This is a genomic window from Pseudomonas sp. Pse79, from assembly GCF_024519615.1.
Taxonomy (GTDB): Bacteria; Pseudomonadota; Gammaproteobacteria; order Pseudomonadales; family Pseudomonadaceae; genus Aquipseudomonas; species Aquipseudomonas veronii.
This window is the reverse complement of the sequence record NZ_JALJRR010000002.1, coordinates 330,032-386,149: the sequence shown is the minus strand read 5'-3', so window position 1 is coordinate 386,149 and position 56,118 is coordinate 330,032. Positions and strand designations below refer to the sequence as shown.

Genomic DNA, 56,118 nt, shown 5'->3' with positions numbered 1-56,118 from the left:
TTCATCGCCTTGATCGTGGTTGAACTGCTCGTCGACCGTTGGCGCGGCGCGCGCAATTATCGGGTGGCGGATGCCATCAACAGCCTCAGCACTGGCGTGCTGTCCACCACCACCGGGCTGCTGACCAAGGGCGTGGGATTGCTGACCTACGCATTCGCCCTCAAGCACCTGGCGCTGATCGAGCTGTCGGCCGAGAGCGTCTGGACCTGGGTGTTCGCCTTTGTGTTCTACGACTTCTGCTATTACTGGCTGCATCGCTGCGGTCACGAGCGCAATATCCTGTGGGCCGCGCATTCGGTGCATCACCAGAGCGAGGACTACAACCTCACCACCGCCTTGCGCCAGACCAGCACCGGCTTTCTGCTGAGCTGGATCTTCTATCTGCCTCTGGCCGTGCTCGGCGTGCCGCTGGTGGTGTTCATCAGCGTAGCTTCGCTCAACCTGCTGTATCAATTCTGGGTCCACACCCGCCATGTGCCCAAGCTCGGCTGGTTCGAGTGGTTCTTCGTCACCCCGTCCAATCATCGGGCCCACCATGCACAGAACGCTCTCTACATGGATCGCAACTACGGCGGGGGGTTCATTATTTGGGACCGGCTGTTTGGCTCGTTTCAGGAAGAAGACGAAAACGAGCCGGTGATCTTTGGCGTCACCACCCCCTTGGCCAGTTGGAACCCGCTGTGGGCCAACCTGCAGTTCTATGCGCAGTTGTGGAGTGATGCGCGGCACACGCAAAGCCGTTGGGACAAGCTGCGCATCTGGTTCATGCGTACCGGCTGGCGGCCGGCCGACGTGAAGGCCAACTACCCGTTGATCAAGCCGGACTTGAGCCAGTTCCGCAAGTTCGAGGTGCCGCTGGATACGCGGCAACAGGTGTACGTCGCCCTGCAATTTGCGGTGTATGTGGGGTTTGGCAGTTATCTGATGAACATCGGCGAAGGGCTGCCCACGGCGGCGTTGGTGCTGGGCTGGAGTGCAATGGCGTTGGGCCTGTTCAGCCTGGGCGTCGCCCTGGAGAACCGCCCGTGGGCGTTGAAGGCGGAACTGGTGCGCCTGGGCCTGAATGTGCCGTTGGTATGGCTGGCGCCGCTGGTCGGGCTTTGGCCGGCCAGCCACCTGGGCTGGCCGGGTCTGTTGAGCTACAGCTTGCTGAGCCTGATTGGCCTCTACTGCTGCCGAGGCCGGCTTACTCGACTGGCGTCTTAGGCGGCTCGGCCGGGCTGGTCTCACTCAGTTGTGCGGCCGCCAGTCGGGCCTTGGCGTCGGCACAGGCTTGACGGGCGATGCGCGCGTTCTTGAACCGCCGCCGCAGCCAGAGAACCAGGCCCAGCAGTAACAACGCACCCAGCACCCACAGCTCGTACTTCTTGATGCTGCCCAGCATGCCTTCCAGCACCGCGCCGAAATGGTACGCCGCCGCGCCGAGCGCCGCCGCCCAGACCGCCGCGCCAATGCCGTTGAGTAACAGGTAGCGCAAGGGCGGATAGCCGGACAGGCCAATCGCCACGGGCATCACCGTGCGCAATCCGTAGACAAAGCGGAAGCTCAACACCCAGATATCCGGGTGCTTGCGGATATGTTCCAGGGCTTTGTCGCCCATCAATTGCCAGCGCGGTTTACGTGCCAACAGTTTGCGGCCGTGCTTGCGCCCCATGTAATACCAAAGCTGGTCGCCGGCGTAGCTGCCAAAAAAAGCAACGACCACCACCAGGTTGATATCCATGTACCCACGGAACGCCAGGAAGCCTGCGAGAACGAGTATGGTCTCGCCTTCGAAGAACGTCCCGAGGAAGAGGGCAAAGTAGCCGAAGTCATGCAGAAATTGTTGAAGCATGGTCTGGGTGCTGGCGAAATGAACGCGCAGCCTACGCCTTCGCGATCATTCGTGAAAGTATCGAGATGTGTCACGAAGTGAACAATTCCTACAGAAACGCCGAATGCGACTACAGGTCGCATCGTTAAGCACAACTGTCATACCTTCGTCATAATGGCCGCTTATAACTGCAACACTCGCCCGTAAACGCGGGCTCAGGAGTCTGTCGTGAGCTTTACCCCTGCCAATCGCCTGTTTCCCGCGACCCGTCTGCGTCGCAACCGTCGTGATGATTTCTCTCGCCGTCTGGTCCGTGAAAACGTACTGAGCACGAACGATCTGATCCTGCCGGTCTTTGTGCTGGACGGGGAAAACCGTCGGGAAGCCGTGGCGTCGATGCCGGGTGTCGAGCGCTTGACCATTGATTTGCTGCTGGAAGAGGCGGCGAACTGGGTCGAGTTGGGGATTCCGGCGCTGGCGCTGTTCCCTGTCACGCCTGCTGAACTCAAGTCCCTCGATGCCGCCGAAGCCTGGAACCCGCAAGGGATCGCCCAGCGCGCCACCCGTGCGTTGCGTGAGCGCTTCCCGGAATTGGGGGTGATCACCGATGTGGCCCTGGACCCGTTCACCACCCACGGGCAGGATGGCATCCTGGATGAAGACGGCTACGTGCAGAACGACATCACCGTCGACGCGCTGGTCAAGCAAGCCTTGTCTCATGCCGCCGCCGGGGCCCAGGTGGTCGCGCCGTCGGACATGATGGACGGCCGCATCCAGGCGATCCGCGAAGCCCTGGAGCTGGCCGGCCACGTCAATGTGCGGATCATGGCCTACTCGGCCAAATACGCCAGTGCCTACTATGGTCCGTTCCGCGATGCGGTGGGCTCGGCCCTGAACCTGGGCAAGGCCAACAAAGCCTCGTACCAGATGGACCCGGCCAACAGCCATGAAGCCCTGCACGAAGTGGCCGCCGACCTGGCCGAAGGCGCCGACATGGTGATGGTCAAGCCCGGGATGCCTTACCTGGACATCCTTTATCGGGTCAAAGAGGAATTCAAGGTGCCGACCTTTGTCTATCAGGTCAGCGGTGAATACGCCATGCACATGGCCGCGATCCAGAATGGTTGGTTGAGTGAAGGGGTGATCCTCGAATCCCTGACAGCCTTTAAACGTGCTGGCGCTGATGGCATTCTGACCTACTTCGCCGCCCGCGCTGCCCAATTGCTTAGAGAGCAACAATAGCCCTCACAGGAACACTCGATGAATACCGAAGGACTCTCAGAAGTTGCCGTAAAAGACGCCCACCCGGTGGTCGAATCCGTCGCCGAGACCCCGCCGGTGCCGGTGCCGGAGCCGGCGCCGCCGGTGGTGGTCGCCGAAGCGCCGGCCCCGGCGCCAGCGCCTGCCGTGGTGACCAACCTGGATGACAGCAGCCTGTACATCCACCGTGAGTTGTCACAACTGCAATTCAACATCCGCGTGCTGGAACAGGCGCTGGATGAGTCCTACCCGTTGCTGGAACGCCTGAAATTCCTGCTGATTTTCTCCAGCAACCTGGACGAGTTCTTCGAGATCCGCGTCGCCGGCCTCAAGAAGCAGATCACCTTCGCCCGTGAACAAGCCGGCGCCGATGGCCTGCAACCGCATCAAGCCCTGGCGCGCATCAGCGAACTGGTACACGGGCATGTGGATCGCCAATACGCGATCCTCAACGACATCCTGCTGCCGGAACTGGAAAAACATCAGGTCCGCTTCATCCGTCGCCGTCACTGGACCACCAAGATCAAGACCTGGGTGCGTCGTTACTTCCGCGACGAGATCGCGCCGATCATCACGCCGATCGGTCTCGACCCGACTCACCCGTTCCCGTTGCTGGTCAACAAGAGCCTGAACTTCATCGTTGAGCTTGAAGGTATCGACGCCTTCGGTCGCGATTCCGGCCTGGCGATCATCCCGGCACCGCGTCTGCTGCCACGGATCATCAAGGTACCGGAAGAGGTGGGGGGCGCTGGCGATAACTATGTATTCCTGTCGTCGATGATCCACGCGCACGCCGATGACCTGTTCCAGGGCATGAAGGTCAAGGGCTGCTACCAGTTCCGCCTGACCCGTAACGCCGACCTGGCGCTGGACTCCGAAGACGTCGAAGACTTGGCCCGCGCCCTGCGCGGCGAGCTGTTCTCGCGGCGCTACGGCGATGCGGTGCGTCTGGAAGTGGCCGACACCTGCCCGAAACATCTGTCGGACTACCTGCTCAAGCAGTTCAACCTCGGCGAGAGCGAGCTGTACCAGGTCAACGGCCCGGTCAACTTGACGCGTCTGTTCAGCATCACCGGCCTGGACAGCCACCCGGAGCTGCAATACACGCCGTTCACGCCGCAGATCCCGAAACTGCTGCAAAACAGCGAAAACATTTTCAGCGTGGTCAGCAAGCAGGACATCCTGTTGCTGCACCCGTTCGAGTCCTTCACCCCGGTGGTCGACCTGTTGCGCCAGGCCGCCAAGGACCCGCATGTACTCGCCGTGCGCCAGACCCTGTACCGCAGCGGCGCCAACTCGGAGATCGTCGACGCCCTGGTGGACGCTGCGCGTAACGGCAAGGAAGTCACTGCGGTGATCGAACTGCGCGCGCGCTTCGACGAAGAGTCCAACCTGCAACTGGCCAGCCGCCTGCAAGCGGCCGGCGCGGTGGTGATCTACGGTGTGGTCGGGTTCAAGACCCACGCCAAGATGATGCTGATCCTGCGCCGCGAAGCCGGAGAGATCGTGCGTTACGCGCACTTGGGCACCGGCAACTATCACGCCGGTAACGCCAAGCTCTACACCGACTACAGCCTGCTGACCTCCGACGACGCCTTGTGCGAAGACGTCGGCAAGTTGTTCAGCCAGTTGATCGGCATGGGTAAGACGTTGCGCATGAAGAAGCTGCTGCATGCGCCGTTCACCCTGAAGAAGGGCATGCTCGACATGATCGCCCGCGAGACCCAGTTCGCGCTCGACGGCAAACCGGCGCACATCATCGCCAAGTTCAACTCGCTGACCGATCCGAAGATCATCCGCGCGCTGTACAAGGCCAGCCAGTCCGGTGTGCGTATCGACCTGGTGGTACGCGGCATGTGCTGCCTGCGGCCGGGCATTGCCGGGGTCTCGCACAACATCCATGTGCGCTCGATCATCGGGCGCTTCCTGGAGCACACGCGGGTGTTCTACTTCCTCAATGGCGGGGAAGAGCAGATGTACCTCTCCAGCGCCGACTGGATGGAGCGCAACCTCGACAAGCGCGTGGAGACGTGCTTCCCGGTGGAAGGCAAGAAGCTGATCATGCGGGTCAAGAAAGAGCTGGAAAGTTATCTCACCGATAACACCCACAGCTGGAGCCTGCAGTCGGACGGCCGCTACGTGCGCAACACGCCGACCGGCAACCAGAACCCACGCAGCGCCCAGGCCACCTTGCTGGAGAGGCTGGGTAGCCCGATTCTCGCGGTGAATTAACCGACCTAATAATGTGGGAGGGGGCTTGCCCCCGATGGCGATGGTTCAGTCAAAGTACCAAGTGACTGACCCACCGCCATCGGGAGGTCGAATCGTCGCACCGCCCCTCCCACATGTATTTTCGGTGTTCTTTAGCGCACGTTCAGGCTGAAACCCACCCGCGTCAGCCACTCCGCTTCCTGGGCGAAGTCCGCCTGGGTCAGTTGGTTCTCCTCCAGCCAGCCTTCCGGGAACACCACGTCGAGGCTGTCGCCGCTGGCGCGCAGGGTCACCTGGGGCATTTCCTGGGTGCCACGGATGTGGTGGAACAGGATCGCAAAGCGCAGCAGCACGCACAGGCGGATCAGCTTGATGCCTTCGTCACCGAATTCGGCGAACTTGTCCTTGGGGATATTGCGGCGATGGCCGCGTACCAGCAGCGCGAGCATCTGCTGGTCTTCCCGGGAGAAACCGGCCAGGTCGGAGTGCTCGATCAGGTAGGCGCCGTGCTTGTGGTAATGGTAGTGGGCGATATCCAGGCCCACTTCATGCACCTTGGCCGCCCAGCCCAGCAGTTCGCGCCATACGCCGTCTTCCAGGTCCCAGTCCGCGGCCACCTGGTCGAAGGCATGCAGGGCTTTGCGTTCCACGCGGGCCGCTTGTTCCAGATCGGCGTGATAGCGCTCCATCAACGAGCTGAGGGTGCGCTCACGCACGTCCTCATGGTGATGACGGCCGAGCAGGTCGTAAAGCACGCCTTCGCGCAGGGCGCCGTCGCAGTGGTCCATGCGTTGCAGTTCGAGGGCGTCGAAGATCGCTTCGAGAATCGCCAGGCCCGCCGGGAAAATCGTGCGGCGGTCGGGCTTGATACCATCGAAGTCGATTTTTTCGGCATCTCCCAGCTTGAACAGCTTGCGCTTGAGCCACGCCAGGCCTTCGGCGTTGACCTCGCCGGTGCCATGGCCGCCGGCTTTCAAGGCCAGGCCGATGGCGCGGATGGTGCCGGACGAGCCGATCGCTTCATCCCACGACAGGCGATGCAGGGCGTGCTCGATGCTCATGATCTCCAGCCGCGCCGCCGTGTAGGCCTGGGCATAACGCGCCGGGGTGATCTTGCCGTCCTTGAAATAACGCTGGGTATAGCTGACGCAGCCCATCTGCAGGCTTTCGCGCAGCAGCGGCTCGAAGCGCTGGCCGATGATGAATTCGGTACTGCCGCCGCCGATGTCCGCCACCAGGCGCTTGCCGGGGGTGTCGGCCAGGGTGTGGGACACGCCGAGGTAGATCAGGCGCGCTTCTTCGCGTCCGGAGATGACTTCCACCGGGTGCCCGAGGATCTCCTCGGCGCGGCGGATGAATTCGCCCCGGTTACGGGCTTCGCGCAACGCGTTGGTGCCGACGATTCGCACAGCACCCGGGGGCATGCCGTTGATCAACTGGGCAAACCGCTTGAGGCAATCGAGCCCGCGCTGCATGGATTCTTCATTGAGCTGGCGCGCGTCGTCGATTCCGGCAGCCAGTTGGACTTTTTCGCCTAGCCGCTCAAGGATGCGGATTTCGCCGTTCTGGGCCTTGGCCACGACCATATGAAAGCTGTTGGAGCCCAGGTCGATGGCGGCGATCAGGGACAGATTCTTGGCTTGGGATTGCGGCATGGTTAGAGGGTCTCGGTCGATAACCTGACCATCGTGCCACGATCGACCGCTGGAGCCAACGCGTAGCGCTCCGGTAATTTTCCTAAGGGTGTCTGCGAGGAATTCTTGTGGGAAATGTAGGGTGGGTTTCTAAATATCCAATGAATGAGGTTTTAGTTTTGTAGGAGTTTTTAACTAGTTGTTGTTGTAAAGCTTTTTATGATTTTCCCTACAGAGTGCTTGTTGATGTTCCATTGGTTTTTTTGTTTAGGACTACCTCGCGGTCGGGTAAAGGCGACTCTTTGTTTTTACGGCTCCCACACTAACTGATGTGTTATCTGATTCTTTAATGAAGTGCCAAAGCGACAGACTGTCACCCGGCAATATTGCCTGGGTGTTATTTATTTATAGTCGTGCAGCTCCGGAGAAATAAGCCGTTTGGCGCTGGACTTGCCGAGAGATAAATAAAGAACGCCTGATAACTTTCAGTGACAGGTCGAATATGAAAAAAATTGTTGGATTGACTCTCGGTCTCGCTTGCCTGGCTGCGGCCATCAGTGCTAACGCATCCACCAGTGCCGAACTGGTCGTCAGGGGCACGATCAAACCCGCTGCCTGCAACCTGAGCATGACTGGCGGCGGCATTATCAATTACGGCGATATTCCTTCGGGCCAACTCTCCCAGACGGCGTTCAACCCGCTTCGGGAAATGACCACGCCCCTGTCCGTCAATTGCGGCACCGGCAGCGCTCCGTTCGGGCTGACCTTCACCGATCTGCAGGCCGGCAGCAGGGTAACGGGCATTCTCAGCGCCCTTGGCGCAGGTTATACCGAGGTGCATAACTTCGGCTTGGGTTCGGTCGCTGGCAAAAATACCGGTGGCTATGCGGTTACGCTCAGGGACCTCAGGTCGCCGAGCAAAACGCTGACGGCTATTACACGTGTCGGCGAAGGCGCGGCCTGGCAGAGCAGTGATGGCAAAGTCGCGAAATCGCCTAACCAATCTTCGTGGCGCAGTGGCACTTCGCTCATTCCGGCCGAACTCTCTCAACTGACCGGGACTATTGCAGTACGGGCCGTGATCAACAAAGGCCAAGACTTGAACCTGGCTCGCGACGTTACTCTTGATGGTCGCGCAACGCTTACTTTGGTTTACCTCTAAGCGGCTGAAATACAGCCGATCAAAGAACGCACGCGTTCTGATCGGCTGTTTTCATGTGGGTGCTTGGCTATCAATTGCCAACTTCATGGTCTGCGGGGAACACTGAGTGCGTAGTCTTTCAGTAATAAATAATCTGCTGTTGTTGTGTGCAAGTGTGTGTCTGTGTTTTACCGGCATGGTATTGGCGGACGGAATGTTGCCGGAAACCTCGGTTGTGGTTCTTTATGAGGAACAAGGCGAGGCCACGATAAATATCAAGAACACCGATTCGGGGCCGGCGCTGCTTCATTCAGTCGTACTGAACGTGCCCGAAGACGTAGAGCCCCTATTGATTGTCACGCCGCCTATTGCGCGTGTGGAACCCGGTGAAACCCAGTTGGTGCGTTTCATCAGCACCTTGGAAGCACCGCTGAAGACCCAGCGCTTGAAGCGTGTGTCCTTCGAGGGTATTCCGCAGGCGCGTGCCGCAGGGGGTGCGACCATCGGTATCACCCTTCGGCAGAATCTGCCGCTGATCCTGCACCCCAAAGGCTTGCCTCAACATCACACGCCCTGGGAGCTGCTGAAGTGGCGGCGGGCTGGAGAGATGCTGGCTGTTCACAACGACAGTGCTTATGTGGTGCGCCTGGCGCCGGAGGTGCAGTTGCTGCCCCAGCGGGTTCTGGCAACGTTGCCGCGTGCTTACATTTTGCCGGGGGAGGCGTTGACGGCGAAGGTTGACGGAACATTGGACGGCTTGGCCGAAGTCGAGATCCAGCCCGCCACGGTCTATGGGTTTTCGGTGGACAGTTACCGCGCCCCGATCAGTACCGATGGGGGTTGAGCGGCTTATGAAAAACCTGTCGAGTAATACGCCTGCGGTTTCCATCCGGTCTCGCCGCCCCACGCTGCTCATCGGGTTTGCGACCCTGTGGAGCTTGCCCGGCCTGGCTCCGGCGCTCGAGTTGGGCGAGGGTTTCGACCTCGCGGCGCTGACCACCCACGGTATTGACCCGAAGGTCTCCGACTACTTCCGCAGTGCGGCGCGTTTTCGCGAAGGCGTCCAGGTGGTGGGGCTGCGGGTCAACGGGAACCCGCTCGGGTCAGTCGATGCGCGGTTCGACGCACAGGGGCAATTGTGTTTCACCCCGGGCTTGCTCGAGAAAGCCGGGTTGGTGCAGCCCCGCGCCGTTGTCCGCAAAGGCGCGTCACCGGACCAGGCCTGCCATGACTTTCTGGGCGCCTTCCCGACGACGATGGTTCGGCTCCGGCCCGGCATCGATGAGGTGGCACTGGTGGTGCCGACCCAGTCATTGCGTGAACCCCAGTGGGAGGTCGGGGACTTTGCCCAGGGTGGCGCAGCGGCGATGTTCAACTATGACGTGCTGGGTTTCGACAACCGTTCGCGCAGTGAGTCCAGCCGGTTCGTGTCGGCCTACACCGAAGCAGGCTTCAACCTGGGCGACTGGATTGTCCGCAGCCGCCAATTCTATGTGTCCGACAATGGCGACGCGCGCACCGAACACCTGTACGCCTTCGCCCAGCGGGATCTGGCTGCGCTGCGATCGACGTTCCAGGTGGGCCAGCTCTCCAGCAACAATCCGCTGTTTGGCGGCATCCAGTTGTCCGGTGTGCAGTTTTCCCCCGATGGCCAGTCGCGGGTGCCGGCGGGCGGCAATAATGCGGTGGTCGAGGGGCTGGCCCAGAGTCAGTCGCGGATTGAAGTGCGCCAGTCTGGCGTGCTGATCCATAGCACGCTGGTGCCCGAAGGCCCCTTCCGGCTGACCGGGTTGCCTTTGCTCAATGGCACCAGCGACCTCGAAGTCAGCGTGATCGATGTACGCGGCGCCAAGCGCAGTTTCGTGGTACCGGCGGCTTCGTTCGCGGGGGCAGCCCCGGCGGCGCCCGGCTACTATTTTTCGCTCGGCAAGGTGCGCGAAAACAACGACGCGCAGGCGCCGTCGCCGGTGGTCGCCATGGGCAGCGGCACCTGGGGCCTGGGGCGTGATTCGTCGGCGGGGTTTGGCTTATTGAGCACCGATGAATACTGGTCGGCAGGCGGCACCCTGAGCAGCGTCTTTTTCCAACGGGTTGCGGTTGGCGCTCGCCACAATGTGTCCCGAGACGGCCGTAACGCGGTGTCGGGTTCGCGTAGCAGCGTGTCCGTGAGCAGCCCGGTCTACGCCAATATAGACGTCAACTTCAGCGCCACCACCCAGACCCGGGGGTATCGCGAGGTGCTTGAAGCGGGCCGCTCGTTCAAGGCCGACGAGTTGGGTTCGCGCTTCAAGAACCAGTACACGGCGGGCATGAGCTGGGCCGATCCAACCCTGGGCGCGTTCTCCCTGGGTTATTCGCGCAGCGCGCAATTTGACCGGCAAACGGCCGAACATGTGTTTGCTTCGTGGAACAAGTCGTTCAGTCACGTCGATGTTGCTTTGATCGCCGACTCGCAGGTGGGCGGCACGCGGCCACGGCGTGACGCCAGCGTTGCCGCCGGCCGGCGCGATAGCACGGTGGACAATGATCTGTCGGTACGGTTGCAGATCAGCGTGCCGCTGGGCGGTGATCGTCGTGTGAACAGCTACGTCAGCCGGCGTGGTAACCAGTCCCGCGCTGGCACGGCACTCAGCGAACGGGTCAATGACTATGTGAATTACGAGGTGGGTATCGAGCGCGACCTCAGCGCCCGCGAACAAGCGGTTCGCGGCCATGTGGACCTGCTGCCGCGCTACACCCGCGTCGGCCTGGGCGTCAGCCGAGATGCCCAGGGCACCGGTTATACGGGGCAACTGCAAGGCGGCATCGTCGCGCACGAAAACGGCCTGACCTTCTCGCCCTATGCCGTGCAGGACACGTTCGGCATCGTCTCCGTGGGGGATATCGGCTCCGCGAAAGTCGAAACCCCCCAGGGGCCGGTGTGGACCGACTTCACCGGGCAGGCCGTGATTGCCGGCTTGCCCGCGTATGCCAACAGCCGCGTCGAAGTGCAGACGCAGTCGTTGCCCAGGCGGGTTGACCTGAAGAACGGCACCCAGGTGCTCGCCGCCGGTCGCGGGTCCTTCAATACCGTCGCGTTCGATGTGGTGACAGTGCGCCGCGTGTTGCTCACCGCCAGCGATCAGCACGGTCAGCGGTTGCCCCAGGGCGCGTCGGTATTCGGCCAGGATGGCCGCTTCCTCACCAGTGTGGTGGGCGAGGGCATGATTTTCCTGAATGACGTCAATGAGTCGCAAAGCCTGCGGGTTTCGTTGCCGGACTCTTCCACCTGCCAACTGAGCCTTGACCCCGGAACCCAGCCTGACCATGACAAGTTCTATGAGACCACGACGGCGGTGTGCCATGGCCGCTAAGTGGAGAAGCGCGGGCGTCGTCCTGTTCTGCGCGCTGTTGATGGCCCAGGGCGTGCGCGCTGAAAACTGCCGGTTGTCCGTGAGCCAGCCGCGCCTCGACTATGGCGTCATTCGCAGGGAGGCCGTCGTCCAAAGCACCTCCGTGGCCCTCGGCACCCGCACGCTGCACCTGAACGTCGTGTGTACGCAGCCTTCGATGATTGCGTTGCGCTTCATCGGTGCGGCGGATGGGCAAGGTTTCCGGTTTGACCGCCAGGGGCGTATGCGCCTGAGTCTCAAGCATGCCCAGGTCGATGGGCGCGCCGTCGAGTGGGGGGTGGCGCACTTGCCCGGTGAAACCGTCAGCGGGGCGTTGTTGCCGGGCCAGGTCCTGGTGGCACGCGCAGCAGGTCAAGCGCTGGTCGGCCAGCGCCTGACGGCCCAGGTCGATGTCGATATCGACCTGCCTTCCGATGCCCTGCAGGTCCGCGATGAAACGCGGCTGGAGGGGCGGGGCACCTTCGAGCTGGTCAGCCCGGCTGCCCCACCGAGCCGATGAAGTTGGCCAGTTCGGGGGTGCGGGGGTTGGCGAACAGCGCCTGGGGCGGGCCCACTTCATGCACCTTGCCCTGGTGCATGAACACCAGTTTGTCCCCGACTTCGCGGGCGAAACGCATTTCGTGGGTCACCATGATCAGGGTCATGCCGTCCTTGGCCAGTTGGCGCACCACGCTAAGCACTTCATTGACCAGTTCCGGGTCCAGCGCCGAGGTGATCTCGTCGCACAGCAGCACCTTGGGCGACATGGCCAGGGCGCGGGCTATCGCGACGCGTTGTTGCTGGCCACCGGACAGGCGATCAGGGAAGGCGTCGAACTTCTCGCCCAGGCCGACCCGCTCCAGCATCTGCCGCGCCAACTGGGCGGCCTTGGCCTTGGGCACTTTCTGCACCACCTGCGGCGCGAGCATGACGTTTTCGCCCACCGTCAGGTGCGGGAACAGGTTGAACTGCTGGAACACCATGCCGACTTTCTGCCGCAGGCTGCGCAGGTCGGCGCGGGCGGCGTCGAGGTATTCGCCGTCGACTTCGATCACGCCGTCGTTGATCGACTCCAGGCCATTGAGGGTGCGCAGCAAGGTCGACTTGCCCGAGCCGCTGCGGCCGATGATCGCGACGACCTGGCCTTCTTCAACGGTCAAGTCGATGCCCTTGAGCACATGGTGATCGCCGTAATACTTATGCAGGGCGGAAATTCTAAGCAGAGGCATGCAGTCTCCTTTCCAGGTAGCGCGCACTGAGGGACAAGGGGTAGCAGAGCAGGAAGTAACCGAGGGCCACCAGGCCGTAGACCATAAAGGGCTCGAACGTGGCGTTGGCGAGCATGCCGCCGGTCTTGGTCAGTTCGGTGAAGCCGATGATCGAGGTCACCGCGGTGCCTTTGACCACTTGCACCGAGAACCCCACGGTAGGCGCCACGGCAATCCGCAGGGCCTGGGGCAGGATCACGTAGCGCAGCTGTTCCAGCGGGCTCAGGGCCAGGCTGGCCGAGGCTTCCCACTGCCCGTGGGCGATGGAGTCGACGCAGCCGCGCCAGATCTCGGCGAGGTAGGCGCTGGTAAACAAGGTCAAGGCAATCGCCGCCGCCAGCCAGGGCGAGATATCCACCCCGAGCAGGGCGACGCCGAAAAACACCAGGAACAGCTGCATCAACAGCGGCGTGCCCTGGAACAGTTCGATATAGGTGCGGGCGACATTGCGCGGGAAGGCTTTGCGGCTGATACGCATCGTCATCACCAACAGGCCGATCAGGCCACCGCCCACAAACGCCACCAGCGACAGCAACAGTGTCCATTGCAGGCCGACGAGCAGGTTGCGCACGATGTCCCAGAAGGAAAAATCACTCATCGGCTGTTCCTCATCACAAACCGGCGGCCGATCCAGTTGAGCAACTGGCGAATCATCAACGCCATGCACAGGTACACCAGGGTGGTCAGGGCATAGGTCTCAAAGGCGCGGAAGTTGCGCGACTGGATGAAGTTGGCGGCAAAACTCAGCTCTTCGGTGGCGATCTGCGAACACACCGCCGAGCCGAGCATCACAATGATGATCTGGCTGCTCAGGGCCGGCCACACCTTGCCCAGCGCCGGCAGTAGCACCACGTGGCGGAACGCCTCGAAGCGCGTCATCGCCAGGGCGGCAGCAGCCTCCAGCTGACCACCGGGGATCGCCTGGATGCCGGCGCGGATGATCTCGGTGGAATAGGCGCCCAGGTTGATCACCATCGCCAATACCGCCGCTTGCCACTCGGTGATTTTCAGCCCCAGGGAGGGCAGGCCGAAGAAGATGAAAAACAACTGCACCAGAAATGGCGTGTTGCGGATCAACTCGACATACACCCCGAAGAACCAGGCGAACGGCTGGATTTTCCACGCCCGCACCACTGCGCCGACGGTGCCCAGGGCGACCCCCAGGATTGCGCCGATCGCCGTCAGTTCAAGGGTGAACAGGGCGCCGCGCAACAGCAGGTCGGTATTGGCCAGCACCGGCACAAAGTCGAATTGATAGGCCATGAATCAGCTCCGTCGCGGGCTTCAGAGATCAGCAGGCAGAGGTTCTTTCAGCCACTGCATTGCATTCTTTTCCAGGCTGCCGTCAGCCTTGGCCGCCACCAGGATCTGGTTGACCTTCTCCAGCAGCGCCGGCTCGTTCTTGTTCACGCCCACGTACACCGGAGAATCCTTGAGCTTCACTTTCAGCGCCGGCACGCGTTTCGGGCTGCGCTCGCTGATCGCAACCATCACCACGTTGCCGCTGGCGATCAGGTCGACCTGGCCGGCCAGGTAGGCGGCGATGGTCGAATTGTTGTCTTCGAAGCGCTTGATCGTGGCTTCCTTGGGCGCGACGGCCGTCAGCTCGATGTCTTCGATGGCGCCGCGGGTCACGCTGATGGTCTTGCCCTTGAGGTCGTCGGTGCTGCTGATGGCGGCGTCAGGCGGGCCGAACACGGCCAGGTAGAACGGCGCGTAGGCCTTGGAGAAGTCGATGACCTTTTCCCGCTCGGGGTTCTTGCCCAGGCTGGAAATCACCAGGTCGACCTTGCCGGTCGTGAGGAACGGGATGCGGTTGGTGCTGTTGACCGGGGTCAGCTCCAGTTTGACCTTGAGCTGGTCGGCCAGCAGCTTGGCGGTGTCGATGTCCAGGCCGCGTGGTTTCATGTCGGGGCCGACCGAGCCGAACGGCGGGAAGTCCTGGGGCACGGCGACCTTCAAGGTGCCGCGGGCAACGATATCGTCCAGACCGTTGGCCTGGGCGGGTGCCTGGCTCAGCATCAGGCTGGCAAACAGGGCGGTGAGCAGGGCGCTGTAGCGCTTGGTCATGGGAACTCTCCGAGAAGGGCGAAGGGGCATTCTGTTTTTGCCCAGTGCACAGCCCATGCCATCCCGGCTCGGTTCGTCTGCAAGGCCGGGATTTGTTGAGCTTAGGTGGTCTTACTGGTCTGAACAGTGAACGCGGCTTTCGCACCTTTTTCGAGCGCCGCCCAAAGCGCGCGAGCCCCTTTGGGGCGTGGCTTGCCGCCGGGCACGAATAGCTTTACAACTAGCCGCTCAGTTGTCTGGAACCTTGAGTTTTTTATGAATTCCATCGCCCAAGCGGTACCGGAAGCGGCCTTGCAGGCCATCCGCAAACTGATCAAGGAGCAAGGCTTCGGGCCGGGCGACGCACTGCCGTCCCAGCGCGACCTGGCGCTGCAGTTGGGCGTGAGCCGGGCGTCATTGCGCGAAGCGTTGTCGTCCCTGAGTGCCTTGGGGGTGGTCAGCGTGCAGCCGGGCAAAGGCGTGTTCGTGCAAGAGGCACAGGAGCCGCCGGGGTTTGCGTGGCCCTTCGCGGCCCAGGCGACGCCGCTGGATATCTTCCAGTTGCGCTATGCCCTGGAAGGGTTTGCGGCAGGGTTGGCGGCCGTCACGCTGACCATTGATGAACTGGATAGCCTGGAAGAGAATGTCGAAGCCATGCGCAAGGTGCTCAAGGCCGGCGACTTCGAAGCGGCCGCGCGGCTGGACTTCGAATTCCACCAGCGCATCCTCCTCGCCAGCGGCAACCAGGCAATGGTCAGCATCCTGAGTGCCAGCGCCGAGGTGTTCCTGGAGAGTCAGAAGCTACCGTTCATCCGGCCGGAGCGGGCCATGGAAACCTGGCAGGAGCACCGCAGAGTCTTACGCGCCCTGGCCCGGCGCGCGAGCGCGGCGGCGCAGAAAACCATGCAGGAACATGTACGTAATGCGGCGTTGCGCACCGGGATTGCATTCGTGACTCCCGTAGCGCCGTGAGCGAGGCGATACCCAAACTCATGCGCCACCATAGCAAGACTCAATCAGAGGCGGCTTCCTGAACGAGGGAAGGGCAGCTATGATGGGCCACGTTTTTTTTGCTTACAATCCGGAGACATCCATGAGCAACGATCTTATCAAGCACGTCACCGACGCGACCTTTGAGGCCGAAGTACTCAAGGCTGCTGGCCCGGTGCTGGTTGACTACTGGGCTGAATGGTGTGGCCCTTGCAAAATGATCGCTCCGGTTCTGGACGACATTGCAACCGAGTACGACGGCAAATTGACCATTGCCAAGCTGAACATCGACGAAAACCAGGAAACCCCGGCCAAGCATGGCGTGCGTGGTATTCCGACCCTGATGCTGTTCAAGGGCGGCGAAGTCTCAGCGGTCAAAGTGGGCGCGCTGTCGAAGTCCCAGTTGAAGGCATTCATCGACGTGAACCTCTAAGCGTCGTCAAAAAGGCCCCGCAAATTGCGGGGCTTTTTCGTGAAACAGGGCTAGACGCTCCGAAACTCAGGTGGTACATTCGGCCCCGCACTGGTTTCTCCACTGCCCCCTGCAAGCCGTCGCCGACGCATTCCTTTTCGATTAGTACGCGATCCTGTCGCCTTCTCTGCGGCGCGGCCTCATTAAGCCAAAAGCTTAATTTCCCCCCTCCATAAATGATTACGTCATTCCTATATGAATCTGACTGAACTCAAGCAAAAGCCGATTACCGAACTGCTCGAATTGGCCGAACAGATGGGCATAGAAAATATGGCCCGTTCGCGCAAGCAGGACGTGATTTTCTCCTTGCTCAAAAAGCACGCGAAAAGCGGCGAGGAAATCTCCGGTGATGGCGTGCTGGAGATTCTCCAGGACGGCTTCGGCTTCCTCCGCTCTGCAGACGCTTCCTATCTCGCCGGCCCAGACGATATCTACGTTTCGCCGAGCCAGATCCGCCGCTTCAACTTGCGCACCGGTGACACCATCGTTGGCAAGATCCGTCCTCCGAAGGAAGGCGAGCGTTATTTCGCCCTGCTCAAGGTCGACACGATCAACTTCGATCGTCCAGAGAACGCGAAAAACAAGATTCTCTTCGAGAACCTGACCCCGCTGTTCCCGACCGTGCGAATGAAGATGGAAGCCGGCAACGGTTCCACCGAAGACTTGACCGGTCGTGTGATCGACCTGTGCGCCCCGATCGGCAAGGGCCAGCGCGGCCTGATCGTCGCACCGCCGAAAGCCGGTAAGACCATCATGCTGCAGAACATTGCAGCGAACATCGCGCGTAACAACCCTGAAGTTCACCTGATCGTGCTGCTGATCGATGAACGTCCGGAAGAAGTGACCGAAATGCAGCGCACCGTGCGCGGCGAAGTGGTTGCCTCGACGTTCGATGAGCCGCCAACCCGCCACGTGCAGGTTGCCGAAATGGTGATCGAGAAGGCCAAGCGCCTGGTCGAACACAAGAAAGACGTGGTGATCCTGCTCGACTCCATCACCCGTCTGGCCCGTGCCTACAACACCGTGATCCCGAGCTCCGGCAAGGTATTGACCGGTGGTGTCGATGCCCACGCCCTGGAGAAACCGAAACGTTTCTTCGGCGCCGCGCGGAATATCGAAGAAGGCGGCTCGCTGACCATCATCGCCACCGCGCTGGTTGAAACCGGCTCGAAGATGGATGAAGTGATCTACGAAGAGTTCAAGGGTACCGGCAACATGGAACTGCCCCTGGACCGTCGTATCGCTGAAAAGCGTGTGTTCCCGGCGATCAACATCAACCGCTCCGGCACCCGCCGTGAAGAGTTGCTGACAGCCGACGACGAACTGCAGCGCATGTGGATTCTGCGCAAGCTGCTGCACCCGATGGATGAAGTCGCGGCCATCGAGTTCCTGATCGACAAGCTGAAAACCACCAAGACCAACGACGAGTTCTTCCTGTCGATGAAGCGTAAGTAATACGACGTTTCAGGTCCAAAAAAATGGCGCCCTTCGGGGCGCCATTTTTTTTGTATCTAGAAAGGGAGGTTTGAGCGCTTAAAGTGTCAGTTAAGAAACAAAAGGATGAGCGAGGCTACGCTCGTTCCCATTCGTTTCTGGCTGACTCTGGATTTATGACCATTCTTGCTTACCGAAGAGACATTGATGGCTTGCGTGCTGTCGCTGTCCTCGCAGTCGTGCTGTTCCACTTTGGCGTTCCGGGTGTTACTGGCGGCTTTGTGGGGGTCGATGTTTTTTTTGTGATTTCCGGCTTCCTGATTACCTCGATCATCTGGCGCGAACGCCAGGCCGGGCGTTTCAGTTTCGTGGACTTCTGGGCGCGCCGTGCCCGGCGTATCTTGCCGGCGTTGTTCGTGATGATGGCCGCGACACTGGCCGTGGGCTGGTTTTTGCTGGCGCCCAAGGACTATGAAGAGCTGGGGCGGTCGGCGCACTACCAGGTGATCTTCACCTCCAACCTGCTGTTTGCACGTCAGCACGGTTATTTCGATGCAGCCTCCGACATCAAGCCCTTGCTGCACACCTGGTCGCTGGCGGTGGAGGAGCAGTTCTACATCCTGTTCCCGCTGCTGCTGGCCCTGCTTTCAAGCCGTTTGAAACACTGGCGCCTGGCGTTGTTCGCGGTGCTGCTGGTGTCGTTTGGCATGAGTGTCTGGGCGGTTTCCCATCAGCCGCAGAAAGCCTTCTACCTGCTGCATATGCGTGCCTGGGAATTGCTGGCCGGCGCCATGCTGGCGGTCATGCCGAAGGTTGAGTGGCGCGCCTCGCCGCCCCTGGCGCAAGCGGTCAGCCTGGCTTCCCTGGCATTGATCCTGGCCGCCATATTCGGTTTCGACCGGCATACACCGTTCCCTGGCGCGGCCGCTTTGCTGCCGGTGCTGGGCGTGGTCGGGTTGATCTGGGCCAATGGGCAGCAAGCCACCTGGGTCGGGCGGCTGCTGAGTTCGCGGCTGATGGTGGGCCTGGGGCTTATTTCTTATTCCTGGTACCTGTGGCACTGGCCGGTGTTCGTGTACGCCAACTACGCAGCGGTTGATGGCTTGAGCGTGGCTGAATTGGCCGGGTTGATGCTGCTGAGCCTGGTGCTGGGTTATTTGTCCTGGCGCTTCGTGGAGGCGCCATTCCGGGAAAAACGTCTGCTGGCCGGACGCAAGGCGATCCTGGCTGGCGCCGCGGCCGGCATTTTGTGCCTCGGCCTAACTGGCCTGGCATTGCGGGAAGCCGATGGCGTGCCGTGGCGCCTGTCCGAACAGGCATTGCGTTATGCCCAGGCGAAGAAGTGGAGCCCGGAGCTGACGGCCTGCCTGGCGGACAAGAACACCCCGGATGAGCGGCTGTTCTGCCATTTCGGCCCACAAAGCCACTCGGTGTCCGCGCTGGTCTGGGGCGACAGCCACGCCACCGCATTGATTCCGGCGCTGAAGGATGCGGCCAAACGGCACGATATCAGTCTGGTCCAGGCCAGTTTCGCCGGTTGCGTACCGTTGGACGGTCTGGAGAACATCACCCAGTGCGCGCATTTCAACCAGCGCGTCGAGCAGGCCCTGGCCGCACAGTCGTTCAGCGATGTGGTGCTGGCGGCGCGCTGGAGCCTGTACCTCTATGGGCAGATATCGGGCGACAAGGAACATGCGCTCAAAGACCCGGGCACCGGCAAGTACGTGCGTGCCGTGGCCGAGCAGCGTTTCGAACAGGGCCTGCGTGAACGCATCCAGGGGCTGCGTGCCGCCGGGCACCATGTGTGGCTGATCAAGGAAGCACCGCTGCAGGAAATCATCGTGCCGTACCGCCTCAGTCGCCTGGCCATGATGCACCGGCCGGTGGACGGCGAAGGGCTCCCCGTGGCGGAGCACGAGAAGCGCCAGGCCTTTATCACTCGACTGTTTGACGAGCTGGCCGCCGCCGACAGTGGCGTCACCGTGCTGGACCCCGCGCCCCTGCTGTGCGGCGCCGACGGCCTGTGCCGGGTCGAGCTCGACGGCCGCGCGCTGTACACCGACGATAACCACCTCTCCGACGTCGGCGCGCGACACGTCCAGGCGTTCCTGGAACCGCTGTTCCGTTCGCTGCAATCACGGGGGCTGACGGCCAATTAAGCTGCCAGCCGTCCTCAGAGCAGGTAGGATGTACGCCTATTTTACGGGTGGCATGGTTAATGAAATTCAAGGATCTTCGGGATTTCGTGCAGCAACTTGAGCAGCGCGGAGAGTTGAAACGCATCCACGTGCCGGTTTCGCCGGTGCTGGAAATGACTGAGATTTGCGACCGTACCCTGCGCAACAAGGGCCCGGCGCTGCTGTTCGAGAACCCGACCGGTTTTGATATCCCGGTGCTCGGCAACCTGTTCGGCACCCCCGATCGCGTGGCCTTTGGCATGGGCGCCGAGTCGGTCAGCGAATTGCGCGAGATCGGCAAGTTGCTGGCGTTCCTCAAGGAGCCCGAGCCACCCAAGGGCTTGAAGGACGCCTGGTCGAAGCTGCCGATCTTCCGCAAGATCATTGCCATGGCGCCCAAGGTGGTCAAGGACGCGGTGTGCCAGGAAGTGGTCATCGAAGGCGATGACGTCGACCTGGGCATGCTGCCGGTGCAGACCTGCTGGCCCGGCGATGTCGGCCCGCTGATCACCTGGGGCCTGACCGTCACCAAGGGCCCGAACAAGGATCGCCAGAACCTCGGCATCTACCGTCAGCAAGTGATCGGCCGCAACAAGGTGATCATGCGTTGGCTGAGCCACCGCGGCGGCGCGCTGGACTTCCGTGAATGGTGCGAAAAGCACCCCGGCAAGCCGTTCCCGGTCTCCGTGGCCCTGGGCGCCGACCCGGCCACCATCCTCGGCGCCGTGACCCCGGTGCCGGACAGCCTGTCCGAATACGCCTTCGCCGGCCTGCTGCGCGGCAACCGCACCGAGCTGGTGAAGTGCCGTGGCAACGACCTGCAAGTGCCGGCCACCGCGGAAATCATCCTCGAAGGCGTGATCCACCCCGGCGAAATGGCCGACGAAGGCCCCTACGGCGACCACACCGGCTACTACAACGAAGTCGACAGCTTCCCGGTGTTCACCGTCGAGCGCATCACTCATCGGATCAAGCCGATCTACCACAGTACCTACACCGGCCGTCCGCCGGATGAGCCGGCGATTCTCGGTGTGGCGCTGAACGAAGTGTTCGTGCCGATCCTGCAGAAGCAGTTCCCGGAAATCACCGACTTCTACCTGCCGCCGGAAGGCTGTTCGTACCGCATGGCCATCGTGACCATGAAGAAGTCGTATCCAGGCCATGCCAAGCGGGTCATGCTCGGCGTGTGGTCGTTTTTGCGACAGTTCATGTACACCAAGTTCGTTATCGTCACCGACGACGACATCAACGCCCGCGACTGGAACGACGTGATCTGGGCCATCACCACGCGCATGGACCCCAAGCGCGACACGGTGATGATCGACAACACGCCGATCGACTACCTCGACTTCGCCTCGCCGGTCTCGGGCCTGGGCTCGAAGATGGGCCTGGATGCCACGCACAAATGGCCGGGTGAGACCACCCGCGAGTGGGGCAGGGTGATCGTCAAGGACGAAGCCGTGACGGCGCGTGTCGATGCGATCTGGAAAGAGTTGGGAATAGATTGATGCGTGTGACCCTGCAACCTTCCGGCGCCGTATTGGAGCTGGTCCCCGGTGAGCGAATCCTCGAAGGTGCGCGCCGCCTGGGCTACGAATGCCCGCAAGCCTGTCGCAATGGCGTGTGCCACGTGTGCGCGGCGCTGTTGGTGGACGGCCGGGTGCGGCAGTCCGGTGAAATACGCGACCACGGGGAGTTCTACACCTGCATCGCCGAGCCGCTGGAGGATTGTGTGGTGTTGTGGGATGGCGTGCTGGCGCCGGGAGAGTTGCCGTTGCGCAAGTTGTCGTGCCAAGTGAGTGAATGCGTGCAAGTCGGTGGCGATGTATGGCGCGTGCGCTTGCTCGCCCCGGCCGGCAAGGCCGTGCGTTACCACGCCGGGCAATACCTGATGATTGAACGGGATAACGGCGAGAAGTCGGCGTTTTCCCTGGCTTCGGCGCCCCACGCCGGACGCGAACTGGAACTGCACGTGCTGGCCCGCGAGGACAGCGCGCGCAATCTGATCGAGCAATTGCAGCGCAACCGGATGGCCCGCATCGAGCTGCCGTTTGGCGATACCCACCTGGCCGAGTTGCCCGATGGGCCGTTGGTGCTGATCGCCGCGGGCACCGGCATGGCGCAGATGCACAGCCTGATTGAGCACTGCCGCGCCACCGGCTTCAAACACCCGGTGCATCTGTATTGGGGCGTGCGGCGTCCGGAAGATTTCTACGAGATCGAGCATTGGGATCAATGGCTGCAGCTGCCCAACCTGTTCTTGCACAAAGTGGTCAGTGACCTGTGCGGCTGGGAAGGACGCTGTGGGCTGTTGCATGAAGCGGTGTGCGAAGACATCCACGACCTCAAAGGCGTGCATGTCTACGCCAGCGGTTCACCGGCGATGATCTACGGCACATTGGATGCGCTGGTGGCTGCGGGCATGGATGCACACCAGATGCGCGCCGACGTATTCGCCTACGCCCCGCGGCCCTGAAACCTGCGCCGGCTCTGGTGGAGGAGCTGGCGTTGCTGTCAGAAACGCACGCCGGTCGTGATCATCGCCGCATTGAACCCCAGCAGCACCAACTCCGCCGCCACCGGCCCGTAATGGGTGCCCACGGACGGTATGATCACCGGCGCCACGCCGAAACGGTTCAACGGGATTTTGTCGCGGTACTTGCCGCGATAGCCCTGGATCGCCCCGCCGGTCAGTTTCAGATACACCGGATAGTCGGTCATGTCATAGCGTTTGCCCGCGTAGACGTAGTACGAGCGTTGGCTGAACGAGTTGCGGAACGTCGCCGCCCCATACACCAAACCTGACGCTTCATTGCGCTCCAGGCCAAGCAAATCCTGGTTGTTGTTGTGGTCCGGGTCGGGGGAGAAGTGCCGGGTGTAGAGGCTGGTCTGCGCATACCAGAAGCCCTTGTCATCGTCGACGGGCGGGGTTTCGACAGCGAGAGCGGTGGTGGCCTGGGCCAGGAGCAGCAGGCCCGGCAATCGTAATTTTTTCATAGGTGCGACCTCGAGTAATCGGTGTGAGGGGTGACCGACTGAGTCGTGCCAGCTGCGCTATTTTGACGGTCAAGCGCTTTGCCGGGCTGAACCGGAGCTGAAAATACTGGGATTGCTTCTGGAGAATGCGGTGCTCGTTCAGCCTATTGTACTTTTTTGCCGTATGGTCACAGCAGCGCGTTTTATTACGGTAGAGTTGCTAACAATTGGTAACACATAGGAGGCGAGCCACTTTTCGCCATGACCGCCATCGAATCCGATCTTTTGCAATTGGCTTACCCTCCGCGGCTCGATCTGGGACCGCAACTCACGCACGAACAGTTGATGAACTCGATGCAGGCCACCATGGCCCGGCATAAGGGCGGGCCGGTCTGGCTATTCGCTTACGGTTCGCTGATCTGGCGGCCGGAATGTTCATCGACCGAGCGGGTTCGGGCGCGAGTCCATGGCTATCACCGTGGTTTGTACCTGTGGTCCCACGAGCATCGGGGTACGCCGGAGTTGCCCGGGTTGGTGTTCGGCCTGGATCGTGGCGGCTCGTGCAGCGGGTTTGCCTACCGCCTGCCGGAAGATCAGTTAGAAGCCTCGCTGTACGCCTTGTGGCAGCGCGAAATGCCTTACCCCTCCTATCGGCCGCACTGGCTCAGTTGCCGTCTGGAAGATGGCAGTCGGGTGCAGGCATTGGGGTTTGTATTGGAGCGGCACCTGCCGAGCTACGCTGGCAATCTGCCCGACATCGTGCTCAGCCATGTGCTGCAAAGCGCTTGCGGGCGTTACGGCACGACGCGCGATTATGTCGAGCAGACCGTCAACGCCCTGCGCAGCCACGCCATGCCAGACAAAAACCTGGAGGCGCGGCTCAAGCGTTGTGCCAAGGATTGCTCAGGCGATTAACGCGCCAAACGCAGGAAATATGAGCAAATGCATGTTCTCTACGAACATGTCGCGAATAGACAGGTGATGGTCGAGGACACCGCCCCTCCCACATTCAAGCGCATTTCACCTCGGCAGGCGGGTTTGCACGACCACCTTACCCACCGCCTTGCGCTGCCCCAGGTCATTGATCGCCTGGGCTGCCTGTTCCAGCGGATACACCTGCGACACCAGCGGTTTCAACTTGCCCTCGGCATACCAACCAAACAGCTGCTGGAAGTTCGCCGCATTGTCCTGCGGCTGGCGCTGGGCGAACGCGCCCCAGAACACTCCGACCACGGCCGCGCCCTTGAGCAGCGCCAGGTTCACCGGCAGCTCCGGAATGCGCCCGCTGGCAAAACCCACCACCAGCAGGCGGCCGTTCCAGGCAATGGCGCGGATGGCCTGGTCAAACAAGTCGCCGCCCACCGGGTCGTAGATCACGTCGGCGCCGTTCCCGTCGGTCAGGCGCTTGACCTCATCTTTCAGGCTGGCTTCGCTGTAGTTGATCAGCTCATCGGCGCCGGCGGCCTTGGCCACCGCCAGTTTGTCGGCGCTGCTGGCGGCGGCGATGACCCGGGCGCCCATGGCCTTGCCGATTTCCACGGCAGCCAGGCCCACGCCGCCGGAGGCGCCGAGGACCAGCAAGGTTTCGCCGGGTTGCAGGTTGGCCCGTTGCTTCAGCGCATGCATCGAGGTGCCGTAGGTCATGCTGAACGCGGCGGCGGTGTTGAAGCCCATGCTGGGCGGGATCGGCAGCACGTTATAGCCGGGCACCGCGACCTGCTCGGCAAAACTGCCCCAGCCGGTCAGCGCCATCACGCGGTCTCCTACCTTCAGGTGGCTGACCTTTTCCCCCACTTCACTGACCACGCCCGCCGCTTCGCCACCCGGCGAGAACGGGAACGGCGGCTTGAACTGGTACTTGCCCTCGATGATCAGCGTGTCCGGGAAGTTGACCCCGGCGGCATGCACGTCCAACAGGATTTCGTTCTTCTTGATCGCCGGGCTGGCGATGTCTTCCAGCACCAGGGTTTCGGCGGGGCCGAAGGCTTTGCACAGCACAGCTTTCATCGGACTATTCCTTTTGGTGTCGTGGCCGATAAGTGTAGGAGGGTATGCCCGTGGGTCAACGAGCATGCCCGGGCCTGATAAGTCGCCATAAGCTTGTGCTCTGCCTTGCTAGCGTTATGCTACTGGGCTACCGAATGTGAGGAATGAACTGTGAAAGCGTGGATTCTGTTGATGCTGGCCCTGACCTTGCCAATGGCGGCCCAGGCGCAAGAGGCGAAAGAAGGCGAGGCGCCGAAGGTCAGCTATATCAGCCTGGCCCCGCCGTTCGTGGGCAACTATGGCTTGGACGGTACGTCCAAGCTCAAGGTGTACAAGGCCGATATCGCTCTGCGTGTGACCGGCACCGAAGCGGCCGCCGCCATCAAAGCCAACGATGCGTTGATTCGTAATCAACTGGTGGCGCTGTTCACCCAGCAAACCAACGAGACCATGAGCACGGTTGAGGGTAAGGAAAAACTGCGCCAGGAAGCCCTGAAGCAGACCCAGCAAGTGATGAACGACGAAACCGGCAAGCCGGTGGTGGAAGACCTGTTGTTCAACAACCTGATCATCCAATAGTCACGGCGCGACGATCGCGAGCAAGCCCGCTCCCACAAGGGAATGCGTTCCACCTGTGAGAGCAGGCTTGCCTGCGATAGCGGCCGGGCAGGCACCTCAAGACGCCAGGCTCTTGCGGAACCGCGCCAGCGCCACCAAAAAGAACAGCAAGCCAATTCCCGCCAGCGCCAGCATGTCCGGCCACACCACGCTCATGCCCGCATCGCGGAACAGGATCGCCGCGCTCAGGCTCACAAAGTGCGTCGACGGCGAGGCCTGCATCACCCACTGCAACCATTCGGGCATGCTGTCCAGCGGCGTGCTGCCGCCGGAGAGCAACAGCATCGGGATGATCACTGGGATTGCCAGCAAGCCGAACTGCGGCGTCGAGCGGGCGAGGGTGGCGAGGAAGATCCCCAGGGCGGTGCTGGCAAACAGGTACAGCGCGGTCACGAACAGAAACAGGCTCAGCGACCCGGCCAGCGGCACGCCGAGCATGCCCTTGACCACCACTTCCAGTGACACCCAGGTACATAGCACCACCACCAGCAGGTTGCTCCAGATTTTCGCCAGCATGATTTCCAGCGCCGTCAGCGGCAGCACCAGCAAATGGTCGAGGGTGCCATGTTCGCGCTCGCGCAGCAGCGCGGTGCCGGTGAGCACGATGGCGAGGATGGTGATGTTGTTGACGATCTGGATGACTGCGAGGAACCAGCCGCCCTCCAGGTTGGTATTGAACAGCGCCCGCGTTGTCAGCAGCGCCGGCGCTTTGCTGGCGGAGTCGGCCTGGCCGCTGTAGGTCAGCAGCTCGCGTTGGAAAATCCGCCCGATGTAGCCGGCGCCCATGAACGCCTGGCTCATCGCCGTGGCATCGACGTTCACCTGCACATCGGGCTCGCGACCGGCCAGCAGGTCGGCCTGGAAATTCGCCGGTACGTTGATCACGAACGTGTACTGGCCGCTGTCCATGACCTTATCCAACTGGTCATACGCCAACGGCACGGGTGACTGGAACTCGGGCGGCTGCAACGCCTCGGCCATCTGCCGCGAGATCGCGCTGTGGTCCTCGTCGACAAACGCCACGCTGGCGTTGTGTACGCCAATCACCGAGCCGGCCGCGGGCATGTAGATCGCGACCGTGAAGGCGTAGAACAGAAACAGCAGCAGCACGCTGTCGTGGCGCAGGCTGGTCAGTTCCTTGATCCCCAGGCGCAGGATGTGCGCGAACTTATGCATCAAGCCTCCTGCTTCTTCAGCATGATCAGGCTAAGCCCGGTAAACCCGAGGAAAAACCCGAACAGCGCCAGGCACTGCGGCCACAGTTGCCGCAGGTCGAGGGCCTTGGTGAACGTGCCCACCGCAATATCGAGAAAGTGCCCCGCCGGAAACAGCGTGCCCATCACCGCCGCCGCACCTTCCAGGGACGAGCGCGGCACGATCAGCCCGGAGAACTGAATGGTCGGCAGGCTGGTGATGATCATGGTGCCGAGGATCGCGGCGATCTGGGTGCGGGTGAACGCGGAAATCAGCAGGCCCATGCTGGTGGTGGCGAGCACGTACAGCAGGCCGCCGAACGCCAGGGTCAGGCCGCTGCCCTTGAACGGTACGCCGAACAGCCAGCGGTTCATCGCGACCAGCACCGCCAGGTTGATCAGGCTCACGGCCAGGTACGGGGTCTGTTTGCCCAGCAGGAATTCCAGGCGGGTCAGGGGCGTGGCGTAAAAGTTGGTGATCGAACCCAGTTCCTTTTCGCGCACGATGCCCAGGGCGGTGAGCATCGCCGGGATGAAGGCGAGGATCAGTGCCATCACGCCTGGGCCGATGGCGTTCACACTGACCACATCCTGGTTGTAGCGAAAGCGGGTTTCGAGCTTGGCCGCGCCTTGGCTGTTCTGCGGCTGGCTGCTCAGCTCGGCCAGTTGCTGCAGGTTGGCCTGGTGGACCGCTTCTACATAGTTCCGGCTGGTTTCCGCGCGAAACGGCATGCCGCCGTCGAGCCAGGCCGCCACGCTGGGTTGGCGGCCGGCGTAGAGGTCACGACCAAAACCGGGCGGGATTTCCAGGGCCAGTTTGATTTCCGAACGTTGCAGGCGCCGGTGCAGTTCGTTGGCATCCTGGATCGGCGTTTGTTCGGCGAAATAGCGTGAGCCGCGAAACGCCTCCAGGTAGGCGCGGCTTTGCGGGGTCTGGTCCTGGTCGTAGATGGCGAAGGCGAGGTTTTCCACGTCCAGGGAAATGCCGTAGCCGAAGATCACCATCATGAACATCGCCCCGAGCAGGGCGAAGGCCATACGCACCTTGTCGCGCAGCAGTTCCTTGCCTTCACGGCTGGCCACGGCCAGCAGGCGCGACAGGCTGAAGCCGCGCTTGCTCACCGGCGGCGCGCTGGTTTCGCTGACGGTGGCGGTGGGCGCGGTGGGTTCGGCCTCGCCCTGGGCTTGCTCCAGGCACGTGACGAACGCGGCTTCGAGGGTGTCGCCGTGGAATTGCTGCTGCAGCGCGTCGGGCGTGTCGCAGGCGAGCACCTTGCCGGCGTGCATCAGAGAGATGCGGTCGCAACGCTGGGCTTCGTTCATGAAGTGGGTGGACAGAAAGATCGTCACCCCTTGTTCGCGCGACAGTTCGATCAGCAGCCGCCAGAAGTCATCCCGCGCCGCCGGGTCGACGCCCGAGGTCGGCTCATCGAGGATCAGCACTTCAGGACGATGCAGCACCGCCACGGCCAACGACAAGCGCTGACGCAAGCCGAGGGGCAGTTCGCCCGACGGCTGCTCGGCCACCTCGCTGAGGTCGAAACGCTGGATCAGCTCGTCGATCCGCTTGCCGCTGTCGACCTTGGGCAAATCGAACAACTGTGCGTGCAGCACCAGGTTCTGAAGCACGCTGAGTTCGCCATACAGCGAAAAGCTCTGCGACATGAAACCCACACGCTTGCGGGTGGCCAGGTCCTTGGCGTTCACCGGGTTGCCCAGCAACGTGGCACTGCCCTCGGTGGCCGGCATCAGGCCGGTGAGGACTTTCATGGTGGTGGTCTTGCCGCAGCCGTTGGAGCCGAGAAAACCGAAGATCTCGCCCCGGCCGATGGCGAAGCTGACTTTATCGACGGCGGTGAAGTCGCCAAAGCGCAGGGTCAGGTCGTGGGCTTCGATGGCGATATCGGTGTTGTTGCCTGCGCGCGGCGGGATGACCAGCGGCTGGTTGTCGTGGGCGCTGTCGCCCTGGAAGTGGGTGAAGGCTTCGTCCAGTTTGCCGCTGGGGGTCACTGCCGCCAGCTCACTGCTCAAACCGTCGGCGATCAGTTTGCCGCGGTCGAGCATCAGGCAATGTTCAAACTGCTCGGCCTCTTCCATGTAGGCCGTGGCCACCAGCAGCGTCAGTTGCGGGCGCTCGCTGCGCACGGTTTCGACCAGCTCCCAGAAGCGCCGACGGGACAGCGGGTCGACCCCGGTGGTGGGCTCGTCGAGGATCAGCAGGTCCGGGTCGTGGATCAGCGCGCAGCACAGGCCGAGTTTCTGCTTCATCCCGCCGGAGAGTTTGCCGGCCGGCCGTTCGGCGAAGCGCTCGAGGTCGGTGGCCAGCAGCAGGTTGTGCATGCGCTGGTCGCAATCGGCTTTGGACAGGCCGAACAGCGTCGCAAAGAAGCGGATGTTTTCGCGGATGGACAGTTCGGGGTACAGGTTGCCGCCCAGGCCTTGAGGCATGAAGGCGATGCGCGGGTACAGGCTGTTGCGGTGGCGGCGGTTGGTGATGGAGCCGCCGAGCACCTCCAGTTGGCCGTCCTGGAGTTTTTTAACCCCGGCGATCAAGCCCAGCAGGCTCGACTTGCCGGCGCCATCCGGGCCGATCAGCCCGCAGCGCGTGCCGGCGGGCAGGCTGAAGGCGATATCGACCAGCGCCTGTTGTTTGCCGTAGCGGTGCTGGATGCCGGTGGCGTGCAGCGCCAGATCGGTCATTGCAGGTTGGCCGGCCATGGGATGTCAGCCGTGCGAATGTAGCCGGCGCCGGGCATGCCCGGTTTGGCCTGCGGCACGGCGCTGGGTTGGGTCAGGCGCAATTTGACGCGGAATACCAGTTTCTGGCGTTCATCGCGGGTCTCCACCTCTTTGGGGGTGAACTGCGATTTGGCCGCGACGAAGCTGATTTTGGCCGGCAACGATTGGCCGGGGAGCGCGTCGAGGAGGATGCGCGCATCGCTGCCGACGGTCAGGGCGCCGGTCACCGAGGCGGGCAGGTAGAGGTTCATGTACTGATCCTCGGGGTCGATCAGCAGCAATACGCGCCCGCCGGCACCGAGCACTTCGCCCGGCTCGGCCAGGCGCAGTTGGATAATGCCGTCGATGGGCGCGCGCAGGCTGCTGTCGTCGATTTCGCTGGTGAGCTGTGCCACCTGGGCCTGGGCGGCGCCGATGGCGGCCTTGGCCGAATTGACCTGGGCCTGGGCGGCGACCACGGCCGCATTCCCGGTGTTCTGGCGCGCCTGCTGTTGGTCGATCAGTTGGCCACTGGCGAAGCCGCGCTTGTACAGCTCCTGGGTCCGCTGGAGTTCCTGGTGGGCGAGCAGTTGTTCGCTCTGACGCAATTGCACATTGGCCTCGGCGGCGGCGAGGTTTTCTCTGGCCCGCAGCACTTCGGCTTCGGCCTGGGCGCGCTGGGCTTCCAGGGTGCGGGTGTCCATGCGCGCGAGCAGTTGGCCCTTGAGTACCTTGTCGCCTTCATCCACCCGCACTTCTTCCAGACGCCCGGGGATCTTGGCGGCGATCTGCACTTCGGTGGATTCCAGGCGGCCATTACCCATGCTCAAGCCTTCGGGCAGGCGGTCCTGGGTGGATTTCCAGTAACCGAAACCGCCAGCGGCGAGCAGCAACACAATCAGGAGGGTGGCAAACAGCTGGGAGGTGCGGTGGTTCGTGGACATAGATGCTTCCTGCGGTGTTAGCGTCCTAGTCTGACGGGTTCGGCCCGAGGGCGCTTGATGCGGGTCAAATGAAGCGCAAGCCTAACCCGGTTGCGCTGCAGATGCATGCGTCGGGCGCGTGACTGCAAGGTTCTGCGGTTCAGCCCAGCGCGAGGACCGCCGACCATTGCTCGGCGGTCACCGGCATCACTGACAGACGGCTGCCTTTTTGCACCAGGGGCAGTTCGGCCAGGGCGGTTTGCTGCTTCAGATAACCCAGGCTGAGCACCTTGGGAAACGTCTGGACGTGGGCCACGTCGATCGCGCTCCACGGGTTTTTGTCCGGGCTGGCCTTGGCGTCGAAATAGTGGCTGGAAGGTTCCAGCGCGGTGGGGTCGGGATACGCCGCCACGACGATTTTGCCGATGCCGGTAATGCCAGGCTCGGGGCAGCTGGAGTGGTAGAAGAAAAACTCATCGCCCACCGCCATCGCACGCAGAAAGTTGCGCGCCTGATAGTTGCGAACCCCGTCCCATCGCGCTTCGCCGAGGTGTTCCAGGCCGGTGATGGAGAGTTCGTCGGGCTCGGATTTCATCAGCCAGTAGGCCATTGGGGGGCTCCTGAAAAAGGCGTTGGACAGGTTGTGGGGCAATTGCGTGACAAACCGACGGTCGGTTGGCGTCAAGGTTTGCGTGTTGGTTCACGTTAACGCAGAATGCCGGGATTTTAAGCTTGACGCAGCTGCAACGGACTACTTTGGAACGTTGTTGTCATCGTGTACGAGGTGCCTGAAGGGGGGCAATCGATGCAACGCAAACCGGATTTACTATGGATACTGGTTATTTTGTTTGGTCTGGGCGTCGTGACCACCGGGTATGCGCAAAGCTTATGGTCGAACAAGACCGATGCGCCCGTTGAACTGACCCAGCAGCCGCTACAACCGTTCAAGCGTTAACCCTTCTTCAGGGCGTCGCGGGTTCCAGCGACGCCTGTGCGATATACCACTGCTTATCGGTGACGGTGCCCGCCAACGGCACATCCCAACTCGCCTGCACCAGCTGTTCGACTTTCTGGCATTCATGGGCCAGGCCCAGCAGCGTCGGCTTGCGCCAGTGCTGGCGGCGCGCCAGGTAAGCCAGGCTGCGGTCATAAAAACCGCCACCCATGCCCAGCCGTCCCCCCGCGTCATCGAACCCCACCAACGGCAATAGCACCAGGTCCAGCGCCAAGACTTTGCGCTGGCGGCGGACATTCACCCGTGGTTCAAGAATGCGAAAGCGATTGGGCTGCAACTTCTCCCCGGGGCGAACGCGCTGGAACACCATCTTGGTCCGTGGCCAGGCGCTGAGCACCGGCAGGTAAGTGGCCTTGCCCCGCCGCTGAGCCGCACGCAGCAGCAAGCGCGGATCGATTTCACCGTCCGTCGGCAGATACAGGGAAATATGCTTGGCCCGGCGAAACAGCGGGTGCTGTGCCAGTTGCCGATACACGCCTTGGGCGGCTTTTCGCTGCTCGCTTGGCGTGAGTGCGCGGCGGGCGTTGCGCAACATGCGTCGAAGTTGCGGACGGGAAAGCGGCGCAGGTTCGGTCATGGTTTTTCGGCTCATAAAACAATGCCAGTCCTGGGACTGGCATTGAGTTTGGGATTCAGGCTCCCCGACAGAACCGCTGTCGACTAAGCCCTTGAACCCGAAAGTTCAAGGTGGAAGAAGCAGTAGGCTTTAAGGCTTTCCGTCTAGCGGACATGCACACCAGCCAAACGTGCAACTTCCAGGGTAGTGCGAATCGGCTCCGGGACATCGCCGACTGGCAAGCACGCCAGGGAGTGGGGCGAGTATACCTTAAACAGATGCGGCAATCAGCCCTTGGATGTGTCGGAATCGTTGGACAGTGCCAGGTCCACACGCTCCAGCAGGTCACGTACCTGCTCGCGCGTCGAGCCGCTGGCCTGCACGTCCGGGCGTTCCTGCTTATGCAGCAGATCGTGGGTGATATTCAACGCAGCCATCACGGCGATGCGGTCGGCGCCGATCACTTTGCCGCTGCTGCGGATTTCACGCATCTTGCCGTCCAGGTAGCGGGCGGCGCTCACCAGGTTGCTGCGCTCTTCCTGGGGGCAGATGATCGAATATTCTTTGTCGAGAATCTGCACGGTGACGCTATTGCTTGAACTCATGAGTCTTGCTCCAGGGCCTTCAGGCGCGAAATCATCGACTCGACCTTACGCCGGGCGATTTCGTTTTTTTCAATGAGGTGAGCGCGTTCCTCGCGCCAGGTCTTTTCCTGAGCTAATAGGAGTCCGTTTTGCCTCTTTAGTTGCTCGACCCGATCAATTAGCAATTCGAGTCTGGCCATCAGCGCTTGCAGGTCGGTGTCTTCCATTGGGTTCCACTGGATTTGTCTGATGAATGGCAACTGCAGAATAAACGATCTGACGCCCTTGATAGTCTGGTGCGTCTGCCGGTGCTAGGATACAGCGCTTCATTCTAGACATTGCGCCGTCTGGCGCCTAGCTCACCATGCCCATTCAGAACTCCCCGTACGACGCTTTTACCAAACTGCTGAGCTCCAGCGGTCATCCTTGCTCGCCCGCCGAACTGCACGGCGTGTTGTTGGGCCGCAGTTGCACCGGTGTTGGCTTTGACGCCGACAATTGGCTGGCCGATGTGGCCGAACTGCTGGAAACCGAGCCCTCCGAGAACGTGCGTAACGCGCTGATCGGCCTGCAGGAAATGGTCAAGGGCGAGCTGACCGGTGATGACGTCACCGTGGTCCTGCTGCTGCCGACCGACGATGCACCGCTCACCGAACGTGCTGCCGCGCTGGGCCAATGGTGCCAGGGCTTCCTCCATGGCTTTGGCGTGAATGCCGGCGGCCTGGAGTTGAGCACCGACGCCAAGGAAGTGCTGCAGGACCTGGCGGCCATCTCCCAGGTGCAAGATGCCCTGGAAGAATCCGAAGACGGCGAAGGCGACTACATGGAAGTCATGGAATACCTGCGCGTCGCGCCGCTGCTGCTGTTCACCGAGACCAAGAAGTCCGCTGAACCGGCCACCCCCAAGCCGTCGCTGCACTGAGAAAGGAAGCCCGTCTGCCCATGATCCATATCCCGAAAGCGGAATACACCCGTCGCCGCAAGGCGCTCATGGCGCAGATGGAACCCAACAGTATCGCGATCCTGCCGGCCGCCGCGGTGGCCATCCGCAATCGCGATGTCGAACATGTCTACCGCCAGGACAGCGATTTCCAGTACCTGAGCGGCTTCCCCGAGCCCGAAGCGGTGATCGTGCTGATGCCCGGTCGCCCGCACGGCGAGTACGTGCTGTTCTGTCGCGAACGCAATGCCGAGCGCGAACTGTGGGACGGCTTGCGTGCCGGTACCGAAGGCGCGATCCGTGATTTCGGCGCCGACGATGCCTTCCCCATCACCGATATCCACGACATCCTGCCCGGCCTGATCGAAGGCCGCGACCGGGTGTATTCGGCGATGGGCAGCAATGCCGAGTTCGACCGGCACCTGATGGAGTGGATCAACATCATCCGCTCCAAAGCGCACCTGGGCGCCCAGCCGCCGAACGAATTCGTTGCCCTGGATCATCTGCTCCACGATATGCGCCTGTATAAATCGGCGGCGGAAGTGAAGGTGATGCGCGAAGCTGCGCGGATTTCCTGCGCCGCCCACGTGCGGGCCATGCAGGCCAGCCGCGCCGGCTTGCGTGAGTTCAGCCTCGAAGCCGAACTGGATTACGAGTTCCGCAAAGGCGGCGCGAAGATGCCGGCCTATGGCTCCATCGTCGCCGCCGGGCGCAACAGTTGCATCCTGCATTACCAGCAGAATGACGCGCTGCTCAAGGACGGCGACCTGGTGCTGATCGACGCCGGCTGCGAGATCGACTGCTACGCCAGCGACATCACCCGCACCTGGCCGGTCAACGGCAAGTTTTCGCCCGAGCAACAGGCGATCTATGAAGTCGTGCTGGCCGCCCAGGAAGCCGCCTTCGCCGAGATTGCACCGAACAAGCATTGGAACCAGGCCCATGAGGCCACCGTGCAGGTCATCACTGCCGGGCTGGTGAGGCTGGGGTTGCTGCAAGGGGACGTTGACGAACTGATCGCCGGCGAAGCCTACAAACCGTTCTACATGCACCGCGCCGGCCATTGGCTGGGGATGGATGTGCATGATGTCGGCGAGTACAAAGTGGGCGGTGAATGGCGTGTGCTGGAGGTCGGCATGACGTTGACCGTGGAGCCGGGGATCTATATCTCGCCGGACAACCAGAGCGTGGCAAAGAAATGGCGTGGCATCGGCGTACGCATCGAGGACGACGTGGTAGTGACCAAGCAAGGCTGTGACATTCTGACCGGCGGCGTGCCCAAGACCGTCGCCGACATCGAAGCGTTGATGGCGGCCGCCCGATGAGCCGGGTCAACCTGGCCATTATCGGCGGCGGCCTGGTGGGCGCGAGCCTGGCGTTGGCGCTGCAGGACGGGGCCAAGGCGCGGGGCTGGAAGATCCTGCTGATCGAACCCTTCGCACCGGGCGACAGCTACCAGCCGAGCTACGACGCACGCTCTTCGGCGCTGTCCTATGGCGCGCGGCAGATCTATCAGCGTCTGGGTTTGTGGCAGGCCATCTCCCGCCGCGCCGAGCCGATCAAGCAGATCCACGTGTCGGACCGCGGGCGCTTCTCCACTGCGCGCTTATCCGCCATGGAAGAGGGCGTGCCGGCCCTCGGCTACGTGGTGGAAAACGCCTGGCTCGGCCAATGCCTGTGGCAAGGCCTGGATAAGGACGTGGTCAGCTGGCGTTGCCCGGCCGAAGTCACGCGCATGGAGCCGCTGCCCGATGGCTATCGCCTGACCCTCAACGACGAAACCGTGCTGGAGTGCGACCTGGCGGTGCTGGCCGACGGCGGTCGCTCCGGCCTGCGCGAGCAACTGGGGATCGGCGTGAAATCCCGCCCGTACAACCAGAGCGCGCTGATCGCCAATATCACCCCGAGCGAAGCCCACAACGGCGAAGCCTTCGAGCGCTTCACCGATGAAGGCCCGATGGCCCTGCTGCCGCTGCCGGACAACCGCTGCGCGCTGGTCTGGACCCGTGCCGGCATGGACGCCCAGCGCCTGGCCAACCTGGATGAGCGCAGTTTCCTCAGTGAATTGCAGGGCGTGTTCGGCTACCGCCTGGGCACCTTGAAGCAGGTCGGTGCGCGGCATCTGTACCCGCTGACCCTGGTGGAAGCCGAAGAACAAGTGCGCTCGCACCTGGCGATCCTCGGTAATGCCGCCCACAGCCTGCACCCGATTGCCGGGCAGGGCTTCAACCTGTCCCTGCGCGATGCGAATGCCTTGGCCGAGGCCTTGCTGGCCGGGCCGGCGGTGCCGGGTGACCTGGCGACCTTGCAGGCATATCGCGAGCGGCAGCGCATGGATCAAACGCTGACCGTGGGTTTCTCCGATCAGGTCACGCGCCTGTTCGGCAGCGCCCAGCCGCTGGTCGCACTGGGGCGCAACATGGGCCTGCTGGGCCTGGACCTGCTGCCGCCGGCGAAACGCTGGTTCGCCCGTCAAGCCATGGGCCTGGGCACGCGTCCCGATGCGTAGCCGCGACTACATCGTTCGGGACGGGATGAGATTAACCCTTTACGTGCGGCGCAAGCCGCCAGCGAGACAGGCTTAAAGCATGGATATGCGCGCAGATGTGCTGATTGTCGGGGCCGGAATGGTCGGGAGCGCCCTGGCGCTGGCGTTGCAGGGCAGTGGCCTGCAGGTGCTGCTGCTCGACGGCAGCCCGCTGAGCGTCAAGCCGTTCGAGCCTGACGCGGCTTTCGAGCCGCGGGTGAGCGCCTTATCGGCCGCCAGCCAGCGCATCCTTGAGCGCCTTGGCGTGTGGGATGGCATCGTCGCACGGCGCGCCAGCCCGTATGGCGAGATGCAGGTGTGGGACGGCAGCGGCACCGGGCAGATCCATTTTTCGGCGGCCAGCGTGCATGCCGAAGTGCTCGGGCATATCGTCGAAAACCGCGTGGTCCAGGATGCCTTGCTCGATCGCCTGCACGACTGCGACCTGGGCCTGCTGGCCAATGCGCGCCTGGAACAGATGCGCCGCTCCGGCGATGACTGGCTGCTGACCCTGGCCGACGGCCGCACACTGCGCGCGCCGCTGGTGGTCGCCGCCGATGGCGCCAACTCCGCGGTGCGCCGTCTGACCGGCACCGCGACCCGCGAATGGGATTACTTGCACAACGCTATCGTCACCAGCGTGCGCAGCAGCCAACCGCACCGGCGCACCGCCTGGCAACGCTTTACCGACACTGGCCCGCTGGCGTTTTTGCCGCTGGTGCGGGATGGGCAGGAGGACTGGTGTTCGATCGTCTGGTCGACCACGCCGGCTGAGTCCGCGCGCCTGATGGCGTTGGATGAGGAAAACTTCTGCCGTGAGCTGGAGCGTGCCTTCGAAGGGCGCCTGGGCACGGTGCTCAGCGCCGACCCGCGTGTGTGTGTGCCCCTGCGCCAGCGCCACGCCAAACGTTATGTGGCCGAAGGCCTGGCGTTGATCGGCGATGCGGCCCACGTGATCCATCCGTTGGCGGGGCAGGGGGTGAACCTCGGTTTTCTCGATGCGGCGGTGCTGGCCGAGGTGCTGTTATCGGCGAGCGAACGCGGCGAACGCCTGGCGGATGTGAAAGTGCTGAGCCGTTACGAGCGTCGACGCATGCCGCACAACCTGGCGCTGATGGCAGCGATGGAAGGCTTTGAGCGCTTGTTCCAGGCCGACCAACTGCCGTTGCGTTGGCTGCGCAATGCCGGCTTGAAGGTGGTCGACCAGATGCCGGAAGCCAAGGCGATCTTCGTGCGCCAGGCCCTTGGCTTGAGCGGGGATCTGCCGGAACTGGCCAGGCCCTGACACACCCTGCAGCCCGGGCCTGCCCGCGATGAGGCGATACGTCGCACTGCCGAACGCGGCTTTGCAACATCTCGTAACGCCTCACTCGAGTGAGTGATTGAGATGCTAAATGTGAGTCCTTATCATTTGTACTCTTTTGTTCACGAGAGACCGCACCCATGTCGGCACCCAAGCGCCTCCTGACTGCCCTGGCACTCACCCTCATCGGCAGCACCACCGTGCAGGCGGCCGACGAAGTCGTGGTCTACTCCTCGCGCATCGACGAACTGATCAAGCCGGTGTTCGACGCCTACACCCAGAAAACCGGGGTGCAGGTGAAGTTCATCACCGACAAGGAAGCCCCGCTGATGCAGCGCATCAAGGCCGAGGGCGAGAACGCCACCGCCGACCTGCTGCTCACCGTCGACGCCGGCAACCTCTGGCAGGCCGAGCAGATGGGCATCCTGCAACCGTTCACCTCCAAGCTGATCGACGCCAATATTCCGCTGCAATACCGCTCGTCCACCCACGCCTGGACCGGTTTGAGCCTGCGTGCGCGGACCCTCGCCTATTCCACCGACCGGGTGAAGCCAGGCGAGCTGACCACCTACGAAGCCCTGGCCGACAAACAATGGGAAGGCCGCCTGTGCCTGCGCACGGCGAAAAAGGTCTACAACCAGTCGCTGACCGCCACCCTGATCGAAACCCATGGCGCGGCCAAGACCGAAGAAATCGTCAAGGGCTGGGTCAATAACCTGTCCACAGATGTGTTCTCCGACGACATCGCCGTGCTCGAAGCGATCAACGCCGGGCAGTGCGACGTGGGCATCGTCAACACTTACTACTACGGCCGCCTGCACAAGCAGAAGCCGAACCTGGCGGTGAAGCTGTTCTGGCCGAACCAGGGCGACCGTGGCGTGCATGTGAACCTGTCCGGCATCGGCCTGACCAAATACGCGCCGCACCCGGAAGCAGCCAAGGCGCTGGTGGAGTGGATGACCACGCCTGAGGCGCAGAAGATCTTTGCCGACGTGAATCAGGAATTCCCGGCCAACCCGGTGGTGGCACCGTCGGCTGAAGTGGCCAGTTGGGGCAAGTTCGTGGCGGACACCTTGCCGGTGGAAGTGGCGGGCAAGCGCCAGGCCGAGGCGATTCGCCTGATGGATCGGGCCGGCTGGAACTGAATGTGTAGGTGGGAGGGGGCTTGCTCCCTCCCACACTGTTTTGTGTCTGTCTGTAGATCATCCATTCCCAGGGAATTTGCTCTTGGCCCACCCCGCCCAACGCCGCTGGTACCTGCCGGTCTTCAGCGTCGCCGCCCTGGTGTTGCTGCCGCTGAGCGTGCTGTTGCTGTCCTGGCAAAGCATCGACGCGCAGATCTGGTCCCATCTGTGGGAAACCCAGATGCCGCGCCTGCTGGGCAATACCCTGACCCTGGTGCTCGGCGTCGGCGTCGGCGTGACCTTGCTGGGGGTGAGCCTGGCGTGGCTGACCAGCCTCTGCAAATTTCCCGGGCGGCGCTGGCTCGACTGGGCGCTGATGCTGCCGTTCGCGATCCCGGCGTATGTGCTGGCGTTTGTGTTTGTCGGCCTGCTGGACTTCTCGGGGCCGGTGCAAACCCTGCTGCGTGACGCGTTCGGCAGCGGCGTGCGCCTGCCCCGCGTGCGTTCCACCGGTGGGGTGGTCATTGTGTTGGTGCTGGTGTTCTATCCCTACGTCTACCTGCTGGCGCGCACGGCGTTCCTGGCCCAGGGCAAGGGCTTGATGGAAGCGGCGCGCGTGCTGGGGCAATCGCCTTGGCAAGCCTTCTGGCGCGTGGCCCTGCCCATGGCGCGGCCGGCGATTGGCGCCGGCGTGGCCCTGGCGCTGATGGAGACCCTGGCGGATTTCGGTGCGGTCTCGGTGTTCAACTTCGATACCTTCACCACCGCGATCTACAAGACCTGGTACGGCTTTTTCAGCCTGTCCAGCGCGGCCCAACTGGCCAGCCTGTTGCTGCTGGTGGTGATGCTGGTGCTCTACGGCGAGCGTCGTGCCCGCGGTGCCAGTCGGCCGAGCAATGAGCGGCCGCGCGGCAAGGCGCTGTATCACCTGCGCGGCTGGAAGGCGGCGGCGGCCAGTGGTTGGTGCGGCCTGGTGTTTGCCTGCGCCTTTGTCATTCCGATGCTGCAACTGCTCGCCTGGTTCTGGCAGCGCGGCCGTTTCGATCTGGACGAGCGCTATACCGGCCTGATCGTCCACACCCTGTACCTGGGCGGTATCGCGGCGCTGGTCACGGTCAGCGTGGCCCTGATACTGGCCTTCGCCAACCGCCTGGCGCCGACCCGGGCAATTCGTTCCGGCATCAGCCTGGCCAGCGTCGGGTATGCGTTGCCGGGCTCGGTACTGGCGGTGTCGATCATGTTGGCGTTCAGCTACCTGGACCGTGAGCTGGTGGTGCCGTTGTCGGGCTGGCTCGGTGGCGCGGGCAAGCCCTTGTTGCTGGGCAGCTTGGCGGCATTGGTGCTGGCGTATCTGGTGCGTTTCCTGGCGGTGGCTTACGGGCCGCTGGAAAACAGCCTGGCGCGTATCCGTCCATCGTTGCCCGAAGCGGCGCGCAGTCTTGGGGTGAGCGGTCCACGACTGTTTTGCAAAGTGTATCTTCCGCTGTTGCTGCCGGGCACCCTGAGCGCAGCGTTGCTGGTGTTCGTCGATGTGCTCAAGGAAATGCCGGCGACCCTGCTGATGCGCCCGTTTGGCTGGGACACCCTGGCGGTGCGGATCTTTGAGATGACCAGTGAAGGGGAGTGGGCGCGGGCGTCATTGCCGGCCTTGACCTTGGTGCTGGTGGGCCTGTTGCCGGTGGTCGGGCTGATACGACGTTCCGCTCGGCAAATCGGTTAGGTGCCAGTCCTACGGCTTGAGGCTACAATGCGCGGCATTCGGTACGCTCCGTGTTTCGGACCGGCTCGTCGGATGTGGCTGCAGGCCCTTTGATTCAAGGGGTTAAGCCCATCCTGCAGCCCTGTGTACCTTCGCCAAGCCCGGAAGGAGAAACCCATGGGACAGCGCACGCCTTTGTATGACCTGCATCTCGCCCTCGGCGCGAAAATGGTCGATTTTGGCGGTTGGGATATGCCTCTGCACTATGGCTCGCAAGTTGAAGAACACCATCAGGTGCGACGCGACTGCGGGGTGTTCGATGTATCTCATATGACCGTGATCGATGTCACCGGCCCCCAGGCCAAGGAATGGCTCCAGTACCTGCTGGCCAATGACGTCGACCGTTTGCACGGCTGCGGCCGTGCGTTGTACAGCGCCATGCTCAACGAGCACGGCGGGGTGGTGGACGACATGATCGTCTACCGTACCGAAGCCGGTTATCGGCTGGTGGTCAACGCCGCCACCCGTGACCAGGACATGGCCTGGATGCAGGCGCAGTTGGGCTCTTACCCGGTGCAACTGCACGAGCGCTCCGAACTGGCCATGCTCGCTATCCAGGGCCCCCACGCCCGGCAGAAAATCGCCGAACTGGTGACCCAGTCGCGTGGCACCCTGATCCACCAGCTCAAGCCCTTCGAAGGCCAGGCCGATGGCGACTGGTTTATCGCCCGTACCGGCTACACCGGCGAAGACGGCCTGGAAATTGTCCTGCCGGCCGATCAGGCCCCGGGTTTTTTCAACGACCTAGTGGGCGCGGGGATTTCCCCCATCGGCCTCGGCGCCCGCGACACCCTGCGCCTGGAAGCCGGCATGAACCTGTATGGCCAGGATATCCACCAGGACGTTTCGCCCCTGGCGGCCAACATGGCCTGGAGCATTGCCTGGGAACCGGCCGCGCGCCGCTTCATCGGCCGCGCCGCGCTGGAAGCCGAACTGGCGGCCGGAGTGCAGACCAAATTGGTCGGTTTGGTACTGGAAGAACGTGGGGTTTTACGCGCTCACCAGGTGGTTCGTATCGCCAATGTTGGCGAAGGGGAGATCACCAGTGGTAGTTTCTCTCCTACGCTGAGTAAATCCATTGCTTTGGCGCGTGTACCGACGGCGACTGCCGATCGGGCCGAAGTGGAGATCCGCGGCAAGTGGTATCCGGTTCGAGTGGTCAAACCGACCTTCGTGCGCCATGGTAAAACCTTGATCTAACTATTCTGGCAGGCCAGTGGCCGCTGACATTTCTTCTTGAGGACATAGACTATGAGCGATATCCCTGCCGGCCTGCGTTATGCCGAAAGTCACGAATGGGCCCGTTTGGAAGCTGACGGCACTGTGACCGTCGGCATCTCCGACCATGCCCAGGAAGCCTTGGGTGATGTGGTGTTTGTTGAGTTGGCCGAAATCGGCAAAGCGTTTGCGGCGGGGCAAGAGGCGGGTGTCGTGGAGTCGGTTAAAGCGGCTTCGGATATCTACTCGCCAGTTGCTGGCGAAGTGATTGCTGTTAACGAGGAACTGAGCGGCAGCCCTGAGTTGTTGAACAGCGACCCTTACGGCGCCTGGATCTTCAAGCTCAAGCCCAGCAACCCGGCCGACCTGGAAAAACTGCTCGATGCTGCCGGCTACAAAGCCGCCATCGGCGAGTGATCCCGCTGCAGGAGCCGGTCATCCGGCTCCTGCAACAGCCTTTCAGCGCTTCAGCACGGCCTTCACCGCCGCTACCGAGCGTTCCACATCTGCCTCTGTCATTGCTGTGAACATCGGCAACGACACGATCAAACGCCCAACACGTTCTGCTACAGGGAACATGCCTTCCTTGAACCCGCGTGCCCGATACAGGCTCAACAGGTGGATCGGCGGGTAGTGATAGCCAATACCGACGCCGTGGGCCTGCATCTGCTCCATGAATGTGGCGCGGGCCGGCAGCCCGTCCTGGCGCTCCGGCAGGACCAGTTGGAACAGGTGCCAGTTGCTGTTTTCGAAATCCGCCGGTGGCAGTTGTGCACCGTATTGCTCTTCAAAATCACTGCCGAAGCACTTGAAGTAGTGCCGCGCCAGGTTCTGGCGATGGGCGGTGATCTCCTGGATATGGGCAAATTGCCCCAGGCCGATGGCGGCGGCGATGTCGGTCATGTTGAACTTGCCGCCCAGCACATCCACGTCGAGGCCGTCGAAGCCGGTGCGGGTCACGCCCTGCAAGCGGTACTTCTCTGCCAGGCGTGCTTCGTCGGCGTTGTTCAGCACCAGGCAGCCGCCCTCGGAAGAGGTGATGTTCTTGTTCGCCTGGAAGCTGAACGACACGAAGTCGCCGGTGGCGCCGATCCGTTCACCGTCCCAGCTCGAACCCAGGGCCTGGGCGGCATCTTCAACGATACGCAGGTTGTACTTGTTGGCCAGTGCGTAAAGCATCGGCATATCCAGCGGCAGGCCGGCCAGGTACACCGGGATGATCGCCTTGGTGCGCGGGGTGATGGCTGCTTCGACCTGGGCCAGGTCGATATTGCGGGTTACCGGGTCGATATCGGCAAACACCGGCGTAGCGCCGACTTCCAGAATCACGTTGGCCGTGGCAACCCAGGAGATCGGCGTGGTGATGACTTCATCGCCCGGCCCGATACCGGCGATGCGCAAGGCGATCTCCATGGTGCAGGTGCCCGAGTTGAAGGTGCGTACCGGTCGCCCGCCAAAGTATTCCGACAGTTGCGCTTCGAACGCCTGCACTTTCGGCCCGCTGGTGATCCAGCCTGAACGCAGTACATCACCGACCGCCGAGATGGTGGCTTCATCAATGGTAGGTTTGGAAAATGGCAGAAAGGGCTGTTGGCTCATGACGACGAAGGCATCCGTTTCAGATAGACGATGAGAGAAGGCATATCAGTACCGGCATGGTTGCACGGCGTGACTGAATATAGCCTGTCTTCTGTGAACGAAACGTCACCCAAACGGTGAAAAATGCCGCGTCGAGCGCGGCATTTTTTGCTGCGAGTCAGAAGGACACGCGCGCTTCCAGAAACATATTCTGCTCTTTGAGCTTGCCTTTGAGCTGCTCATCCCGTGCGTTCACGCGGTTGGCGAAGGTGTTGTAGCCGGTTTCCACATCGCCCATGGCGGTGTAACGGTAACCCGCGCCGAGGGTGAGTTGTTCGCTGACCTTGGCCTCCAGCCCCATGCCGACGCTGTAGGCGAAATTGTGCTGGCGGTGGCTGGCAAAGCGCCGGGTCTCGTTGGTCTGGTAGCCCTCGGCGTCGATCCGCGCCACCCCCACGCCGGCCATGCCGTAAAACGACAGCCAATCATTGAGTGGGATGTCCTTGTAGCCATTGAGCATCAAGCGCTGGCTGTGGACCTGTTGGCTGTTGACGTTGGCATTGAAGGGCGCCCAGTAGGATTTGAAGGTCGAATGCTTCGGCATGGTGTATTCCCCTTCCAGGCGCCAGCCATCGGCAAACGCATAACCCACGGCGAAAGAGGCGACGATTGACTTGCTGCTGTCGGGCGCCTCCACCCGTTCGGTGACGCGTGGGCTGGTCAGCAGGGCGCTGGAGAGGTTCTGACGGGCGTGGTTGAGCTTTAACGATCCGTACCCGTTTTCTGCATGGGCATGGGGGGTAAAGAACACAGAGAACAGCAGCGCGTAGGCGAGTTTTTGCATGGAAGGGATTCGCTCGATGGAAAAGGAATCCTTAGCTTGTTGCCTGGCTCTTGAGGGCTCGACAGGACTTCTCTGCCCGCGGCTGGAAAAAATAGACTATCCGCGTAGTGCCCGGGGGCGATGACTGTAGGAAATGATCAAAAAAAATGCCGCTGGGAAGCGGCATTCTTTATGGGGCGAGGATTACTCGGTGACAGCGTTTTTCGCGAGGATGGCGTTGGCCAATTCCATGTCCGTGGCCTGGAGGCCAGGGTTATCGGCGCGGACTTTCTGCATGGCGGCTTCCAGGTACGGGCCGCGGATGCCGCCGTCGCTGGCAACGAAGCTGCCTGCGTCGTCTTGGGCGGCAACCACCAGCTTGTGGTCCTTGAAGGTCAGGTACGTCGAGCCGGTCGTGGCGCCCGATGAGATGACATTACGCCAGAAGCTATCGGCCATGGCTGAGCCGACAGGTAGGGAAAGCACAGCGAGGGTGGCGACAGCATATTTGAGACGCATGGCGGGTGACTCCGGGTGGGTTATCTGTACTCTATGATTGTAGTTAGCCCAATCGAGTTCCATCACTGACTAAACAGTTTCAACCTGCAAAACCGTCCCCTCCTGTGCAACCACGCATACATGAGCGCCTACGGGGGTGTCCGGGCCGGTCACGATCCACACGCCATCACCGACTTTTATCTTGCCGCGACCATCCACAATTGCCTGATGCACGACAAACGTGTGACCGATCAACTCTGAACCGCGCTCGTTGAGCCCCGGTTGGTCGCTGGCCTTGGCGCTGCTGCGCTGGCGTTTCCACCAGTACACCGCCGTCAATATCGACAACACGGCGAACAGCAGCAGTTGCCATTCCAGCCCGAGCGGCGGTACCAGGAACTTGATCACGCCCACGGCGGCCGCGGCGATCCCCATCCACAACAGGTAGCCGCCGGCGCCGAACACTTCAAGAATCAGCAGCACCGTGCCCAGTGCCAGCCAATCCCAAAACGAAAGATGCTGCAGGAAATCCCACATGGCGATGGCCTCAGCCTTTCTTGTTGTCGAAAGTCGCTTTGACGATTTCGCCGATACCGCCGACAGCGCCGATCACCTGGCTGGCTTCCAGCGGCATGAGGATCACCTTGCTGTTGTTGGCCGAAGCCAGTTTGCCCAGCGCGTCGATGTATTTCTGGGCGACGAAGTAGTTGATGGCCTGCACGTTACCGGTGGCGATCGCTTCGGACACTACCTGGGTGGCGCGGGCCTCTGCCTCGGCTTGACGTTCGCGGGCTTCGGACTCCAGGAACGCGGCTTGGCGTCCGCCTTCGGCTTCGAGGATCTGCGCCTGCTTCTTGCCTTCGGCGGTCAGGATCGCCGATGCCCGCAGGCCCTCGGCTTCGAGGATCTGTGCGCGCTTGATCCGCTCGGCTTTCATCTGGCCCGACATGGCGGCCATCAGGTCGGCGGGTGGGCTGATGTCCTTGATCTCGATCCGGGTGATCTTGATGCCCCACGGCGCCGTGGCTTCGTCGACGGTGCGCAGCAGTTTTTCGTTGATGCCGTCACGTTGGCTGAGCATCGCATCCAGCTCCATGGAACCGAGTACGGTACGGATATTGGTCTGCAACAGGTTGCGGATGGCGTGTTCGAGGTTGTTCACCTCATAGGCGGCCTGGGCGGTGTTGACCACCTGGAAGAAGCACACGGCGTCGATCTGCACGGTGGCGTTGTCGGCGGTGATCACTTCCTGGGGCGGGATATCCAGCACGCTTTCCATCACGTTGATCTTGCGACCGATGCGGTCCATGACTGGGATGATGATGTTGAGGCCGGGCTTGAGCGTATTGGTGTAGCGGCCGAAGCGCTCGACCGTCCACTGATAGCCCTGGGGCACCACTTTGAAGCCCATGAACAGGATGGCGATGGCCAATCCCACGAAAAGAAGCAGTACGGTTCCGATCTGCATAGCGATTCCCTATCTGAAGATGTCAGTGAAACGACGTTCGGCCGATTGTAACGGGGTTGTCTGCGATAAGAAGGGTTTCACCGCCCGACAGCCAACGGATTTGTTTCTGAATCCCCAGGCGTGGCGCGCAAGATTTCCGCCAGGCTGGTCAACCCGGCTTCGACCTTGTGCATGCCGGCCATTCGCAGGCTGCACATCCCTTGCTGGAGCGCCGCCCGGCGCAAGGCCTGCACGTCGGTGCCGGGGGTGATCAGCGACTTGAGCGCGTCGTCCAGCACCATGATTTCGTAGACCCCGGCGCGCCCGCGATAACCGCTGTCACGGCACTCCGCGCACCCGATGGCTTCAGTGTCGTTGCTGCTGGTTGTGCGTTTGCAGCGTGGGCACAAGAGCCGCACCAAGCGCTGCGCCATCACTCCCAGTAGTGTGGCCTTGATCAAATAATAAGCAATGCCCAGTTCCTGCAATCGGCTGATCGCACTCGGCGCATCGTTGGTGTGCAGGGTCGACAGCACCAGATGCCCGGTCAGCGCGGCCTGGATCGCCATCTCGGCGGTTTCCTGGTCGCGGATCTCGCCGATCATGATGATGTCCGGGTCCTGGCGCAGCAGTGCGCGGATGCCGCTGGCGAAGCTCAGGTCGATATTGTGCTGCACCTGCATCTGGTTGAATGCCGGCTCGACCATCTCGATCGGGTCTTCCACCGTACACAGGTTGACCTCGCGGCTCGCCAGGCGCTTGAGGGTGGTGTAGAGGGTGCTGGTCTTGCCGGAGCCGGTAGGGCCGGTGACCAGGATGATGCCGTGGCTCTGGCGGGTCAGGCTGTGCCAGCGTTGCTGGTCCTGGGCCGACAGGCCAAGCTGGTCGAAGTCCTTGAGCAGGACCTGGGGGTCGAAAATCCGCATCACCAGTTTCTCGCCGAACGCCGTGGGCAAGGTTGAAAGGCGCAATTCCACTTCCGCGCCCGCCGGGCTTTTGGTCTTGACCCGCCCGTCCTGCGGTTTGCGTTTTTCCGCCACGTTCATCCGGCCCAGGCTTTTCAGGCGGCTGACCACCGCCATCGTGACCTGGGGCGGAAACTGGTAGACGTCATGCAGCAGCCCGTCGATGCGAAAACGCACGCGGCCCTGCTCGCGACACGGCTCGATATGGATATCGCTGGCCCGCTGGCCGAACGCGTACTGCAACAGCCAGTCGACGATATTGACGATATGCGCGTCGTTGGCGTCCGGCGCCTGGTCGCCGGCGCCGAGGTTGAGCAGCTCGAAATGTGCCGGCGCGGGCGCTGTTTGATCGGCGCCGCTGACGGACTTCGCCAGGCGATAAAACTCGCCGATGCAGCGCTGGATGGCCTGTGGGTTGGCGACCACGCGTTTGATCGAACGCTTGAGCACCTGCGCCAGCCCGGCTTCCCAGGCAGTGACGTAAGGCTCGGCACTGGCGACCGTGACGCTCTGTGCATCCACGGCCACCGCAAGAATGCCGTGGCGCTGGGCGAAGGCGTGGGACATCAGTGGCACCACCGTCGCCACATCGATCTTCAGCGGGTCGATACGCAGGTAAGGCTGCCCGCTGTGCCGCGCCAGCCATTGCGTCAGGGTTTCCAGGCAAGGCCCCTGGGCCGCGATGCATTCCAGGGGATGCTGAGTGTGGCTGGCCGGCAGCGTCGACAAGCGCCGGGCCACATCGAGGGTGATCACGCCCTGCTCGACCAGGGCCGGTAACAACGGGGGCAATTCCAATCGCTGGTCAACGGACATTGAGGCTTTCCTGGGGCGCCGGGTGTATTCCCAGGCTAGTCAGCCCCTGACCCGCTGCCTTGCGCGTGTATTGCAGGCTTTTACTGGGCGCCGGCGGCCAGCGCCTGAGGCCGCACAGAGTCAGCCGACCACATCTCCAGCGAGCACACGCTGATCAGGTTTCGAATCTTTTCACCGATCACCTGGGCTCGGTGCCAGCTCACGCCATCCATCACGATATCCACGGTCAGCACATCGTCCTGGCGATTCACACTGACCTGGCGCGGCGTCAGGAACTGCAGCGCGAAATAGTTGAGCACCCGGCACAGCACATCGGGTTCGGCCTCGGCGACGATCTGGTAATGGGCCTGGCAATGGGCACTGTCGACGGCCCACGCATCGACGCGGGTGACAGGGCAGGTGGTTTCGACGGCGTGCATGCGGACTCTCCAGATTCGATTGGAGAAATTCTTACATTCGCGAAAGGAGATTTCTTATCTAAGATGAGCATGATTCGTCGATAAATGCACAAATCAATTCAAAACAACCCGTATTAAAGGTATTTCTATGCGCAGCGAACTGGACGTCTACGACCGCCGTATCCTGGCCCTGCTGCAGGAGGATGCCTCGCTCTCCAGCGCGCAGATCGCCGAGCAGGTCGGCCTGTCTCAATCGCCATGCTGGCGGCGTATCCAACGGCTGAAGGACGAGGGCGTGATCCGCAGCCAGGTCACGCTGCTGGACCGCAAGAAGATCGGCCTCAATACGCAGATTTTTGCCGAGGTCAAACTCAATGCCCACGGGCGTTCCAACTTCGCCGAGTTCACCGAGGCGATCCGCGGTTTTCCGGAAGTGTTGGAGTGTTATGTGTTGATGGGGGCGGTGGATTTTCTGCTGCGCATTGTCACGTCGGACATCGAGGCTTACGAGCGGTTTTTCTTCGAGAAGTTGTCGATGGTGCCGGGGATTCAGGAGGTCAATTCGATCGTGGCGTTGTCGGAGATCAAGTCCACCACTAGCCTGCCAGTATTGGGCTGACAGGGCTGGCCTCATCGGGGGCAAGCCCCCTCCCACATTGGAGTGGGAAGTGGCTTACTCCCGATGGCGATATTACAGACGCAGCAGGGTCTTCCAGGCACGGTTCTGATACACCGCGATCGCCTGATGCATGCGCGCATCCAGCGATTCATCGGTGATCGGCTGGTTGGCCAGTTGCGCCAGCTTGTTCAGCTCACCGTACAGGCGGTCGAGTTCCGCAATGTCCACCACCTGGCGTGCGTGGTGCAGCCAGGCCTGGATGCGCTCGATGCGCGGCAGTTGCTCGGCGAGGTCTTCCGGTTGCTGCTGATAGCGCGGCAGTTGCAGGGCGACGGCGTCTTCGGCCAGCAGGCGTGGCAACCAGTTGGTGATTTGCGCGGCGCCCTGACGGTTACCGCGCACGTTGCGGTCGGCGGTCCAGGTGCGGTTCAGCAGCCAGCGGGAGGTGTTCAGCGAGAACAGGCCCCAGCGCACGTCGGTCAATTCTTCGGCGAATTGCTCCGGCGCGGCTTTGCGAATGTCTTCATCGTCGTCACCGGCCTGGACCAGCGGGCGCCAGTCTTCCAGCAGGGCATCGAGTGCGCTGCGCAGTTCGCTGGTGGATTGACGCGGCGCGGCCTGGCCGAGGCTGCCGAGCAGGGCGCGCAGTTCGCCGAGGTTGTCGACCCAGTCCTGCAACAGGCGCCAGTGGCCATTGAAACGGTATTGCTCGGCCAGGCGCTGGCTGCTGCCCAGCAGGTGCCACATGATCGCGGCGAAGGCGTCGTCCAACGGCATTTCGGCGTGCAGTTGCGGCGCCGGCAGGCTCAGGGAGTAGCTGCTGGCGTCATACAGGCGATAGCCGCGTTCGGCCTTGCTGATGTCGCATGGCATCAGTGCCAGGGTGGCGGCCAGTTCGGCGGCCAGTTCCAGCAGGGCGGCCGGTTCGCCTTCGCGCAGTTCCAGTTCCAGTTCGCAGATTTCTTCTTTCTGCTTGCCGGCCACTACATGGCCCAGGTCCAGTGCGGCTTCGATCACCACTTTGGCTTTGCCCCGGCCCCAGGCGATTTCGGCGCGTTCGCGCACGAAGTCGGTGGTGAAGATCGGCTTGAGGGTCTTTTTGTCCAGCTCGGCGAGTTCCTCGGGCCAGCATTCGCCGTCGAGTTTCTTCACGTCGAGCTTGGCTTTGGGCAATTCCCAGTTGTATTCGTTACGTTCCGACAAGCCGGCGACGCTTTGGCCACGGGTCTTGAGGGTCTGGATAATGTCGTCACCGTCCTTGCGCAAACGCAGGGCGACTTTGGCCTTGGCCAGGTCGCGCTCGGGGGTGTCGAAGTACTGGTTCATCAACTCACGGCGTTCCCAGCCACTTTTGTTGCGTTTTTTCAGTAGCGGGTGCTCACGCAGCGCGGCGAGTGTTTCGCGGCTGACGCGGAGCTTGATTTCGGTTTCTTTCTGCATGGCCGGAAAATCCAGGATCGGGAGCGCAGCCGGGAAAAAGAGTGGCTGCCAAGGTCGTGCAGTGTACAGGACTGAGCCCGGCAACGCGCCGCAACGGTTTATTGTGTCGTGCAGATGCCTCTATAGTGAGGTTCATCCGGGAAGTAGGGAGACCGCGCATGCCGTTACCGTCCATGAAAGAGCAATTCGCCGCCTTGATTGCCACACCGTCGGTCAGTTGCACCCAAGCGTCTCTCGACCAGAGCAACCGCCCGGTGATCGACCTGCTCGCCGGCTGGCTGGGCGATCTGGGCTTCGCCATCGACATCCAGCCCGTCAGCCCCGGCAAGTTCAACCTGCTCGCCAGTTTCGGCACGGGCCCCGGCGGCCTGGTGTTGGCCGGTCATAGCGATACCGTGCCGTATGACGCCGCGCTGTGGAAGACCGACCCGCTCAAGCTGACGGAAGTCGACGGTCGCTGGGTAGGATTGGGCAGCTGCGACATGAAGGGTTTTTTCGCGCTGGCCATCGAAGCGGTGTTGCCGTTGCTCGACCAACCGTTCAAGCAGCCGTTGCTGATCCTTGCCACCTGCGATGAAGAAAGCTCGATGTCCGGCGCCCGTGCATTGGCGGCGGCCGGGCGTCCGTTGGGGCGTGCGGCGGTGATCGGCGAGCCGACGGGCCTCAAGCCGATCCGCCTGCACAAAGGTGTGATGATGGAGCGCATCGACATCCTCGGCCGCAGCGGTCATTCGTCGGACCCGCGCCTGGGCCACAGCGCGCTGGAAGCCATGCACGATGCCATCGGCGAACTGCGCGGCCTGCGCCTGGCCTGGCAGCGCGAGTACCGCAACCCGCAGTTCAGCGTGCCGCAACCGACCCTGAATTTCGGTTGCATCCACGGCGGCGATAACCCCAACCGCATCTGCGGCCAGTGTTCCCTGGAGTTCGACCTGCGGCCCTTGCCCGGCATGGACCCGCAGGTGCTGCGCGCGGCGATCCGGCAGAAACTCGAACCAGTGGCCGAGCGCCATAAGGTGAAGATCGACTATGCGCCGCTGTTCGCCGAAGTGCCGCCGTTCGAGCAGGCCGAAGACGCAGAGCTGGTGCGGGTCGCCGAACGATTGACCGGTCATCGCGCCGAAGCAGTAGCGTTCGGCACCGAAGCGCCTTATCTTCAGCGCCTTGGTTGTGAAACCCTGGTGCTTGGCCCTGGCGATATTGCCTGCGCCCACCAGCCGGGCGAGTACCTCGAAATGTCACGCTTGACGCCTACAGTGCGTCTATTGCGGGAACTGATCGAACATTACTGCCTGACACCTGCATAAATTAATCCCTGCCCATGCGTACATAAGGAGAGCGAGCGTGTTGCCAAGCCTGTTCCGACGATAACCATCAGCCTGCTGTGCGTTTTCACGACTCATCCTTTTTCGGCTGCTTTTTATTACAGGCCCAGGTTCCATGCCCGACTACGTCAATTGGCTTCGTCACGCTTCGCCCTACATCAACGCCCACCGCGACTGCACCTTTGTGGTCATGCTGCCCGGCGACGGTGTGGATCATCCGAACTTCGGCAATATCGTCCACGACCTGGTGCTGCTCCACAGCCTGGGAGTGCGACTGGTGCTGGTCCACGGTTCGCGCCCACAGATTGAAGCGCGCCTTGAAGCGCGCGGGCTCAACCCGGTTTACCACAACGGCCTGCGCATCACCGATGCCGCCACGCTGGAGTGTGTGATCGATGCGGTCGGCCATCTGCGCATCGCCATTGAAGCGCGCCTGTCGATGGACATGGCCTCGTCGCCGATGCAGGGCTCGCGCTTGCGCGTGGCCAGCGGCAACCTGGTGACGGCGCGCCCGATCGGCGTGCTCGAAGGCGTGGACTTCCACCACACCGGCGAAGTGCGTCGGGTCGACCGCAAAGGCATCAATCGCCTGCTGGACGAGCGCTCCATCGTGCTGCTGTCGCCCCTGGGATATTCGCCCACCGGCGAGATCTTCAACCTGGCCTGCGAAGACGTCGCCACCCGCGCCGCCATCGACCTGGCCGCCGATAAGTTGCTGCTGTTCGGTGCCGATCCTGGCCTGATCGATGAAAATGGCCGCCTGGTGCGTGAACTGCGCCCGCAACAAGTGCCGGCGCATCTGCAACGCCTGGGCAGCAACTACCAGGCTGAATTGCTCGATGCGGCTGCCGAAGCTTGCCGGGGCGGGGTCGGCCGCAGCCATATCGTCAGCTATGTCGAAGACGGTGCGTTGCTCACCGAACTGTTCACCCGTGATGGCGGCGGTACGCTGGTGGCCCAGGAACAATTCGAGCTGGTGCGCGAGGCGGCGATCGAAGACGTCGGCGGCTTGCTCGACCTGATCAGCCCGCTGGAAGAGCAGGGCATCCTGGTACGCCGTTCGCGGGAAGTGCTGGAGCGTGAGATCGAGCAGTTCAGCGTGGTCGAACGCGAAGGCATGATCATCGCCTGCGCGGCGCTGTATCAGATCGCCGATTCGGACGCGGGGGAGCTGGCGTGCCTGGCGGTCAACCCGGAGTATCGCCACGGCAGGCGCGGCGATGAACTGCTCGAGCGCATCGAGGCTCGCGCCCGGGCGCAGGGGTTGAAGACCCTGTTCGTGCTCACCACGCGCACGGCGCACTGGTTCCGCGAGCGCGGCTTTGTGCCCAGCAGCGTGGATCGCCTGCCTTCGGCGCGGGCATCGCTGTACAACTATCAGCGTAACTCGAAGATTTTCGAGAAGGCCCTGTAATACCCCGCCCTCCCAGCCTCTGAGCTGGTTTGCCTGCGATGCAGGCCTCGGTCGTTGCGTTAACCCGAGGTGATGCGTTCGCCGCCAAACCAGCTCGTCACTTCGAAAATCGGTACGTCCCACGGGCGAAGGGCGTAGCGATGACGTGGTCGATCAAACCCCGGGGTGCGTCATCGTGCCACCCGTGCCCCCTACTAAAGTTTAAGGATTCTTGATTTTGAGCCGATACGATCAAGGCGTAGAGGGATAAATTGCGCGAAGCTTTCGCTGCCAGACGGCTCGATCGGCGGCTCTCAGGCCGGCATGAAATATTAGTGATACAAAAACTGTAACAAATTGACGGGAAGATGGGCGTTTGGCCATGATGGCGTCGCCTTTTTGATCCTGGGTGACGTATATGACGGTGCGTTCAGCTAAAAAGATCTAAAAAGCGATCAAGAAATGCCTTTTAGAAATTAGCTTATGCAAAGGTTCGTCTATGCTGACGCGTCTTGTTTCATGCAGAGGCTTATTCCAAAAGCGTATGAAAAAGAATGAAATAATTCTTTTTGGGTGTATGAAAAATTCATTACCCTGCAGGGACCAAACAAACTGCGATTAGACGAAGGTAGTAGACACACAAGGTTACGATTGACTTGGTAGTCACTATCTGGCGCTAATCGCGCATCTGTGGATCTCGGGCGTTAGACCCAGGACCAAAGAAATACAAAAATTAGAAATGAGAGGAGCGGTACATGAAGAAGTCCACATTGGCGTTGGCTATAGCGTTGGCGGCAATCGCCCAGCAAGCTGCAGCAGCCGGTTTCATTGAAGACAGTAAGGCCAGTGTCAGCTCGCGTACCTTGTATTTCGATAACGATCAGCGTGATGGCGGTGCTGATCAACGCGAAACAGCCACCGGCCTGAAGTTCGATTACAAGTCCGGCTTCACTCAAGGTGTCGTTGGTTTTGGTATCGACGCCCAGGCATTGGTAGGTATTCACCTGGATGGTGGTCGGGGCCATCACCCAAACAACAACTCCTTCGTTCCAAGTGACTCCGATGGGTCTGCCGTAAGCAACTGGAGCAGTGCGAGTGCTAACGCCAAGGCCCGCTTCTCCAAGACTGAAGCACACCTGGGTGGTGCGCTGTCGCCGAACCTTCCAATCCTGATCGCCAGCGACGGCCGTTTGTTGCCGCAAACCTTTGAAGGCGGCACTGTCACTTCCAAAGAAATCGACAATGTGACCTTCAACGCCGGTCAACTCGAACATGCCACTGGTCGTGCTTCAAGCAACAGCACCGGCCTGGCCGTCAACGGCGGTACCGAGGAAAGCAATAAGTTCCGTTTTGGTGGCGCTGATTGGAAGGTCACCAAAGACTTGACCCTGCAGTACTACTACGCAAACCTCGAAGACTACTATAAGCAGCACTTCCTGGGCCTGTTGCACGTATACCCGATCAGCGAAGGTCAGTCCTTCAAGACCGACCTGCGCTACTTCGACAGCAGTTCTGATGGCAAGAACGGTCAGGCCGGCTATCGCTTCAACAACAACGGTGGTTACGCGAAGAACGCAGGCGAGGTTGATAACAAGACCTGGAGCGCCATGTTCACCTACACCCTGGGTGGCAGCGCCGTTATGCTCGGTCACCAGCGTGTCAACGATGACGGTGGTTTCGTCTGGCTGAACCAGGGTAGCGTTGTGGATGGTAATGGTCGTAACGAAGGTGCCGGCGGGTCGAGCTTCTACCTGTTCACCGACAGCATGATCAACTCCTTCGTCCGCGCGGGTGAAAACACCACCTTCGGTCAGTACTCTTACGACTTCGCTGCACTGGGTGTTCCAGGTCTGCGAACCTCGATTGCTTACTTGCACGGCGACAACATCAAAGCCGTGGGCGGTGGCAGTGATCAGTCCGAGTGGGAACGCGATATGCGTATCGACTACACCATTCAGGCCGGCGCGCTCAAAGGTTTTGGCACCACTCTGCGGCACGGTGCGTACCGTGGCAGCGGCACTGGTATCCAGGACCAGGATCAGACACGCCTGATCTTCAGCTACTCCTACAGCTTCTTGTAAGGCTGGATAAGGAAAACCTCGCGTTACCGCGAGGTTTTTCTCACGTTCAATCAAGTCGGGCTCAACCCCCGCAAGCCCTTCCTGACCCCCTCTTTTTTACAGCGTCTCAAGGCCTTCTCGAACCTTGAAACGAATGTTGACTCTCGCCTGCTCCAAGGTCCAGTGAACACATTTTTAATATTCCTATATCGTCTAGATAAATCGATATTTATTCTTTTTAAATAATCCGTAATCCATGCACAGTGGGCTCCATAAGCACTCATCAGGAGCCACACCATGAGCCTAAGACTGGGCGACATCGCCCCCGACTTTGAACAGGATTCCAGCGCCGGCAAGATTCGTTTCCACGAGTGGCTGGGCGACAGCTGGGGTGTGCTGTTTTCCCACCCGGCGGACTTCACGCCGGTATGCACCACCGAGCTGGGCTTCACCGCCAAACTCAAGGACGAATTCGCCAAGCGTGGCGTCAAGGCCATCGCCCTGTCGGTAGACCCGGTGGACTCGCACCTCAAGTGGATCGAAGACATCAACGAAACCCAGAACACGCTCGTCAACTTCCCGATCCTGGCCGACGCCGACCGCAAGGTCTCGGACCTCTACGACCTGATCCACCCGAACGCCAGTGACACCCTCACCGTGCGTTCCTTGTTCGTCATCGACCCGCACAAGAAAATCCGCCTGACGATCACCTACCCAGCCAGCACCGGGCGCAACTTCCACGAAATCCTGCGGGTTATCGACTCGTTGCAACTGACCGACAACTACAAAGTCGCCACGCCCGCCAACTGGCAGGACGGCGATGAAGTGGTGATCGTGCCGTCGCTCAAGGACGAGGAAGAAATCAAGAAACGCTTTCCCAAAGGGTACCGGGCGGTGAAGCCGTATCTGCGGCTGACACCGCAACCCAATCGCTGAATTACCTGTAGGAGCGAGCTTGCTCGCGAAGCATGCGCGGTTACTGCGGACATCCAGAAAGCCTGCGTCATCGTTGACGGTTTTCGCGAGCAGGCTCGCTCCTACAGATAGACGCTGTGTACTCACATGGCAGGGGTTTTGAGGCCGTTTAGACGGCCTTTTTTTTCGCCTGGCGATTGATGGATGGTTTATTCTTTTATGGAATAAACAAATGAAAAAATAAGATTTATAGATATATAAATCTGCTGATATGGTCTGTTCCATCTTGGCGCCATCGCCACACAGCGAACCGCCGACACTTGCTAAAGGAATTTCCTACATGCTGGTCGTAACACTTGGAGGCAGTCCCAGCCAGCGTTCCCGCTCCGGGGTCTTGCTGGATAAAACCCGTCAGTGGCTGCAACAGCAGGGCGTGGAAGTGGTGAGTTATCAGATACGGGACTTCCCGGCCGAAGACTTGCTGCATGCGCGCTTCGACAGCCCCAAAGTCATCGACTTGTTGCAACAAGTGGCCAATGCCGACGGCCTGGTGATCGCCACGCCGGTGTACAAGGCCTCGT

53 protein-coding genes and 1 other RNA gene (2 of these 54 only partly in view) are annotated in these 56,118 nt (G+C 61.7%); 30 read left to right on the top strand and 24 right to left on the bottom strand.

What is annotated here, in order from left to right:
• Positions 1-1,206 carry the 3' portion of a sterol desaturase family protein gene (locus tag NR164_RS04945; RefSeq protein ID WP_256822382.1) on the top strand. The gene continues 30 nt to the left of window position 1, outside the view, so the window shows 1,206 of its 1,236 coding nt (coding positions 31-1,236); the start codon falls outside the window, past its left edge; the stop codon is at positions 1,204-1,206.
• Here NR164_RS04945 and NR164_RS04940 read toward each other — a convergent pair.
• Positions 1,187-1,834 carry a DedA family protein gene (locus NR164_RS04940; protein WP_017845144.1) on the bottom strand — a complete coding sequence of 216 codons (648 nt, stop codon included), beginning with the start codon at positions 1,832-1,834 and terminating at the stop codon, positions 1,187-1,189. The two genes, NR164_RS04945 and NR164_RS04940, sit on opposite strands and share 20 nt — an antisense overlap.
• 207 nt (positions 1,835-2,041) lie before the next feature.
• On the opposite strand from NR164_RS04940, the gene hemB reads away from it, so the two are divergent.
• Entirely contained in the window at positions 2,042-3,055 is a 1,014-nt protein-coding gene (gene hemB, locus NR164_RS04935; RefSeq protein WP_046381680.1) for a porphobilinogen synthase, read from the top strand.
• Positions 3,056-3,073: 18 nt separating this feature from the next.
• Positions 3,074-5,305 carry a polyphosphate kinase 1 gene (gene ppk1, locus NR164_RS04930; RefSeq protein WP_256822380.1) on the top strand — a complete coding sequence of 744 codons (2,232 nt, stop codon included), beginning with the start codon at positions 3,074-3,076 and terminating at the stop codon, positions 5,303-5,305.
• A gap of 131 nt (positions 5,306-5,436) precedes the next feature.
• Here the strand turns inward: ppk1 and ppx are convergent, their stop codons facing one another.
• Positions 5,437-6,939, bottom strand: a complete 1,503-nt coding sequence (ppx, locus tag NR164_RS04925) for an exopolyphosphatase (RefSeq protein ID WP_017845141.1) — start codon at positions 6,937-6,939, stop codon at positions 5,437-5,439.
• Positions 6,940-7,420: 481 nt separating this feature from the next.
• Between ppx and NR164_RS04920 the strand changes: the two genes are divergently transcribed.
• From NR164_RS04920 to NR164_RS04905, 4 genes are all read left to right on the top strand, one after another.
• Positions 7,421-8,080, top strand: coding sequence for a DUF1120 domain-containing protein (locus NR164_RS04920; protein WP_046381682.1), 660 nt, complete (start codon positions 7,421-7,423; stop codon positions 8,078-8,080).
• Positions 8,081-8,186: 106 nt separating this feature from the next.
• Positions 8,187-8,903 carry a fimbria/pilus chaperone family protein gene (locus NR164_RS04915; RefSeq protein ID WP_169796380.1) on the top strand — a complete coding sequence of 239 codons (717 nt, stop codon included), beginning with the start codon at positions 8,187-8,189 and terminating at the stop codon, positions 8,901-8,903.
• A gap of 7 nt (positions 8,904-8,910) precedes the next feature.
• Complete coding sequence (locus tag NR164_RS04910) at positions 8,911-11,412, top strand: fimbria/pilus outer membrane usher protein (protein ID WP_256822378.1); 2,502 nt, start codon at positions 8,911-8,913, stop codon at positions 11,410-11,412.
• Positions 11,402-11,950, top strand: coding sequence for a hypothetical protein (locus NR164_RS04905; protein WP_057003996.1), 549 nt, complete (start codon positions 11,402-11,404; stop codon positions 11,948-11,950). Before NR164_RS04910 ends, NR164_RS04905 begins: the two co-directional genes overlap by 11 nt.
• On the opposite strand, the gene NR164_RS04900 is transcribed toward NR164_RS04905, so the two are convergent.
• Genes NR164_RS04900 through NR164_RS04885 form a run of 4 tightly spaced genes read right to left on the bottom strand, consistent with a single transcriptional unit; the run spans position 11,922 to position 14,768 of the window.
• On the bottom strand, positions 11,922-12,659 hold the full coding sequence (locus NR164_RS04900; RefSeq protein WP_017845136.1) for an amino acid ABC transporter ATP-binding protein: 738 nt from the start codon (positions 12,657-12,659) through the stop codon (positions 11,922-11,924). The two genes, NR164_RS04905 and NR164_RS04900, sit on opposite strands and share 29 nt — an antisense overlap.
• On the bottom strand, positions 12,646-13,296 hold the full coding sequence (locus NR164_RS04895) for an amino acid ABC transporter permease (RefSeq protein WP_046381686.1): 651 nt from the start codon (positions 13,294-13,296) through the stop codon (positions 12,646-12,648). The genes NR164_RS04900 and NR164_RS04895 overlap by 14 nt, the downstream gene beginning before the upstream one ends.
• A complete protein-coding gene (locus NR164_RS04890; RefSeq protein ID WP_017845134.1) occupies positions 13,293-13,961 on the bottom strand; it encodes an amino acid ABC transporter permease in 669 nt (222 codons plus the stop codon). The genes NR164_RS04895 and NR164_RS04890 overlap by 4 nt, the downstream gene beginning before the upstream one ends.
• A gap of 21 nt (positions 13,962-13,982) precedes the next feature.
• Positions 13,983-14,768 carry a transporter substrate-binding domain-containing protein gene (locus tag NR164_RS04885; protein WP_046381688.1) on the bottom strand — a complete coding sequence of 262 codons (786 nt, stop codon included), beginning with the start codon at positions 14,766-14,768 and terminating at the stop codon, positions 13,983-13,985.
• Between the two features lie 255 nt (positions 14,769-15,023).
• Between NR164_RS04885 and NR164_RS04880 the strand changes: the two genes are divergently transcribed.
• From NR164_RS04880 to NR164_RS04855, 6 genes are all read left to right on the top strand, one after another.
• Complete coding sequence (locus NR164_RS04880; protein WP_017845132.1) at positions 15,024-15,719, top strand: FadR/GntR family transcriptional regulator; 696 nt, start codon at positions 15,024-15,026, stop codon at positions 15,717-15,719.
• 121 nt (positions 15,720-15,840) lie between these two features.
• Positions 15,841-16,170 carry a thioredoxin TrxA gene (trxA, locus tag NR164_RS04875; RefSeq protein ID WP_079444907.1) on the top strand — a complete coding sequence of 110 codons (330 nt, stop codon included), beginning with the start codon at positions 15,841-15,843 and terminating at the stop codon, positions 16,168-16,170.
• A 234-nt stretch (positions 16,171-16,404) separates the two neighbouring features.
• On the top strand, positions 16,405-17,664 hold the full coding sequence (gene rho / locus NR164_RS04870; RefSeq protein WP_017845130.1) for a transcription termination factor Rho: 1,260 nt from the start codon (positions 16,405-16,407) through the stop codon (positions 17,662-17,664).
• 155 nt (positions 17,665-17,819) lie between these two features.
• A complete protein-coding gene (locus NR164_RS04865) occupies positions 17,820-19,802 on the top strand; it encodes an acyltransferase family protein (RefSeq protein WP_256822376.1) in 1,983 nt (660 codons plus the stop codon).
• A gap of 59 nt (positions 19,803-19,861) precedes the next feature.
• A complete protein-coding gene (gene ubiD / locus NR164_RS04860; protein ID WP_046381692.1) occupies positions 19,862-21,328 on the top strand; it encodes a 4-hydroxy-3-polyprenylbenzoate decarboxylase in 1,467 nt (488 codons plus the stop codon).
• The gene (locus NR164_RS04855; protein ID WP_017845123.1) at positions 21,328-22,296 is read left to right on the top strand and encodes a CDP-6-deoxy-delta-3,4-glucoseen reductase; all 969 of its coding nucleotides are present in this window, start codon (positions 21,328-21,330) and stop codon (positions 22,294-22,296) included. Before ubiD ends, NR164_RS04855 begins: the two co-directional genes overlap by 1 nt.
• Before the next feature lie 38 nt (positions 22,297-22,334).
• Here NR164_RS04855 and NR164_RS04850 read toward each other — a convergent pair whose 3' ends face one another.
• Complete coding sequence (locus NR164_RS04850; RefSeq protein WP_256822375.1) at positions 22,335-22,817, bottom strand: sn-glycerol-3-phosphate transporter; 483 nt, start codon at positions 22,815-22,817, stop codon at positions 22,335-22,337.
• 240 nt (positions 22,818-23,057) lie between these two features.
• On the opposite strand from NR164_RS04850, the gene NR164_RS04845 reads away from it, so the two are divergent.
• Positions 23,058-23,711 carry a gamma-glutamylcyclotransferase gene (locus NR164_RS04845; protein ID WP_017845121.1) on the top strand — a complete coding sequence of 218 codons (654 nt, stop codon included), beginning with the start codon at positions 23,058-23,060 and terminating at the stop codon, positions 23,709-23,711.
• Positions 23,712-23,816: 105 nt separating this feature from the next.
• Here NR164_RS04845 and NR164_RS04840 read toward each other — a convergent pair whose 3' ends face one another.
• Positions 23,817-24,803: an NADPH:quinone oxidoreductase family protein gene (locus NR164_RS04840; RefSeq protein WP_017845120.1), complete on the bottom strand. Its 987-nt coding sequence runs from the start codon at positions 24,801-24,803 to the stop codon at positions 23,817-23,819.
• A 150-nt stretch (positions 24,804-24,953) separates the two neighbouring features.
• Here NR164_RS04840 and NR164_RS04835 point away from each other — a divergent pair, with 150 nt between their 5' ends.
• Positions 24,954-25,361 carry a flagellar basal body-associated protein FliL gene (locus tag NR164_RS04835; protein ID WP_046488859.1) on the top strand — a complete coding sequence of 136 codons (408 nt, stop codon included), beginning with the start codon at positions 24,954-24,956 and terminating at the stop codon, positions 25,359-25,361.
• A gap of 96 nt (positions 25,362-25,457) precedes the next feature.
• On the opposite strand, the gene NR164_RS04830 is transcribed toward NR164_RS04835, so the two are convergent.
• The 4 genes from NR164_RS04830 to NR164_RS04815 all read right to left on the bottom strand — a co-directional run bounded on the left by NR164_RS04830 (position 25,458) and on the right by NR164_RS04815 (position 30,844).
• Positions 25,458-26,576 (bottom strand): ABC transporter permease, encoded by a 1,119-nt coding sequence (locus tag NR164_RS04830; protein WP_046381693.1) that lies wholly within the window; start codon positions 26,574-26,576, stop codon positions 25,458-25,460.
• On the bottom strand, positions 26,576-29,293 hold the full coding sequence (rbbA, locus tag NR164_RS04825) for a ribosome-associated ATPase/putative transporter RbbA (protein WP_256822432.1): 2,718 nt from the start codon (positions 29,291-29,293) through the stop codon (positions 26,576-26,578). The genes NR164_RS04830 and rbbA overlap by 1 nt, the downstream gene beginning before the upstream one ends.
• Positions 29,290-30,255, bottom strand: a complete 966-nt coding sequence (locus tag NR164_RS04820; protein WP_046381694.1) for an HlyD family secretion protein — start codon at positions 30,253-30,255, stop codon at positions 29,290-29,292. Before NR164_RS04820 ends, rbbA begins: the two co-directional genes overlap by 4 nt.
• 139 nt (positions 30,256-30,394) lie before the next feature.
• Positions 30,395-30,844: an EVE domain-containing protein gene (locus NR164_RS04815; RefSeq protein ID WP_256822374.1), complete on the bottom strand. Its 450-nt coding sequence runs from the start codon at positions 30,842-30,844 to the stop codon at positions 30,395-30,397.
• Between the two features lie 195 nt (positions 30,845-31,039).
• On the opposite strand from NR164_RS04815, the gene NR164_RS04810 reads away from it, so the two are divergent.
• On the top strand, positions 31,040-31,189 hold the full coding sequence (locus tag NR164_RS04810) for a hypothetical protein (protein WP_090234720.1): 150 nt from the start codon (positions 31,040-31,042) through the stop codon (positions 31,187-31,189).
• A 7-nt stretch (positions 31,190-31,196) separates the two neighbouring features.
• On the opposite strand, the gene NR164_RS04805 is transcribed toward NR164_RS04810, so the two are convergent.
• From NR164_RS04805 to NR164_RS04790, 4 genes are all read right to left on the bottom strand, one after another.
• Positions 31,197-31,826 carry a 5-formyltetrahydrofolate cyclo-ligase gene (locus NR164_RS04805; RefSeq protein ID WP_057003989.1) on the bottom strand — a complete coding sequence of 210 codons (630 nt, stop codon included), beginning with the start codon at positions 31,824-31,826 and terminating at the stop codon, positions 31,197-31,199.
• A gap of 57 nt (positions 31,827-31,883) precedes the next feature.
• A non-coding RNA gene (gene ssrS, locus NR164_RS04800) (6S RNA) lies at positions 31,884-32,062 on the bottom strand.
• Positions 32,063-32,092: 30 nt separating this feature from the next.
• Entirely contained in the window at positions 32,093-32,410 is a 318-nt protein-coding gene (locus NR164_RS04795; protein WP_017845112.1) for a cell division protein ZapA, read from the bottom strand.
• Positions 32,407-32,616: a TIGR02449 family protein gene (locus tag NR164_RS04790; RefSeq protein WP_017845111.1), complete on the bottom strand. Its 210-nt coding sequence runs from the start codon at positions 32,614-32,616 to the stop codon at positions 32,407-32,409. Before NR164_RS04790 ends, NR164_RS04795 begins: the two co-directional genes overlap by 4 nt.
• A gap of 137 nt (positions 32,617-32,753) precedes the next feature.
• On the opposite strand from NR164_RS04790, the gene NR164_RS04785 reads away from it, so the two are divergent.
• The 8 genes from NR164_RS04785 to gcvH all read left to right on the top strand — a co-directional run bounded on the left by NR164_RS04785 (position 32,754) and on the right by gcvH (position 41,677).
• On the top strand, positions 32,754-33,311 hold the full coding sequence (locus tag NR164_RS04785; RefSeq protein ID WP_017845110.1) for a YecA family protein: 558 nt from the start codon (positions 32,754-32,756) through the stop codon (positions 33,309-33,311).
• A gap of 20 nt (positions 33,312-33,331) precedes the next feature.
• Complete coding sequence (gene pepP, locus NR164_RS04780) at positions 33,332-34,654, top strand: Xaa-Pro aminopeptidase (RefSeq protein WP_046381697.1); 1,323 nt, start codon at positions 33,332-33,334, stop codon at positions 34,652-34,654.
• Positions 34,651-35,838 (top strand): 2-octaprenyl-6-methoxyphenyl hydroxylase, encoded by a 1,188-nt coding sequence (ubiH, locus tag NR164_RS04775; protein WP_046381698.1) that lies wholly within the window; start codon positions 34,651-34,653, stop codon positions 35,836-35,838. Before pepP ends, ubiH begins: the two co-directional genes overlap by 4 nt.
• Positions 35,839-35,923: 85 nt before the next feature.
• Positions 35,924-37,141 carry a 2-octaprenyl-3-methyl-6-methoxy-1,4-benzoquinol hydroxylase gene (locus NR164_RS04770; RefSeq protein WP_164887041.1) on the top strand — a complete coding sequence of 406 codons (1,218 nt, stop codon included), beginning with the start codon at positions 35,924-35,926 and terminating at the stop codon, positions 37,139-37,141.
• A 158-nt stretch (positions 37,142-37,299) separates the two neighbouring features.
• Positions 37,300-38,304, top strand: a complete 1,005-nt coding sequence (locus NR164_RS04765) for an extracellular solute-binding protein (protein ID WP_079444903.1) — start codon at positions 37,300-37,302, stop codon at positions 38,302-38,304.
• 82 nt (positions 38,305-38,386) lie between these two features.
• Positions 38,387-40,003, top strand: coding sequence for an iron ABC transporter permease (locus NR164_RS04760; protein WP_256822373.1), 1,617 nt, complete (start codon positions 38,387-38,389; stop codon positions 40,001-40,003).
• A gap of 156 nt (positions 40,004-40,159) precedes the next feature.
• The gene (gene gcvT, locus NR164_RS04755) at positions 40,160-41,242 is read left to right on the top strand and encodes a glycine cleavage system aminomethyltransferase GcvT (RefSeq protein WP_079444901.1); all 1,083 of its coding nucleotides are present in this window, start codon (positions 40,160-40,162) and stop codon (positions 41,240-41,242) included.
• A 51-nt stretch (positions 41,243-41,293) separates the two neighbouring features.
• On the top strand, positions 41,294-41,677 hold the full coding sequence (gene gcvH / locus NR164_RS04750; protein ID WP_079444900.1) for a glycine cleavage system protein GcvH: 384 nt from the start codon (positions 41,294-41,296) through the stop codon (positions 41,675-41,677).
• A 42-nt stretch (positions 41,678-41,719) separates the two neighbouring features.
• Here the strand turns inward: gcvH and NR164_RS04745 are convergent, their stop codons facing one another.
• The 7 genes from NR164_RS04745 to NR164_RS04715 form a co-directional block, all read right to left on the bottom strand.
• The gene (locus NR164_RS04745) at positions 41,720-42,859 is read right to left on the bottom strand and encodes a DegT/DnrJ/EryC1/StrS aminotransferase family protein (RefSeq protein ID WP_017845102.1); all 1,140 of its coding nucleotides are present in this window, start codon (positions 42,857-42,859) and stop codon (positions 41,720-41,722) included.
• A 157-nt stretch (positions 42,860-43,016) separates the two neighbouring features.
• The gene (locus tag NR164_RS04740) at positions 43,017-43,682 is read right to left on the bottom strand and encodes an outer membrane protein (protein ID WP_046381703.1); all 666 of its coding nucleotides are present in this window, start codon (positions 43,680-43,682) and stop codon (positions 43,017-43,019) included.
• Between the two features lie 183 nt (positions 43,683-43,865).
• Positions 43,866-44,180 (bottom strand): DUF2388 domain-containing protein, encoded by a 315-nt coding sequence (locus NR164_RS04735; protein ID WP_003176799.1) that lies wholly within the window; start codon positions 44,178-44,180, stop codon positions 43,866-43,868.
• A gap of 69 nt (positions 44,181-44,249) precedes the next feature.
• Positions 44,250-44,696 (bottom strand): NfeD family protein, encoded by a 447-nt coding sequence (locus tag NR164_RS04730; RefSeq protein WP_017845100.1) that lies wholly within the window; start codon positions 44,694-44,696, stop codon positions 44,250-44,252.
• 10 nt (positions 44,697-44,706) lie between these two features.
• The gene (locus NR164_RS04725; protein WP_046381704.1) at positions 44,707-45,627 is read right to left on the bottom strand and encodes an SPFH domain-containing protein; all 921 of its coding nucleotides are present in this window, start codon (positions 45,625-45,627) and stop codon (positions 44,707-44,709) included.
• Positions 45,628-45,704: 77 nt separating this feature from the next.
• Entirely contained in the window at positions 45,705-47,387 is a 1,683-nt protein-coding gene (locus NR164_RS04720; protein WP_256822371.1) for a GspE/PulE family protein, read from the bottom strand.
• 80 nt (positions 47,388-47,467) lie between these two features.
• Positions 47,468-47,806 (bottom strand): hypothetical protein, encoded by a 339-nt coding sequence (locus NR164_RS04715; RefSeq protein WP_017845097.1) that lies wholly within the window; start codon positions 47,804-47,806, stop codon positions 47,468-47,470.
• A gap of 127 nt (positions 47,807-47,933) precedes the next feature.
• Between NR164_RS04715 and NR164_RS04710 the strand changes: the two genes are divergently transcribed.
• Entirely contained in the window at positions 47,934-48,404 is a 471-nt protein-coding gene (locus tag NR164_RS04710; RefSeq protein ID WP_256822370.1) for an Lrp/AsnC family transcriptional regulator, read from the top strand.
• A gap of 72 nt (positions 48,405-48,476) precedes the next feature.
• On the opposite strand, the gene NR164_RS04705 is transcribed toward NR164_RS04710, so the two are convergent.
• Positions 48,477-49,844: an inorganic triphosphatase gene (locus NR164_RS04705; RefSeq protein WP_017845095.1), complete on the bottom strand. Its 1,368-nt coding sequence runs from the start codon at positions 49,842-49,844 to the stop codon at positions 48,477-48,479.
• Positions 49,845-50,002: 158 nt separating this feature from the next.
• On the opposite strand from NR164_RS04705, the gene argE reads away from it, so the two are divergent.
• The 5 genes from argE to ssuE all read left to right on the top strand — a co-directional run.
• Positions 50,003-51,151, top strand: coding sequence for an acetylornithine deacetylase (argE, locus tag NR164_RS04700; protein ID WP_046488840.1), 1,149 nt, complete (start codon positions 50,003-50,005; stop codon positions 51,149-51,151).
• Between the two features lie 133 nt (positions 51,152-51,284).
• The gene (gene argA / locus NR164_RS04695; protein ID WP_017845093.1) at positions 51,285-52,583 is read left to right on the top strand and encodes an amino-acid N-acetyltransferase; all 1,299 of its coding nucleotides are present in this window, start codon (positions 51,285-51,287) and stop codon (positions 52,581-52,583) included.
• A 734-nt stretch (positions 52,584-53,317) separates the two neighbouring features.
• Positions 53,318-54,643 (top strand): OprD family porin, encoded by a 1,326-nt coding sequence (locus NR164_RS04690; protein WP_169884141.1) that lies wholly within the window; start codon positions 53,318-53,320, stop codon positions 54,641-54,643.
• A 276-nt stretch (positions 54,644-54,919) separates the two neighbouring features.
• Positions 54,920-55,558: a peroxiredoxin gene (locus NR164_RS04685; protein ID WP_017845091.1), complete on the top strand. Its 639-nt coding sequence runs from the start codon at positions 54,920-54,922 to the stop codon at positions 55,556-55,558.
• A gap of 319 nt (positions 55,559-55,877) precedes the next feature.
• Positions 55,878-56,118, top strand: the 5' portion of a protein-coding gene (gene ssuE, locus NR164_RS04680) for an NADPH-dependent FMN reductase (protein WP_017845090.1). Its footprint extends 353 nt past the window's final position; only the first 241 of its 594 coding nucleotides appear in the window; the start codon lies at positions 55,878-55,880; the stop codon falls past the right edge of the window.

What these genes read in the sequence shown, in the direction of transcription:
- NR164_RS04790 (WP_017845111.1), bottom strand. Translation starts at nt 32,616, where the DNA reads ATGGAAGACACCGACCTGCAAGCGCTGATGGCCAGACTCGAATTGCTA.
- NR164_RS04690 (WP_169884141.1), top strand. Translation starts at nt 53,318, where the DNA reads ATGAAGAAGTCCACATTGGCGTTGGCTATAGCGTTGGCGGCAATCGCC.
- NR164_RS04905 (WP_057003996.1), top strand. Translation starts at nt 11,402, where the DNA reads ATGGCCGCTAAGTGGAGAAGCGCGGGCGTCGTCCTGTTCTGCGCGCTG.
- gcvH (WP_079444900.1), top strand. Translation starts at nt 41,294, where the DNA reads ATGAGCGATATCCCTGCCGGCCTGCGTTATGCCGAAAGTCACGAATGG.
- ppx (WP_017845141.1), bottom strand. Translation starts at nt 6,939, where the DNA reads ATGCCGCAATCCCAAGCCAAGAATCTGTCCCTGATCGCCGCCATCGAC.
- NR164_RS04830 (WP_046381693.1), bottom strand. Translation starts at nt 26,576, where the DNA reads ATGCATAAGTTCGCGCACATCCTGCGCCTGGGGATCAAGGAACTGACC.
- NR164_RS04710 (WP_256822370.1), top strand. Translation starts at nt 47,934, where the DNA reads ATGCGCAGCGAACTGGACGTCTACGACCGCCGTATCCTGGCCCTGCTG.
- NR164_RS04730 (WP_017845100.1), bottom strand. Translation starts at nt 44,696, where the DNA reads ATGTGGGATTTCCTGCAGCATCTTTCGTTTTGGGATTGGCTGGCACTG.
- NR164_RS04685 (WP_017845091.1), top strand. Translation starts at nt 54,920, where the DNA reads ATGAGCCTAAGACTGGGCGACATCGCCCCCGACTTTGAACAGGATTCC.
- NR164_RS04745 (WP_017845102.1), bottom strand. Translation starts at nt 42,859, where the DNA reads ATGAGCCAACAGCCCTTTCTGCCATTTTCCAAACCTACCATTGATGAA.
- NR164_RS04815 (WP_256822374.1), bottom strand. Translation starts at nt 30,844, where the DNA reads ATGGCCTACTGGCTGATGAAATCCGAGCCCGACGAACTCTCCATCACC.
- ppk1 (WP_256822380.1), top strand. Translation starts at nt 3,074, where the DNA reads ATGAATACCGAAGGACTCTCAGAAGTTGCCGTAAAAGACGCCCACCCG.
- NR164_RS04705 (WP_017845095.1), bottom strand. Translation starts at nt 49,844, where the DNA reads ATGCAGAAAGAAACCGAAATCAAGCTCCGCGTCAGCCGCGAAACACTC.
- NR164_RS04810 (WP_090234720.1), top strand. Translation starts at nt 31,040, where the DNA reads ATGCAACGCAAACCGGATTTACTATGGATACTGGTTATTTTGTTTGGT.
- NR164_RS04910 (WP_256822378.1), top strand. Translation starts at nt 8,911, where the DNA reads ATGAAAAACCTGTCGAGTAATACGCCTGCGGTTTCCATCCGGTCTCGC.
- NR164_RS04890 (WP_017845134.1), bottom strand. Translation starts at nt 13,961, where the DNA reads ATGGCCTATCAATTCGACTTTGTGCCGGTGCTGGCCAATACCGACCTG.
- pepP (WP_046381697.1), top strand. Translation starts at nt 33,332, where the DNA reads ATGATCCATATCCCGAAAGCGGAATACACCCGTCGCCGCAAGGCGCTC.
- argA (WP_017845093.1), top strand. Translation starts at nt 51,285, where the DNA reads ATGCCCGACTACGTCAATTGGCTTCGTCACGCTTCGCCCTACATCAAC.
- NR164_RS04880 (WP_017845132.1), top strand. Translation starts at nt 15,024, where the DNA reads ATGAATTCCATCGCCCAAGCGGTACCGGAAGCGGCCTTGCAGGCCATC.
- ubiD (WP_046381692.1), top strand. Translation starts at nt 19,862, where the DNA reads ATGAAATTCAAGGATCTTCGGGATTTCGTGCAGCAACTTGAGCAGCGC.
- NR164_RS04795 (WP_017845112.1), bottom strand. Translation starts at nt 32,410, where the DNA reads ATGAGTTCAAGCAATAGCGTCACCGTGCAGATTCTCGACAAAGAATAT.
- NR164_RS04940 (WP_017845144.1), bottom strand. Translation starts at nt 1,834, where the DNA reads ATGCTTCAACAATTTCTGCATGACTTCGGCTACTTTGCCCTCTTCCTC.
- NR164_RS04715 (WP_017845097.1), bottom strand. Translation starts at nt 47,806, where the DNA reads ATGCACGCCGTCGAAACCACCTGCCCTGTCACCCGCGTCGATGCGTGG.
- NR164_RS04895 (WP_046381686.1), bottom strand. Translation starts at nt 13,296, where the DNA reads ATGAGTGATTTTTCCTTCTGGGACATCGTGCGCAACCTGCTCGTCGGC.
- NR164_RS04765 (WP_079444903.1), top strand. Translation starts at nt 37,300, where the DNA reads ATGTCGGCACCCAAGCGCCTCCTGACTGCCCTGGCACTCACCCTCATC.
- rho (WP_017845130.1), top strand. Translation starts at nt 16,405, where the DNA reads ATGAATCTGACTGAACTCAAGCAAAAGCCGATTACCGAACTGCTCGAA.
- NR164_RS04770 (WP_164887041.1), top strand. Translation starts at nt 35,924, where the DNA reads ATGCGCGCAGATGTGCTGATTGTCGGGGCCGGAATGGTCGGGAGCGCC.
- NR164_RS04725 (WP_046381704.1), bottom strand. Translation starts at nt 45,627, where the DNA reads ATGCAGATCGGAACCGTACTGCTTCTTTTCGTGGGATTGGCCATCGCC.
- NR164_RS04920 (WP_046381682.1), top strand. Translation starts at nt 7,421, where the DNA reads ATGAAAAAAATTGTTGGATTGACTCTCGGTCTCGCTTGCCTGGCTGCG.
- NR164_RS04885 (WP_046381688.1), bottom strand. Translation starts at nt 14,768, where the DNA reads ATGACCAAGCGCTACAGCGCCCTGCTCACCGCCCTGTTTGCCAGCCTG.
- NR164_RS04845 (WP_017845121.1), top strand. Translation starts at nt 23,058, where the DNA reads ATGACCGCCATCGAATCCGATCTTTTGCAATTGGCTTACCCTCCGCGG.
- NR164_RS04735 (WP_003176799.1), bottom strand. Translation starts at nt 44,180, where the DNA reads ATGCGTCTCAAATATGCTGTCGCCACCCTCGCTGTGCTTTCCCTACCT.
- NR164_RS04855 (WP_017845123.1), top strand. Translation starts at nt 21,328, where the DNA reads ATGCGTGTGACCCTGCAACCTTCCGGCGCCGTATTGGAGCTGGTCCCC.
- gcvT (WP_079444901.1), top strand. Translation starts at nt 40,160, where the DNA reads ATGGGACAGCGCACGCCTTTGTATGACCTGCATCTCGCCCTCGGCGCG.
- rbbA (WP_256822432.1), bottom strand. Translation starts at nt 29,293, where the DNA reads ATGACCGATCTGGCGCTGCACGCCACCGGCATCCAGCACCGCTACGGC.
- ubiH (WP_046381698.1), top strand. Translation starts at nt 34,651, where the DNA reads ATGAGCCGGGTCAACCTGGCCATTATCGGCGGCGGCCTGGTGGGCGCG.
- NR164_RS04820 (WP_046381694.1), bottom strand. Translation starts at nt 30,255, where the DNA reads ATGTCCACGAACCACCGCACCTCCCAGCTGTTTGCCACCCTCCTGATT.
- NR164_RS04785 (WP_017845110.1), top strand. Translation starts at nt 32,754, where the DNA reads ATGCCCATTCAGAACTCCCCGTACGACGCTTTTACCAAACTGCTGAGC.
- trxA (WP_079444907.1), top strand. Translation starts at nt 15,841, where the DNA reads ATGAGCAACGATCTTATCAAGCACGTCACCGACGCGACCTTTGAGGCC.
- NR164_RS04720 (WP_256822371.1), bottom strand. Translation starts at nt 47,387, where the DNA reads ATGTCCGTTGACCAGCGATTGGAATTGCCCCCGTTGTTACCGGCCCTG.
- argE (WP_046488840.1), top strand. Translation starts at nt 50,003, where the DNA reads ATGCCGTTACCGTCCATGAAAGAGCAATTCGCCGCCTTGATTGCCACA.
- NR164_RS04740 (WP_046381703.1), bottom strand. Translation starts at nt 43,682, where the DNA reads ATGCAAAAACTCGCCTACGCGCTGCTGTTCTCTGTGTTCTTTACCCCC.
- NR164_RS04805 (WP_057003989.1), bottom strand. Translation starts at nt 31,826, where the DNA reads ATGACCGAACCTGCGCCGCTTTCCCGTCCGCAACTTCGACGCATGTTG.
- NR164_RS04900 (WP_017845136.1), bottom strand. Translation starts at nt 12,659, where the DNA reads ATGCCTCTGCTTAGAATTTCCGCCCTGCATAAGTATTACGGCGATCAC.
- NR164_RS04850 (WP_256822375.1), bottom strand. Translation starts at nt 22,817, where the DNA reads ATGAAAAAATTACGATTGCCGGGCCTGCTGCTCCTGGCCCAGGCCACC.
- NR164_RS04865 (WP_256822376.1), top strand. Translation starts at nt 17,820, where the DNA reads ATGACCATTCTTGCTTACCGAAGAGACATTGATGGCTTGCGTGCTGTC.
- NR164_RS04840 (WP_017845120.1), bottom strand. Translation starts at nt 24,803, where the DNA reads ATGAAAGCTGTGCTGTGCAAAGCCTTCGGCCCCGCCGAAACCCTGGTG.